The organism is Methanoregula sp. (genome assembly GCF_052325125.1).
Lineage (GTDB): Archaea > Halobacteriota > Methanomicrobia > Methanomicrobiales > Methanospirillaceae > Methanoregula.
The window spans coordinates 1-49,929 of record NZ_JBKQWO010000013.1 but is presented as its reverse complement, the minus strand read 5'-3'; the positions used below and the strand labels follow the sequence as shown (position 1 = coordinate 49,929).

Annotated in this window: 49 protein-coding genes; 29 read left to right on the top strand and 20 right to left on the bottom strand. The window is 55.8% G+C overall.

The window, feature by feature from the left end; genetic code table 11:
* Nucleotides 1–571, bottom strand: a 571-nt coding sequence (locus tag ACLQMU_RS03460) for a winged helix-turn-helix domain-containing protein (RefSeq protein WP_443673544.1), incomplete at its 3' end; no start/stop codon positions are given.
* 135 nt (nt 572–706) lie between these two features.
* Here ACLQMU_RS03460 and ACLQMU_RS03455 point away from each other — a divergent pair.
* The 6 genes from ACLQMU_RS03455 (at nt 707) to ACLQMU_RS03430 (ending at nt 6,107) form a co-directional block, all read left to right on the top strand.
* Nucleotides 707–952 carry an MTH865 family protein gene (locus tag ACLQMU_RS03455; protein WP_424039851.1) on the top strand — a complete coding sequence of 82 codons (246 nt, stop codon included), beginning with the start codon at nt 707–709 and terminating at the stop codon, nt 950–952.
* Between the two features lie 32 nt (nt 953–984).
* Nucleotides 985–1,389 (top strand): pyridoxamine 5'-phosphate oxidase family protein, encoded by a 405-nt coding sequence (locus ACLQMU_RS03450; RefSeq protein ID WP_443673543.1) that lies wholly within the window; start codon nt 985–987, stop codon nt 1,387–1,389.
* A gap of 169 nt (nt 1,390–1,558) precedes the next feature.
* Nucleotides 1,559–1,696: a hypothetical protein gene (locus tag ACLQMU_RS03445; protein ID WP_424039838.1), complete on the top strand. Its 138-nt coding sequence runs from the start codon at nt 1,559–1,561 to the stop codon at nt 1,694–1,696.
* A gap of 355 nt (nt 1,697–2,051) precedes the next feature.
* A complete protein-coding gene (locus ACLQMU_RS03440) occupies nt 2,052–4,151 on the top strand; it encodes a C13 family peptidase (RefSeq protein ID WP_424039840.1) in 2,100 nt (699 codons plus the stop codon).
* A 107-nt stretch (nt 4,152–4,258) separates the two neighbouring features.
* The gene (locus tag ACLQMU_RS03435; protein WP_422150294.1) at nt 4,259–4,843 is read left to right on the top strand and encodes a YIP1 family protein; all 585 of its coding nucleotides are present in this window, start codon (nt 4,259–4,261) and stop codon (nt 4,841–4,843) included.
* Between the two features lie 271 nt (nt 4,844–5,114).
* Nucleotides 5,115–6,107: a hypothetical protein gene (locus ACLQMU_RS03430; RefSeq protein WP_422150293.1), complete on the top strand. Its 993-nt coding sequence runs from the start codon at nt 5,115–5,117 to the stop codon at nt 6,105–6,107.
* Between the two features lie 267 nt (nt 6,108–6,374).
* Here the strand turns inward: ACLQMU_RS03430 and ACLQMU_RS03425 are convergent, their stop codons facing one another.
* Nucleotides 6,375–7,511 carry a CBS domain-containing protein gene (locus ACLQMU_RS03425; RefSeq protein WP_422150292.1) on the bottom strand — a complete coding sequence of 379 codons (1,137 nt, stop codon included), beginning with the start codon at nt 7,509–7,511 and terminating at the stop codon, nt 6,375–6,377.
* Between the two features lie 532 nt (nt 7,512–8,043).
* On the opposite strand from ACLQMU_RS03425, the gene ACLQMU_RS03420 reads away from it, so the two are divergent.
* The 7 genes from ACLQMU_RS03420 (at nt 8,044) to ACLQMU_RS03390 (ending at nt 14,056) form a co-directional block, all read left to right on the top strand.
* Nucleotides 8,044–8,280, top strand: a complete 237-nt coding sequence (locus ACLQMU_RS03420; protein ID WP_422150291.1) for an AbrB/MazE/SpoVT family DNA-binding domain-containing protein — start codon at nt 8,044–8,046, stop codon at nt 8,278–8,280.
* Nucleotides 8,267–8,683 (top strand): type II toxin-antitoxin system VapC family toxin, encoded by a 417-nt coding sequence (locus tag ACLQMU_RS03415; RefSeq protein WP_424039844.1) that lies wholly within the window; start codon nt 8,267–8,269, stop codon nt 8,681–8,683. Before ACLQMU_RS03420 ends, ACLQMU_RS03415 begins: the two co-directional genes overlap by 14 nt.
* Nucleotides 8,684–9,026: 343 nt before the next feature.
* Complete coding sequence (locus tag ACLQMU_RS03410) at nt 9,027–9,266, top strand: hypothetical protein (protein ID WP_422150289.1); 240 nt, start codon at nt 9,027–9,029, stop codon at nt 9,264–9,266.
* A 632-nt stretch (nt 9,267–9,898) separates the two neighbouring features.
* Nucleotides 9,899–10,348 (top strand): hypothetical protein, encoded by a 450-nt coding sequence (locus ACLQMU_RS03405; RefSeq protein WP_424039846.1) that lies wholly within the window; start codon nt 9,899–9,901, stop codon nt 10,346–10,348.
* Nucleotides 10,345–11,436, top strand: a complete 1,092-nt coding sequence (locus tag ACLQMU_RS03400) for a hypothetical protein (RefSeq protein WP_424039848.1) — start codon at nt 10,345–10,347, stop codon at nt 11,434–11,436. The genes ACLQMU_RS03405 and ACLQMU_RS03400 overlap by 4 nt, the downstream gene beginning before the upstream one ends.
* Nucleotides 11,433–12,845, top strand: a complete 1,413-nt coding sequence (locus ACLQMU_RS03395; RefSeq protein WP_443673542.1) for a hypothetical protein — start codon at nt 11,433–11,435, stop codon at nt 12,843–12,845. The genes ACLQMU_RS03400 and ACLQMU_RS03395 overlap by 4 nt, the downstream gene beginning before the upstream one ends.
* A 164-nt stretch (nt 12,846–13,009) precedes the next feature.
* Nucleotides 13,010–14,056 carry a hypothetical protein gene (locus tag ACLQMU_RS03390; protein ID WP_424040142.1) on the top strand — a complete coding sequence of 349 codons (1,047 nt, stop codon included), beginning with the start codon at nt 13,010–13,012 and terminating at the stop codon, nt 14,054–14,056.
* A 701-nt stretch (nt 14,057–14,757) separates the two neighbouring features.
* On the opposite strand, the gene ACLQMU_RS03385 is transcribed toward ACLQMU_RS03390, so the two are convergent.
* Nucleotides 14,758–14,895: a hypothetical protein gene (locus ACLQMU_RS03385; RefSeq protein ID WP_422149848.1), complete on the bottom strand. Its 138-nt coding sequence runs from the start codon at nt 14,893–14,895 to the stop codon at nt 14,758–14,760.
* Nucleotides 14,896–15,248: 353 nt separating this feature from the next.
* Here ACLQMU_RS03385 and ACLQMU_RS03380 point away from each other — a divergent pair, with 353 nt between their 5' ends.
* The 3 genes from ACLQMU_RS03380 (at nt 15,249) to ACLQMU_RS03370 (ending at nt 17,336) form a co-directional block, all read left to right on the top strand.
* Complete coding sequence (locus ACLQMU_RS03380) at nt 15,249–15,401, top strand: hypothetical protein (RefSeq protein ID WP_422149847.1); 153 nt, start codon at nt 15,249–15,251, stop codon at nt 15,399–15,401.
* Nucleotides 15,402–15,729: 328 nt separating this feature from the next.
* Complete coding sequence (locus ACLQMU_RS03375) at nt 15,730–15,921, top strand: hypothetical protein (RefSeq protein WP_424040144.1); 192 nt, start codon at nt 15,730–15,732, stop codon at nt 15,919–15,921.
* Nucleotides 15,918–17,336, top strand: a complete 1,419-nt coding sequence (locus ACLQMU_RS03370) for a beta-propeller fold lactonase family protein (protein ID WP_443673541.1) — start codon at nt 15,918–15,920, stop codon at nt 17,334–17,336. Before ACLQMU_RS03375 ends, ACLQMU_RS03370 begins: the two co-directional genes overlap by 4 nt.
* A 531-nt stretch (nt 17,337–17,867) precedes the next feature.
* Here ACLQMU_RS03370 and ACLQMU_RS03365 read toward each other — a convergent pair.
* Nucleotides 17,868–18,419 carry an NADPH-dependent FMN reductase gene (locus ACLQMU_RS03365; RefSeq protein WP_424039316.1) on the bottom strand — a complete coding sequence of 184 codons (552 nt, stop codon included), beginning with the start codon at nt 18,417–18,419 and terminating at the stop codon, nt 17,868–17,870.
* 206 nt (nt 18,420–18,625) lie between these two features.
* Between ACLQMU_RS03365 and ACLQMU_RS03360 the strand changes: the two genes are divergently transcribed.
* Nucleotides 18,626–19,420, top strand: coding sequence for a hypothetical protein (locus ACLQMU_RS03360; RefSeq protein WP_422148675.1), 795 nt, complete (start codon nt 18,626–18,628; stop codon nt 19,418–19,420).
* Nucleotides 19,421–19,558: 138 nt separating this feature from the next.
* Nucleotides 19,559–19,894: a hypothetical protein gene (locus ACLQMU_RS03355; RefSeq protein WP_422148676.1), complete on the top strand. Its 336-nt coding sequence runs from the start codon at nt 19,559–19,561 to the stop codon at nt 19,892–19,894.
* A 399-nt stretch (nt 19,895–20,293) separates the two neighbouring features.
* Here the strand turns inward: ACLQMU_RS03355 and ACLQMU_RS03350 are convergent, their stop codons facing one another.
* Complete coding sequence (locus ACLQMU_RS03350) at nt 20,294–20,959, bottom strand: 4Fe-4S double cluster binding domain-containing protein (RefSeq protein WP_424039313.1); 666 nt, start codon at nt 20,957–20,959, stop codon at nt 20,294–20,296.
* 352 nt (nt 20,960–21,311) lie between these two features.
* On the opposite strand from ACLQMU_RS03350, the gene ACLQMU_RS03345 reads away from it, so the two are divergent.
* Both ACLQMU_RS03345 and ACLQMU_RS03340 read left to right on the top strand, forming a co-directional pair.
* On the top strand, nt 21,312–23,333 hold the full coding sequence (locus tag ACLQMU_RS03345; RefSeq protein WP_422148678.1) for a serine hydrolase domain-containing protein: 2,022 nt from the start codon (nt 21,312–21,314) through the stop codon (nt 23,331–23,333).
* A 184-nt stretch (nt 23,334–23,517) separates the two neighbouring features.
* Nucleotides 23,518–24,039 carry a RidA family protein gene (locus ACLQMU_RS03340; protein WP_422148679.1) on the top strand — a complete coding sequence of 174 codons (522 nt, stop codon included), beginning with the start codon at nt 23,518–23,520 and terminating at the stop codon, nt 24,037–24,039.
* 422 nt (nt 24,040–24,461) lie between these two features.
* Here the strand turns inward: ACLQMU_RS03340 and ACLQMU_RS03335 are convergent, their stop codons facing one another.
* The 3 genes from ACLQMU_RS03335 to ACLQMU_RS03325 form a co-directional block, all read right to left on the bottom strand.
* Nucleotides 24,462–24,659 carry a hypothetical protein gene (locus ACLQMU_RS03335; protein WP_422150281.1) on the bottom strand — a complete coding sequence of 66 codons (198 nt, stop codon included), beginning with the start codon at nt 24,657–24,659 and terminating at the stop codon, nt 24,462–24,464.
* A gap of 308 nt (nt 24,660–24,967) precedes the next feature.
* Nucleotides 24,968–28,036, bottom strand: a complete 3,069-nt coding sequence (locus tag ACLQMU_RS03330; RefSeq protein WP_422150280.1) for a response regulator — start codon at nt 28,034–28,036, stop codon at nt 24,968–24,970.
* 476 nt (nt 28,037–28,512) lie between these two features.
* Nucleotides 28,513–29,130, bottom strand: a complete 618-nt coding sequence (locus tag ACLQMU_RS03325; protein ID WP_424040602.1) for an isochorismatase family protein — start codon at nt 29,128–29,130, stop codon at nt 28,513–28,515.
* A gap of 192 nt (nt 29,131–29,322) precedes the next feature.
* Between ACLQMU_RS03325 and ACLQMU_RS03320 the strand changes: the two genes are divergently transcribed.
* Nucleotides 29,323–29,670 (top strand): winged helix-turn-helix transcriptional regulator, encoded by a 348-nt coding sequence (locus tag ACLQMU_RS03320; protein ID WP_422150278.1) that lies wholly within the window; start codon nt 29,323–29,325, stop codon nt 29,668–29,670.
* 97 nt (nt 29,671–29,767) lie between these two features.
* Here the strand turns inward: ACLQMU_RS03320 and ACLQMU_RS03315 are convergent, their stop codons facing one another.
* From ACLQMU_RS03315 to ACLQMU_RS03300, 4 genes are all read right to left on the bottom strand, one after another.
* Nucleotides 29,768–30,325, bottom strand: a complete 558-nt coding sequence (locus tag ACLQMU_RS03315) for a ferredoxin domain-containing protein (RefSeq protein ID WP_422150277.1) — start codon at nt 30,323–30,325, stop codon at nt 29,768–29,770.
* A gap of 134 nt (nt 30,326–30,459) precedes the next feature.
* Complete coding sequence (locus tag ACLQMU_RS03310) at nt 30,460–31,161, bottom strand: CDGSH iron-sulfur domain-containing protein (RefSeq protein ID WP_424040603.1); 702 nt, start codon at nt 31,159–31,161, stop codon at nt 30,460–30,462.
* A 130-nt stretch (nt 31,162–31,291) separates the two neighbouring features.
* Nucleotides 31,292–31,729: an ester cyclase gene (locus ACLQMU_RS03305; protein WP_422150275.1), complete on the bottom strand. Its 438-nt coding sequence runs from the start codon at nt 31,727–31,729 to the stop codon at nt 31,292–31,294.
* 231 nt (nt 31,730–31,960) lie between these two features.
* Nucleotides 31,961–32,458, bottom strand: a complete 498-nt coding sequence (locus ACLQMU_RS03300; RefSeq protein ID WP_424040605.1) for a multiprotein bridging factor aMBF1 — start codon at nt 32,456–32,458, stop codon at nt 31,961–31,963.
* Between the two features lie 150 nt (nt 32,459–32,608).
* On the opposite strand from ACLQMU_RS03300, the gene ACLQMU_RS03295 reads away from it, so the two are divergent.
* Nucleotides 32,609–33,838: a proteasome-activating nucleotidase gene (locus tag ACLQMU_RS03295; protein ID WP_422150283.1), complete on the top strand. Its 1,230-nt coding sequence runs from the start codon at nt 32,609–32,611 to the stop codon at nt 33,836–33,838.
* A gap of 256 nt (nt 33,839–34,094) precedes the next feature.
* Nucleotides 34,095–34,799 carry an FKBP-type peptidyl-prolyl cis-trans isomerase gene (locus ACLQMU_RS03290; protein ID WP_422150273.1) on the top strand — a complete coding sequence of 235 codons (705 nt, stop codon included), beginning with the start codon at nt 34,095–34,097 and terminating at the stop codon, nt 34,797–34,799.
* Between the two features lie 617 nt (nt 34,800–35,416).
* On the opposite strand, the gene ACLQMU_RS03285 is transcribed toward ACLQMU_RS03290, so the two are convergent.
* The gene (locus ACLQMU_RS03285; protein ID WP_422150272.1) at nt 35,417–35,593 is read right to left on the bottom strand and encodes a hypothetical protein; all 177 of its coding nucleotides are present in this window, start codon (nt 35,591–35,593) and stop codon (nt 35,417–35,419) included.
* 1 nt (nt 35,594) lies between these two features.
* Between ACLQMU_RS03285 and ACLQMU_RS03280 the strand changes: the two genes are divergently transcribed.
* Nucleotides 35,595–36,323: a DUF2927 domain-containing protein gene (locus tag ACLQMU_RS03280; protein WP_422150271.1), complete on the top strand. Its 729-nt coding sequence runs from the start codon at nt 35,595–35,597 to the stop codon at nt 36,321–36,323.
* 220 nt (nt 36,324–36,543) lie between these two features.
* Here the strand turns inward: ACLQMU_RS03280 and ACLQMU_RS03275 are convergent, their stop codons facing one another.
* Together ACLQMU_RS03275 and ACLQMU_RS03270 are read right to left on the bottom strand one after the other, a co-directional pair.
* Entirely contained in the window at nt 36,544–37,053 is a 510-nt protein-coding gene (locus tag ACLQMU_RS03275; RefSeq protein WP_424040695.1) for a DUF5804 family protein, read from the bottom strand.
* 44 nt (nt 37,054–37,097) lie between these two features.
* On the bottom strand, nt 37,098–38,267 hold the full coding sequence (locus ACLQMU_RS03270) for a proteasome-activating nucleotidase (RefSeq protein WP_422150269.1): 1,170 nt from the start codon (nt 38,265–38,267) through the stop codon (nt 37,098–37,100).
* A 35-nt stretch (nt 38,268–38,302) separates the two neighbouring features.
* Between ACLQMU_RS03270 and ACLQMU_RS03265 the strand changes: the two genes are divergently transcribed.
* Nucleotides 38,303–38,716, top strand: a complete 414-nt coding sequence (locus ACLQMU_RS03265; RefSeq protein WP_422150282.1) for a DUF126 domain-containing protein — start codon at nt 38,303–38,305, stop codon at nt 38,714–38,716.
* A gap of 91 nt (nt 38,717–38,807) precedes the next feature.
* Here ACLQMU_RS03265 and ACLQMU_RS03260 read toward each other — a convergent pair whose 3' ends face one another.
* Genes ACLQMU_RS03260 through ppk1 form a run of 3 tightly spaced genes read right to left on the bottom strand, consistent with a single transcriptional unit; the run spans nt 38,808 to nt 44,093 of the window.
* Complete coding sequence (locus tag ACLQMU_RS03260; protein ID WP_422150268.1) at nt 38,808–40,418, bottom strand: Ppx/GppA phosphatase family protein; 1,611 nt, start codon at nt 40,416–40,418, stop codon at nt 38,808–38,810.
* On the bottom strand, nt 40,415–42,004 hold the full coding sequence (locus tag ACLQMU_RS03255; RefSeq protein ID WP_424040691.1) for a CHAD domain-containing protein: 1,590 nt from the start codon (nt 42,002–42,004) through the stop codon (nt 40,415–40,417). Before ACLQMU_RS03255 ends, ACLQMU_RS03260 begins: the two co-directional genes overlap by 4 nt.
* Nucleotides 41,991–44,093: a polyphosphate kinase 1 gene (gene ppk1 / locus ACLQMU_RS03250; RefSeq protein ID WP_422150266.1), complete on the bottom strand. Its 2,103-nt coding sequence runs from the start codon at nt 44,091–44,093 to the stop codon at nt 41,991–41,993. The genes ACLQMU_RS03255 and ppk1 overlap by 14 nt, the downstream gene beginning before the upstream one ends.
* A 103-nt stretch (nt 44,094–44,196) precedes the next feature.
* On the opposite strand from ppk1, the gene ACLQMU_RS03245 reads away from it, so the two are divergent.
* Together ACLQMU_RS03245 and ACLQMU_RS03240 are read left to right on the top strand one after the other, a co-directional pair.
* Entirely contained in the window at nt 44,197–44,451 is a 255-nt protein-coding gene (locus tag ACLQMU_RS03245; RefSeq protein ID WP_422150265.1) for a hypothetical protein, read from the top strand.
* 627 nt (nt 44,452–45,078) lie between these two features.
* Nucleotides 45,079–45,801: an NAD(P)/FAD-dependent oxidoreductase gene (locus tag ACLQMU_RS03240; protein ID WP_443673540.1), complete on the top strand. Its 723-nt coding sequence runs from the start codon at nt 45,079–45,081 to the stop codon at nt 45,799–45,801.
* Between the two features lie 891 nt (nt 45,802–46,692).
* Here the strand turns inward: ACLQMU_RS03240 and ACLQMU_RS03235 are convergent.
* Together ACLQMU_RS03235 and ACLQMU_RS03230 are read right to left on the bottom strand one after the other, a co-directional pair.
* Complete coding sequence (locus tag ACLQMU_RS03235) at nt 46,693–47,106, bottom strand: DUF5518 domain-containing protein (protein WP_422149025.1); 414 nt, start codon at nt 47,104–47,106, stop codon at nt 46,693–46,695.
* Between the two features lie 310 nt (nt 47,107–47,416).
* A complete protein-coding gene (locus ACLQMU_RS03230) occupies nt 47,417–48,094 on the bottom strand; it encodes a DUF2115 domain-containing protein (RefSeq protein WP_424040686.1) in 678 nt (225 codons plus the stop codon).
* A gap of 140 nt (nt 48,095–48,234) precedes the next feature.
* Between ACLQMU_RS03230 and ACLQMU_RS03225 the strand changes: the two genes are divergently transcribed.
* Entirely contained in the window at nt 48,235–49,725 is a 1,491-nt protein-coding gene (locus ACLQMU_RS03225) for a 2-isopropylmalate synthase (RefSeq protein ID WP_422150056.1), read from the top strand.
* Nucleotides 49,722–49,929: thiamine pyrophosphate-binding protein (locus ACLQMU_RS03220; RefSeq protein ID WP_423988051.1), on the top strand; the 208-nt coding region annotated here is incomplete at its 3' end. The genes ACLQMU_RS03225 and ACLQMU_RS03220, both read left to right, overlap by 4 nt.

The following is a 49,929-nucleotide window of genomic DNA, read 5'->3' as shown; positions in this document are numbered from 1 at the left end:
ACGTCCGCGTCCCGGTGGAAAGTGCCTTAAGGATCTGGAACCGCGGGGGACTTGCCACGGGTTCGAGAAGATCTCTTACCACTGCATCATCGGGCACACCGGAAAAATCGGTATCGGTCTCGTTCTTCTTCCGGTAAATGCCAAGCGTCTGCATCAGCCCGACCTGGTTCTCAAAGAGCCGGCCAAGCTCCGTAAAGCAGGTGGAGCACTCCTCTTTTCTGCCTTTTTTCCTGAGTGCCGCCATTTTCTCGCGGTATGACTGGATCAGCTCTTCGGAGACGGTCCCCTCGGCAATATGCCGGGCGGAGTTTTCGAGAAACTCCGTAAATGCCCCGTAGCAGGTCGTCTTCATGGGACAGTCTTCCACCATCCGAAGAGAGAGATCGGCTTTGGCAGAACCGATCTGCTGGTCCGCAAATGCCCCGGCGTACTCTTTACGGATCCCGCCCAGTACAGCGTCCACGTGCTGCTGGTTTGCCCGTTCAACGAACCGCTGGAGATCCGTCCGGAGCCCGGAGATCTCCGCTTTCAGCTCGCGAATCTCGGTCAGTGTCCCTGCTGGTGTGCCCATGATATTCCCCTCCGTATCGGCCCTGTCGGATAATGACCGTGCGGGTCATTTTTCTGTACCGGGAATTGTTTGTATATTTTTCTGACGCTCATGTATATATCTATAACTTAACAATCGTTAACCGGTGAAAAAGCTATGACCAAATCAGTCAAAGAACAGATTCATGCACAGATCAGCGGGGCACTCAAAGGAGCAAAGTTCCCCATCGCAACGCCAAAAGACCTGATCGCTGCATTCCCGGATGGGGCCAACACCACCTGTCAGGTCGGGGACCTGAAGATGACCGCAGGTGAAGCAGGAAAACTCCTCAAGGCATCGGACTTCCCCTTTAAGAGCGCAAAGGCTGTAGCAGATGTTATTGTCGAGCGGGCTGGACTGTAATATCCACAAAAATCGTGCGGAGTGAATGTAACATGGTGAAACTCACTGCAGAGATGAAGGAATCGTTTGGCAGGATGAAGATCTTCCCGGTCGCGACCGCGTCGAAAGACGGTACCCCAAATGTTGTCCCCATCGGTGTTGTCGAGCTTGTCAGCGATGACACAATCTGGATCACGGACAACTTCATGCACAAGTCGCTTGAAAACCTCACGGCAAACCCGAAGATCGCGCTCTATATCTGGGGCCCGGAGATCAAGGGCTGTTTCCAGATCAAGGGTCATGCATCAGTAAAGACCAGCGGCAAAGATTTCGATGCGATGAAGGCAACGATCAACAAAAAGAATCCGGCCTTGCCTGCACGTTCCCTTATCATCGTGAAGATCACCGAGGTCTTCGAATGCCAGCCGGGCCCGAACGCCGGCAAAAAAATCCTTTAATCTTTTTCACATTCCGTTTGATGAAGGACAGACGGCACTGGATCCCGGTAAGGGTACATTTCTGCCGGGGTCGTATGAAGAATTCCCGGGTATCCTGCGCACAACCTTGCCGGTTTTAACGATGGAGACAGCAAACGTATTTATCCCGATTGCAGAAGAACAAGTACCTATGGAACATAAGCAGCTCATCCAGCTCGGGATTGCCATTGCGATTGGGATTATCATCGGCTTTGTAATCGGCTTTGCACTCTGGCACGGGGGCTCGGGCACCTGCCTTGTACCGCCGGCAAATGCAGCATTCACGTAAAAAAGAACGTCCCTTTTTTGTTCCCGGAACAACCATTTTTGAGGGTATTGGTCACCCCCCATTCGAGGGGAGCCCGGCCGCCGCTGGAGGCGGGATGGCGCAGGCGATACCCCGGTAGTATATGGTACAGGAATTTCCCGTTTTTTCTGTGTACGGGTAATCCAGTGTTATTGCCAATATTGTGTCATCGCCACCGGGGATTGTGAGAGCAGTGGTGGCCGGCCCGGGGTACGGAACCCGATAAATATTCTTATTACGCCGGTTTTCCTATAATTCCTCATAAGAGCCGGCGGGTTTTGGGAAACGGCCTCTCCCCGGAACCTTCCCGCAGGTCCAGCCACAGGTTCCCACCCCGGTGATCCCCATCGCTCCCAGAAAACCCGTCATCGTTGTCATCATCGTCATCCTCCTTGCTTTCGGTGCCTGGGCAGGGTATTCCTGCATCCATGCCCATACCCCGGTCCGGATTGGCGTGCTGCTTCCCATGACCGGCGATGTCGACCTCAAAGACCCGCTTGAATGGGCAAAAGATACCATCAACGAACAGGGAGGGATCGGCGGGAGACCGATTGAACTCGTGTACAAGGATACGGGATCCGGCAACACTACGGAACTCGCGCAGGAGCTGCTCGCCGACGATTCCATAAGGATCGTGATCGGCCCCCCGACCAGTGACGACGTCTACACGCTCGCACCGGCATTTATCCAGAAACAGAAACTCCTCATCAGCCCCCTTGCCACCTCCGGGGACATCATCCGCGCCTTTGGCGGGAAAGGCTATTTCTGGCGGACTGCGCAGGGCGACGTCGCACAGGTAAAGGTCATTGTTTCGCTGCTCCGGGCAAAAGGGGCAAAAAAGGCGGCGCTCCTTGCCGAGAATACCACCTACGGGGACACGGTCTATGACTGGACCGGCTTCTTTGCAACGGAGTCCGGCATCGACCTTTCCTCTGTCCGGCAGTACGACCCCGGTACTCTTGACGCGGATGTGGCAGCCGCGCTCAGCACCGACCCGGACTACATCATCGCTGCCTGTGGCCCGGCCGATGCAGCCACGATCAAAAAAGAGATCGACCGCTCCGGAAAACCGACAAAACTCTTCCTTACCGATGCGGCGGAAACGCCGGCCCTTGTAAGTTCCCTGGGGGCCGAAGCGGACGGGATCGAAGGGACGTCGCCGACCGCAGACCCGTCGAGCGGTTTTACGGCCGCGTACCAGGAAAAATTCGGGGAGGCGCCCACCGATTACGCCGCGCCGACGTACGATGCGCTCCTGCTCGCCGCGTACACCTCGGCCCGGCAGGATGCTGCCCCGTTTGAATCGCTCCCCGGTTCGATCCGGCACGTTGTCGCTGGCAACGGCACCCGCGAGAGCTGGGATGCGCAGGGCTCGCGTGATGCAATTTCTGCTATCATGAAGGGGCAGAGCCCCTATATCACCGGTGCGAGCGGCCCGCTCGATTTCGATCCGGTGTACGGCGTGGACCCGCTCGTCACGTATTATTCCCACTGGACCGTGGAAAACGGGAGCTTTCGGACCGTTGAGGTTTTCAGCTCTGCAAAGGCAGGAACTTCGAAAGTGAGCGGCGAGTCTGCCGACCTCTCCCAGGCATCAGGCAGCCTCATGGAAAACGTATCGCCGGGAGGTGCAACGTACATCCCTCCCATGAACCGGACGGACTTCGAGGCGATCGTTGTCGGGCCGTCGTCGGGCTGGAACAACTACCGGCATGAATCCGATGCCCTTGCCGTGTACACGCTGCTCCGGGAGAACGGCGTTCCCGACGATCACATCATCCTCATGCTCTATGACGACGTTCCTGATTCCCCAGAGAACCCGCTTTACGGCAATGTCCATAATGTGCCCGGGGGAGCGAACCTCCGGGCCAATGCCGAAGTGGATTATTCCGGCCCGAACGTGACCCCGGATACGTTCATGGACGTCCTTACCGGAAACATTACCCCGGAGACCCCGTTTGTCCTTTCGAGCAACGCGAGCACCGACGTGTTCGTGTACATCGCAAGCCATGGCTCCCCGGGAAGCATCGTATTTCCCTACCCGCCGGACCCGGCGTTCACCGCCGGGGAGTTTGCGAACATCACGAACACGATGTACAGGGAAGGAAAATACCGGCAGATGGTCTTTTTCGTCGATACCTGCTTTGGGGAGAGCATCGCGGAGAATGCCACGGCAAAAGGAGTCCTGTACTTTACCGGAGCCGACAGCGAGGAACCGTCCCTCGGGGCAGTGTACGACCCGCAGATCCACCAGTGGCTCTCGGATGAGTTCACCGAAAATGTCCTCGCCGCAATCCGGGCGGACCCGGATATTACGTTCCGTGACCTCTACACGACGACCTATGAGAGAGTGACGGGCTCCCACGTGGAGATGCTCAATGCGCAGAACTTCGGGAACATCAATGTGCCGGTCATGAAGTTTCTTTCCAGCCCGTGAACCGGAAGCATCCGGCTCCCCGTATTTTTTACCGGGATACCCGGTGATTTTTATGACGCATCAAAGCGGCTCAATTTATATCCGATTCAGGAGTATTATGGGATATTATGATTGACACCCTTGTTGCCAAGGTTAAAGGATTTCTCCTGGATCCTGTTGAAACATTCCGCCAGTCTAAAACTGATGCCCCGAAATCCGTATTCACGTTTTTTGGCGTACTGCTCCTGGTAAATGCAATTCTCTCCACAATTATTGTGGCGGCCGGGATCGAAGCCATGAACGTATTCGGTGGAACGACATTCGGGGCAGCACTCCCGGTCGTGGTCTTTTTCATAGTGCTTGTCGGCGGGTTTATCTTTACGCTCATCTTTGCCGCATGGACTCACCTGTGGGTGTACGTTCTCGGCGGGCGTAAGGGGATCATGCAGACCGTAAACGCGATCCTCTACGGGAGCACTCCCCACCTGCTGCTGGGATGGATCCCCTTCATCGGCATTATCTTTACCCTCTGGACACTGGTCCTGAACGTACTCGGTATCCGCGAGCTCCAGGAACTCAGCACAGGTAAAGCGATCCTCGCCGTGGTAATTGCCGTCATCATCCCGCTCGTCATCATCCTTTTGTCTGCGGCCTGGTTCATGACCTCGTATATGTCGATGACAGAAGTTCCGGTCCCGCCGGCCAACTGCTGATGCACTGCCGGCGTCGCCCTCGCGGTTAAGGAAAGAAACTATCGGGCACAGGGTCTGGGGGAGCAGGCTTCCCCCTGTGCCTTGGCGGGGATGGATCGACCCGGGAGCCTCATGCCCGCGCAACCGTGTAAGCGTTCAGCCGGTTGCACGCCATGACGTGCGCCCGAGTCTTTACCGGACCCGGTACTGACCCGGGTCGCTCAAAAATGAAGAAGAACCGGCTTTGAACCAAAACCGGCAACAATTTTATTTTCAGAGGAAAAACCCTACTATGCGCTACAGTCCCCGGAAAACTGCGGTTATTCTCCTGTTCGTGCTCGTGGCCTCGCTCTTGCTGGTATCATCTGTTTGTGCTGCGGAGGCCGCACCCTCACTCCCGCCGGCTGCAAACTCCTCTCCCTCCCGGATGCAGGTCGCGGTCTTTGTCAACTCTATCTATAACCTCGATATGGTCCAGGGAACGTACTCCGTAGATCTTTACCTCACGTTCCGGTGGACGGATCCCGGTATCGAGACCGCCGGCTTCGAGTTCATGAACGGCGAGCCCTCTTCCGGCGCAGATTCGGTGGAGAAAATATACGAGAATAAATCCGGTCCGGTAAAGGAGGAAGATTACCGGGTCAGGGGTGATTTCCGGGTTACCCCCAATAACGTAGATTACCCTTACGAATCCGGGATCCTGCCGATTGAGATCGAAAACACACATTTACAAAGTTCGCAGCTCGTCTTTGTCCCTCTCCCGGACGAAAGCGGGATTGAACCCGGGTTTGTCATCCCCGGCTGGAAGTTCGGTACCCCGGCGTTCTCAGTCACCGATCATTCGTATCCCGGGAACCAGACCTTTTCCCGGCTTTCGTACAATATCCCGATAACCAACGATGCGCTTGCCTCGCTTCTCCAGACCATCGTTCCTCCCCTCATCTTCTGTATCATCGCCGGACTCTCTTTCCTGATCCGGGTCGATCACCCCGAACTGGTCCACCTGCGGTACGTCCTTACCACGAGCATGTTCATCTCCGCGGTGATGTACCACTTCGGCCAGCTTGCCCTGATCCCGGGTCTGGGCGTGCTCAAGCTGTTCGACAAATTCATGATAGCCGTGTACCTGTTCCTTGCCGTAACCGTCACGGTCACCACGTTCTGTTATCTTGCCCAGCAGCAATGGGGGAGACCCGAACTGGTCAGACCCGTCAACCGGTACGGCGTGGTGGTAGCCATCATCCTGCCGCTTGTTGCATTCTGGCTGCTCATGGTCCAGGTCTGACCGTCCCTGCCGATTCTGTCTGAAAAGAAACAAGGACACTACGGCTGGCAAAGAACGACAACAAAGAAAAAGACAGCCTCGCAAAGGACCGTGCAGGAACAGGCAGGAGGTCACGGGACCGGGTAGCGGGGCAGCTGCCGGCGGCATTCACGGATCCTCCCCATCGGGCTGGAAGAATAAAGTGTGTTAAGGGACAATGGACCTGGAGTCAACACAGCACATACAGAAAAATGCGGGCTCGCTTTTTGCGGTTGAAAAAAACGATTATCAGACTTTTTTTATTTCCGCGACTTTCAGGATATCAGATCGGGTTACAATGCCGACGATTCTGCCGCCTTGGACTATCGGGATCCTCCCGATGTTACGGGCTGACATGATCTTCAGGGCGTCCATGACCGGTGCGGACGGCGGGAGGGTGATCGGATTGCGGGTCATGATGTCGCGGACCTGTTTCGCCTCGCGATCGGTTTGCGGGACACGGTTCACATCCACGAGCGTGATCATGCCTACGGTTTTGTCTTCTTCGACGACCGGAAAACCAAGGTGTTTGGTTGCGAGCATCATCTCCATCACCTTTGCAATCGTCATGGCCGGCGTCACGACCGTCACCGGAGAACTCATCGTAGTACCTACAGTAACATCATGCAGCAGGTAGGTGAACTGGTCCATGGTTGCTTCGCCGCTCGCCCCGAGGTAGACAAAAAGGGCGATAAGGATCAGGAACGGGTTGAAAAATAAAATGCCGACAATACCGAAAATAATTGCAAACGCCTTACCAACATCGGCGGCGATCCGGGTCGCCCTGTGGATCGGCATCCGTTTTGCCAGTGCCGCCCGGAGCACCCTGCCGCCGTCCATGGGAAATGCCGGGACCAGGTTGAATGCAAAGAGGATGACGTTCAGCACGGCGAGGTATCCAAAGATAAAAACAAGGACCCCGGCGACCGGGGGATACGGGGTCATATCGGGGACAAGGTAGACGAGACCGGCGCAGGCTATACCGAAGAGAAGGCTTGTGAGCGGCCCGACAAGTGCCATGGGGAGCTCGACTTTCGGATCCGGTACCCCCTCTTCTTCCATCTGGGAGACGCCACCGAATAAGAGAAGGGTGATACTCTGGATCTTCACGCCGTTTTTCCGGGCGACGATGCAATGGGCGATTTCGTGGACGAGGACGCCCAGAAAAAGCCCGAGTGCGACGACGGTGCCAAGGATCCAGGGCATAAAACCCGCTGTGATAAGAGATGGATTTATCGGGACCTGGAAGAGCCCCCTGATAGTATCGGTCGTCAGGGAGATCTGGCTGCCAATGATCCACGCTAAAAGCGGAATCACGATCAGAAATGAGAAATGGATACGTATAGGAATGCCGAATATTCGTCCGATTCGATATGACCCCTGCATAAAGTATGGATATTCTGCTGCGCAGGTATAACTTTTCGGAATTGTACCCCATCCACCACTTATCGTGATTCTTCGAACAGTGCAAGTTATAAAAATGGAGTTGGCCGGCTCCCTCAAAACAAAGAACTGCCTGCCAGTAGCGGTAATTCGACGTGTGGGGGTGTGGAGGCGACAGCCCCCGCTTTTATGATCTATGGGGGGCATCTCCCTCCCATCACGCGACCCCCACCCCCTCCATACTCAGCAAAGGCAAGGGGGTACCCCCTGCTTCCACCAATCAGGGCATCGTTTACTGTGGACTACCGGCGTGAACCCGTGCAAAAGGAAAAACCGGGAAGGGGGGTAGTCCCCCCTCCCGGACCATGAGGCACCCTCCTCCCCCCGGCCCTTCCGGATCTGAGGGAGCCCCTACCCCCTCCGGGCCGCAAAGAGGGGGCCAACATCCCCACATGAACCAGCCCCCGATCCCCCAGTTTCTCCTAAAAATGGGGGAAAACCTATAACATGGGGAAAACTGATATATCTGGTTATTATGTCAAAAATGGAGATCCGGCCGGTCGATGCGCAGGGGCGCATCATCCTGCCCAAAGCCTGGAGAAACCGGCTCAAAACCGGCTCGGTGGTCGTAATCGACGAAGACGACCGGCTGGAGATCCGGCCAGCCGATGCCGATCTCTCGCGGTTCGTGGATTCGGTCGAAGTTGATGCAGAACAGTTCGGCGACTACCATGCGCTCCGCAGGAAACTGAGGAAAGATGCGGTTCATTGACGCAAACGTTTTCATCTATGCGGTCTTAAAACCAAAATCCGCCATTTCCCCGGCGCTCATGGAGGAGAAGGCAGCCGCAAAAGAGATTTTTTTGCGGGTCAATGCCGGGGAACCGGTGGTAACGACCACGGTCCACCTCAGCGAAGTGGCAAACGTTCTCGGGGATGCCGCCGGGCTCCCGTTTGCCACGGACCTGTTATCCGCCATTCTCCTCAAGCCGACCATCACGGCCGAACCGGTGACGTCCGATGATTACCGTGAGAGCATCCGGCGTGCCGGGAATCTCGGTATCAGCATCAACGATGCCCTTGCAGTCATTGTGATGGAACGGCAGGGTATTGAAGAGATCTACACGTTCGACAAGCATCTCCGGCTGGCTCCGGTCAGGATCGTGCAGGAATAGCGGGCCGGCGTAGTATCGTTAAGCGGTTGAACTCTTTTGCACCTTATATTTTGAAGAATATTTTTTTGTCAGGCATCCAGGTACGTGCTTAACGCGAAAACCCGATGAGGTGTTTTCCCGCGTCTGGCATCATCGCTGATTTTTGCCATTTTTTCCGATGCGAGTCCTCCTCGTCGGGGGCGACAGCCCCCATCATCACTCTCTGTACACCAAATGGGAGGGGGTGATCCCCTGGCGCTGTAAAATGACATCGTGTCCTTTTTTGCAATCGAGTTTTTTTGGCAAATTCTATATATCTCGTCTACAATACAATCACTTAAATTTTAAAATAGGAGTGTGCGAGATGACAGACGATGAGTTTGAGGTTAGTTCTGGTGATCAAGCTTCTACGACCAATGTACCGATCCAACCGGCTCCGCAACACCAAGAACCTGAGGTTATAATAACAACACCGCCCGAAGGAAATAGTGGACAAGAAAAACCGGAGGCCCCCGAACCAGATCATGCCCCTGAGAATGCGGGCGCAGCAGACGGATTAGGGAAACCGGAAGAGGAAGAAGTGGAAGAACCCGCAGAGGGATAATTTAGAGGTTATTTTCTTTTTTTAATTTTTCAAAGTTCGAGTGGCGATGGCCCGGATCTTCGGGTTGTGCGAGTCGATGTTTGCCATCGACACGTAACAATTCGATGATTATTCGAAATACATCTCCACGCTCTTTGACCCGGAAGAGAAGAAGAGACACCGGGACGAGCAGTTCCCGAAAGACTGCGAAAAGGCATACGAGCTTGGGGCACGTCTTGTCCGGAAGGGAGCGTGAGCTTTTCCGGCAATAGTGCCGGTGGGGGCTTCCTGCCGGGGCGGCGGCACTCCTCGCTCGTAGGAGCATCAGCCTCCATGATCCAGATCGCACGCCCCCGCTCCCGCAAAAAACGAGAGGGGGTGCCCCATTCCCAACCACCGGATTTTTTTGATCGGGGCCGGCCGCTGGTGAAATTGCCTTAACGGTTCGGCTTAATTCATGAGGGGGGCTCCGATTATTTTCTGGTTTGTCCCGGGGATTCCGGTCCCTGTGCAATATCAGTTGAATAGAGTGGATCCTGACGATGATGATCCGGTCGAATTGTTTGAGCTGAAAGGATGGGAGTACTCTGGCATAATGCATCGGCCGACAAACCCGCATAATTTTTATATTGTAAATGCAAATACGTTTACATATGTTCCTTCCCATGAACGAGAAACAGTTCGGGTTCTGGAAGATGCGGCGCAGAGGGATGTCCAACATCTCCATCGCAAACCTTATCGGGATAACACGGCAGGGTGTCTCACAGGCACTCCGTGCGATTGACGAGAAGATCGAGACCTCGCTGCGGGAGATGGCCAAAGCAAACAGAATCCAGATTGAAAAGATCAATGTGGAGAAAGGTGTCCTGTTCGGGAGGTCCATCCCTTTCCAGGCCAACGCATATATTTTCGTCTCCGAGAAACACGGCATGCAGGTCTGGTACGAGCATGACGGGGATTGCATTTCCTGCGACGAATTCACGAAATGCATCGAGTTCATCTGGGATCTCGCAGCCGAGCTGGGGATAAAACTCGAAAAGACCCAGGACCCGACAAAGATGGCAGAGGAACTGCTTGCCAAGATCCGGGAGGATCAGGTATGACCCGCGTATCTGAAATTACCGAACACTGGTTCGGCCTGTGCCGGAAACCACCGGCAGTACATGCACTGCAGACGGGTATCGGTATCCCGCCGGAATCCGCCCATGAGGGACTCCCGGATGGCGGGGGCGGAGGATCGGGAACGATCCGTCGGGGTATCGGAGCAGCCCTCTCAGGGATGAGGACACTGAACCGGAACCACCAGCTTCTCTGGTTTACGCTCCTTGCCGGGCTTGTGCTGGCGGGAAACACCCTCGGCCAGGCGGCACTCTACGCCATCGACTGGAACTGGACCGCGCAACCTTTCATCGTGTGGCATATCCTGAACTTTTTAATCGAGTTTGCAACACTGTTCTCTCTGGTGTTCCTCCTCGCGGGCCTTGTCATGAGCATCTCGTCAAAAAAAGAAGGGTCTGTCTTGTTTTTCGGGGAGCTTGCAGGGGTAAAAAAATACAAAAAAGCAATCTTCCTGTGGTCTTTTGTTCTGGCACTCGCAGGCATACTGCTCGACATTATTTTCTTTTATTTGCCCGTCTGGTTCCCGCATGAGCTCGGGTCCCTCTACGGCTTCTGGCATTTAGAGCCTTTCCTTACCACCTGGTTCCTCCAGTTCCCCTTCAACCTGACGCTCTATCCGATGAAAACCATCGGCGATCCTGTGGTCGGGCTGGCATGGATATATCCCTATGGGTTCATGCAGGCCCTGATCTTTTTGGCGATCAATCTGCTCCTGTTCATCCTGACACTGTTTGTCGTGCCCTCTATCGTTCTCGAAAAAAAGACCATCAGGGAGGCAGTCGTGGGATCGTTTGCCATGATGAAAAAGACCTGGGCTGAGGCAGCTGCCTGCGCTGTTTTTCTTGGAGTTGTCGCATTCGGTGTGTTCCTTACGTACTATCTCGTCCAGGCAGCACACGGGATAGTCACACCACGCGTGTTTGTCTTCTCGCGTCCCACCTACACGTGGTTTGCTCTTGGCCTCCTCTATGATCTCGCACTGTTTGGCGTTGCTTTTGTAGTGGCAACAGTCGGAGGAATTGCAGCGCTGGATCTCTACAGGAATGCGAAGATCCGGGAGAGTGCGGCATGACTCTCCTCTCAACGGTTTCAGACTATTGGCTCGGCCTGTGCCGGAGACCACCGGCAGTACATGCCCTCCAGACAGGTATTGGTATCCCGCCGGAATCCGCCCATGAGGGCAGCCCGGATGGCGGTGGTGGCGGACCGGGAACGATCCGGCGGGGAACCGGGGCCGCCCTTTCAGGAATGAAAACCCTTATCCATAACCCGCAGCTCCTCTGGTTCTCGCTCCTGGCCGGACTTGTGCTGGCCATAAATTCTATCGCCCAGTGCTGGCTCATCGTATTCCCCTCATCATCAGAGTGGCGGTTTTTCTTTGATCCCGACTCTGTCCGTTTACTCCCATCACTTGCCCTCACCTTTGTGGCCGGGCTCGTGACGATGTTCTGCCTGGGGTTCTTACTGGCGGGCCTTGCCTTAAGCCTCCCATCAAAGAAAGACCGTCCTGTCTCATTCTTCCAGGGACTCAACACGGCAAAAAAATACCTGACACCTCTTACGGGGTGGTCCGTGGTTGTGGCACTCGCAGGGATCCAGCTCTTCGTTCATCCCTTCATCGTCCAGGGGGAGCTCTTCGTTCGCAACCCCCGGTGGCTGCTCTTCATCGATCCCTACTATGCCGGTTTACTCACATCGCTTGTCCTGACATTTGTGATCGAGCTCCTGACGGTGTTCTGCCTGATATTCTTACTGGCGGCCCTTATCCTGAGCATCTCTTCAAAGGAACGCGGCCCGGTCTCAGTCTTCCAAGGGCTTAACAAGGCAAAAAAATATTTGAGGCCTCTTACCGGGTGGTCCGTGGTTGTGGCACTCGCCGGCAGTCTGCTCTTCATCGCTGGCGAATATTCTTATCTGATGAGCTCGGTCATCTGGCAATCCCTGATCAATGTGCTCAACCAGTTCCCCTTCAACTTTATCCTGAACTACCTTCTCCCGCCGGCCCCCTTCATTGCCCTCCTGCCGCCAAACCTGTGGTGGGGATTTAGCAGTGCGCTCGTGGATACCCTGATCCTTTCAGCAATCAACGTACTCCTGTTTGCCTTGACGTTGTTTGTAGTACCCCTGCTCGTGCTTGAGAGGAAGAGCCTGAAGGAGGCGGTTTTGGGATCATTTACCCTGATGAAGAAGATCTGGGGTGAAGTGGCAGCCTGCGTTCTCGGCCTTGGAATAGTAGTATTTGTTGCCTCGCTCATGTTCCTGCTCTTCCAGTTTTCCGGGGTTGATCATATGTGGTGGTATGCCGGCCAAATGTACACTTCGTACACTCCCCCCGGTGTTGAGTGGATCGCTTTCGGTCTCCTGTATGTCCTTGCCCTGTCCGGCCTTGTGCTGGTCGTAGCAACGGTCGGGGGAATTGCAACACTGGACCTCTACACTTCTGCAAAGACGGGGCAGATGTCCGGATCTGCTGAAACGTAAAATCCCCCGCACAACTATTTTTACCCTCCCTGAACGCCGACTCTGCAGATGGGCGATCCAGATAGCAAATATCTGCAAACCATTCAGTTCCGGTGAGTGGGTTACCGGATAAAAAAAATAAATGTGGGATAACTTTTATATTGTAAATATGCATACATTTACATATGTCCATACAAACCAGCCACAACCAGTCCGGGTTCCGTATGTTGATCCTGCTGCTTATCATATCAAGTGCAGCAGCACTGTTGATATCTCCCGTATCAGCAGATCCAACATTTGTAACTATTGTCGCGAGAGGGGGTCAGTCTTTTTATCTGGGGGAAGAAGTAGTTTTTTCCGGTGTGAATAACGACTCAAATTCCACGTACCTCTTTATAACCGGACCCAACCTTCCGGATAGTGGAGGAAAACTAACTTTACCCTCTCAAAAAGCGGTCAGCGGAGATCCCGGGTCATTCACTGTTGTAAAAACAAATCCGGATAAAACGTGGGACTATCCCTGGTACACATCCGGTCTCAGGCTGGATGCCGGAACGTATACCCTTTACGCAGTGAGCGAGCCAAAAACAGAAAATCAGTTGGCAGAGACACCATATGGTACGACCAGCATAATAATCAAAGCACCCTACATAACCGCAAATATCTCTTCTTTGAATGTTGTAAGGGGGCAGCCATTTACGATAACCGGGATTGCGGAAGGGATCCCCCCGGAAGTCCAGATCTGGATATTCGGTAACAACTACGCGTTTAATATCACAACCCCGGTAAATTCCGATGCATCATTTACCTTCAATGGCGATGCAACGATGTCAGGAAAACTCCCGGCAGGGCAGAACTATCTTATCGTACAGCACCCGATGGCAGATAACCAGTTCGACATCGTTGTCAGCGGGGATTATGTCCGCGACCTGAAACTGAACAACGGCACAAACTTCTTCAAGCTCACCGGCCCGGGAAGCCTGCAGGGTAGCGATGCGACAGACGCACTCACCGCCGCGTTTCACGACCGTATGGCCAATGATGATACCTTAACCAATGACACGTATACCCTAATCCCGTTCCAGGTCACTGATGCGGGAAGTTCAACACATCAGGCACAACCAGCTACGACCTCTCCGGTTCAGCGTCAGTCCCAACATGCCCCGCTCCAGTATGCCCCCGTCGGAGCAATTGCACTTATTTTTGGAATTGCAGTGTGGAATCGACGTTAAGGGGTCCCTATTTTTTAGAAATTATCAGGAGGCCCGTATTCCACCATCATCTTTTGTCATGATTGCCGGGGGCAGTCGTCCCGGTTTTCCTCCCTCTGTTCCGCCTCGGGGGCGTCCCCTCGGGGGCGGCAGCACTCCTCGCTCGTAGGAGCATCAGCCTCCATGATCCAGATCGCCCGGCCCGGAAACCCACGATCCATAGTGAGAGGGTACCTCTAATCCGGCCCCAATCTGGCCCCCGATTGGCGTCTGACACCCCAAAAAGAAGCCCGTATCAGGCTCCGTTTAAAAATAACCCCGAAACGGGCGTATTTTGGCAATCGGACAAAATAAAACGTTCTCATAGAAGCGTTTTAAGACCCGTTTTCGACCCGGATGGGTAATTGGCGGGTGATGAAAACAGTGGCCTGTAATGGGCTTCTATATGCCGTTAAAGGGCATTATATGGGGCTTAATTTTGCCGTATTTTGGCAAATGGGCTGAAATACTGGTGCGGATTTTCGGGGGGAACAATCGGACGGTTTTACGGGCATATTTTGGGGGGAAACGCATACGAGATCTCCCCCCATGCCTTGTCGATGAGTCCCCGGTAGAACGGGACATCGAACGATTTCGCACACCACGCTGGTTCCACCCGGTACCGCCGGGCATCGGTCGCACCTTTAAAAGGAAACCAAAAAGAGGTGGAAATCCGGGGAGGCTCACTTGATCTTTTTCTCGAGCTTCTTGAGCTTCTTCCTGGCGTCTTTGCTACCCGCAGCCGCCTGCTTCGAGAGCTCTTCTGCCTTGGCCTTCTTCACCTGGTTCAGCTTCGTCATCTGTTTCTTACTTGTTGGCATACAGTTACCTCGCTTTCGCCTTTGACTGATTCTGGTTAGCTTTTTTCCTTCTTAAAATATCCCTGTATCGTTGTACCAGCCTAAAAAAAACTTCGAATAAACGAAAAGCTGACCTGTGATTGCTTCTTTTGCGAGCTGTACACCAATGGACATACCAATGGACAAAAGATCCCCGGCCCCGCGATTATTGGAGACAAGGGGTACCCCCAAATGAGCCGTGACAGGGGGAGGGGGATGATCCCCCTTTGAAAAAAGAAGGGTGGGGGGTGGCCCCCTTCCGTTTCGTGCATGGCCCCCGCCCGGTACGGCACAAGCCTCTTGAAGAACAACACCGGAAATAACGCAGGAATACCATGCGGTCTGGAGGCGGGACGGTCCATCTCACGGAATCGGCAATCCGGCCTGAATATATCCGGAAAATAAAAAAGATCCAGGCAAGACTGTCGAAGGGCCGGGCAAAGACCTGCGCATCGATGGACGATTTCATCGCGGCCCTCAGGCAATGACGTTCAGTGTTACACCGGGAACCGGATGTCGGAGCCGTGTTTGAGGGAAAAATCCGCGCCCCTCCGGGGCACGGCGGGGCGAGTGCGGTTTTATATTTCCTGATCCGCCGCAGGGGCGCCCCGTCGTGAATTCCTTTCCGGAGATGGCACGCGTAAAAAAAACAATGCCACCGTACCCAAAATTTATCAACCAGCCCCTCCTAAAATACGATGAACACGACTGGAATGCTGTTTTTTTATAAGCACGTTCCCCGCAGGGAAGGGAAAATCCCTGCTCCCCGTGATTGGTTCGCGACAATAAAAACCCGGTAAATGAGAGTAGAGGGAAATGAATAATCTGCGGATAATGTTTGGAGGGATCCTGCTCATCGGCCTGCTCTCCTGCAGCGCGGCGGCGGCACCGTTTGCCTATGTTGCAAACTATGACAGTAATAGTGTCTCGGTGATCGACACGTTATCAAATGCGGTTGTGCAAACCATAAGCAGCGGTATGGCATCCGGCCCCTTGGCGTTGCTGTGAGCCCGGACGGTTCAACGGTCTACGTGGCAGACAGTCCATCTGCGAGTGTCTCGGTGATCAGCACCGCATCAAATCAGGTCGTCGCTACGATTACTGGTGTTTCCAACCCTACGGGCATTGTAGTGAGCCCGGACAATTCAACGGTCTACGTGACGGATCTTGGCACAACCCCTAAAGTCATCACGGTAATCAATACCTCCAAGGATCAGATTGTTAATACGATTACTCTTGCCAGTAGTGCCGGACCTACGGGCATTGCAGTGAGCCCGGACAATTCAACGATCTACGTGGCGGACAATAACAACAACGCAGTCACGATAATCAATACCTCTACGGAGAGTATTACCGGTACGATAAAGGTAGGATCCGGTCCTCAGGGCATTGTAGTGAGCCCGGACGGTTCAACGGTCTATGTGGTAAATGGAGGAAGCAACAACGTCTCGGTGATTAACACTGCCACCAATTCCCTTATCACAAACGTGACGGTGGGAAGTTCCCCCATGGGTGTGGCGGTTACTCCTGACGGTTCAAAGGTATATGTATCGAACAATGGAGGGACTACGGTCACGGTGATTAATACCACCGACAATACGGTTTCTGCAACCGTGACCGTCGGTACCGGGCCGTGGGGCGTTGCCGTGACCCCGGATGGATCAAAAGTATATGTCGCAAACTCGAACAGCAACAGCGTATCAGTGATTACCACCGCAACAAATCTGGTCGCCGCAACGGTGCCTGTCGGGTCCGGACCCGAGTCTTTCGGTCCGTTTATCATGTCATCCGCGACAAGGACTGCGGCACCGGTTATCACCACGCCGGTCTACGCCGGGGCAACGAGTGTGAGCGGCACGGCAGCGGCGGGTGCCAGCGTCGTGCTCACGTACAATGCGGTGCGCCAGGCGGCGGTGACGGCAACGGGAGGGGCCTGGACGGTCCCCGTTCCCGCACTCGCGACCACCGACACCCTCTCGGTGACCGCCTGGCTGAGCCCGGACAGGATGAGTGCACCGGTAACTGCTACGGTCGTACCGGCCCCGACCCCGACCCCGACCCCCACACCCATAGCATCTGGTGGTCACGGTAGCAGGACAACCTATTGGGCCAGCTCCGGTGCAAGCGATCAGGGGTATACCGGCCCCCAGCCGACGCCGCTTGGCTTCAGCCAGACACCGGCCCAGCCGGCCGTTCTTCCTGAAACACCCCGGCAGCAACAGGCGCCGGCGGAGACACCGGCCGCAGCCCAAACCACCTCAGCGCCGGCAGCCGGTTCAGAGCCCGGCACATCGCCCGGGACCCCGGTAATCCCGGTGGTGACAGGGGTTGCCGGGGTCGGGGTTGTTGGCGGAGGCGGGTTCCTGGTCCGGCGCTGGTGGATCCAACGGCAGAACCCGGCGCTGTTCAGGAAATACAATTAACCTTTTTTTAGCGTTTTTCCTGGCCTGGTCCGGGCAGGGATGATGAAAATTCCAAAAAAGCCCGGCTCAGCAGCTGAAGATTTTCAAAAATGATCGGATCGCCAGATGATGATTCCGGAAAAAGAGCGACCCGGTAGCAGAAAATAAAAAAAAAAGATCGGTGATTCCCGACATTCTTCCCTGTTTACATCACGTTATGATCCGTCCCGTTTTGTTTTTTTAAAGACCGGATACTGTATTGGAGCAGGCGCCTCCAGACCGGAACTCTCCTTTCGGCACATGGATCCCGAACCGTGCACCTTTTCAGGGCTCACCGGTCTCCCGTATCGTGATTTCGGCGATTTCAGGGATCTCCGCGGACCAGGGAACAACCCGGGCACCGGTTCCCCGCCCGCAGCCTGGCCCCGCAGACAGCAGTTGATACATCAAGGGCGTAAAAACCACGTGATTCCCGGCTCTCCCGTCATAGCGCCTCTGCAGATGCCGTCATCGCGGCAGGAACCCGGCGAATCATTACTTCTTCCGCGCGTCTCACCCCACGTTCTTTTTTATCCACGCGCAATAGTGGTCCATCCAGTTCTGCAGGTAGGCCCTGCTCCCGGCCCCGATATTTCCTGCGTCGTCAAACATGCCTTCGCGCATCTGGAGGTATGCCTCGGGCTGGCGCATCACCGCAACGTCAAGATACGAGAGGACATTCCGGAGATGCTGCTGGGCCATCGCCGTCCCGACAGCCCCGGTGGAGACGCCGATGATCCCTGCCGGTTTTCCCGCCCACGCACTCTGGCCGGTCGGGCGGGAGCCGCAATCGAGCGCGTTCTTGAGCAGCCCCGGGATCGAACGGTTGTATTCCGGGGAAACGAAGAGGAAACCGTTCGCGGCCCTGATCTCGCTTTTCATCCTTACGACCGCCGGAGCCGGGTGCTCGTCGTCGTCCTGGTTATACAGCGGAAGGTCGCCGATCTGCACCTGGCGGAAGGAAAATTCCGGCGGCGCAAGCTTCACGATGGCATCGGCAAGTTTCCGGTTGAACGAATCCTTCCGGAGACTGCCGATGATAACGGCAATCTGGTACTGGCTCATACTTTTACCTTCGGTGGGGTAAGGTATCTGTATTTCCCTCACCATCTACACGTGCATCCGCATGTCCGGACAAGAGCATCTCCATTCCGGGAGGCAATGCATTTCAAATCGTTGTTTGCCGTGCGGGGGTGTGAAAATGACCGCTTGAAAAAATCACAGAAACCGGAAAGGAAACGGTTATCATTGTAAGAATTTACTGCTAGTTGATGAAGCCCGAATATATTGCATCTCTCATGATCATACTTGTCGGTGCGATTTTTATGGCAGGATGCACAAGTTCAACAACTACCCCGGTGACAGCATCGACATCAGCACCGACACAGATCGCAACTCCGGCGCCAGTTGTTACAACCGCACAACCAACCACCGCAGCCACGACCCCTGCAACTACCAGTGTACCGACAACAATTGCGATCGCTCTAAATGCAACTCCGGCAATAACAATACAACCAACGACAACCATTGACGTTACCAATTATACTTACAATATTACTGACCCCAGAATCCTCAAACTGACTTTCAGCAATTATGAATATACTAACCCGAACGGTCAATTAACACCGTGGACACTTCCAGATTGTAACATGGCGGAAATATTCCCGGATATTGTAAACAATCCCAATTACGGATTTAATGCATCGTTTTCTGATCTCACTGCAATCTCCCCCGAACAATTTAATGCAATTTATCGGGAATATATTGAGGGTGCGAATCAGAATTCACAATCTGTAGGAACAAAACAATGCTATGGTTCAACCGTCTACCATCAATGGACATTCTATGAGATTTCGGCGCTCATCTCCCCCACCAATGTTAATCCGGCGGATTACGAAATAGTAATGGTTCCCCAAGGATATGCTAAGGATTTGGCATACATCAATCTGACCCAGCAATTATCGAGCGCTAACCCCAATGTTGAGTTGGATAGTTACATTCCTGTCAGAGTAGACCAGAGTCAGCACATTGACAATGCTGTATTACGATTTTACAAATTGGATTAACCATCTGGTAACCCCCGTAATTTTTTATCCCGGGATTTCGCATGGACGGTTGATTCATTCTCACGCCATCACGACCGTGTGGAAGCCTTTTGTAGTTTCATGGTATACAAATGATAAATCAGTAGTTTAGTGATCACCATGACCGAAAAGAAAGGGCACTTTGAGAAGGGGCATTGGATAGAAGAACCCGTCGCAGCCCCCGCAAAAGAGGAGAACCAGATTGACATCCGCATTGCCGCCGCCACCAAATCGGTCATCTCTGCGATGAACGACCTCGCAAAGGTCACCCACGATCTCGTGGCAACGGATGAGGGCAAGAAGTATATCGAGAATACCGTGAAAGAGACGACAGGCCAGGTCCAGAAGTCCTTTGACGACATCCTTGCCCGGGCCAAGGCCGAAGTGGACAAGGCGAAGGCCGATGCGGAAAAGGCAAAGGCGGATGCGAATAAACCCCCCGGGCCAAAAAAGTAAGCGATAGCGGGAGATTCCGCAGGGGATCCCAGTCTCTTTTTTTCCTTTTTTGCGATTTTTTTGCTCTGGAGAAATCCTGTTTTGAGAAATATACGCCCCCCCCTTACGCCAGCCCTGCCCCCCGAGGGGGGCAGGGGCGTATGCGATGTCTCCGTATTACCTGTGGCGGGATGCGGATATGAGTACAGGTAAACACTATCACAACCGGGGGATGCCATAGCGGCGGGGGCGAAGGCGTGCCGGAGACCTAAAAGAGCGTTTGTACAATTCTCTTCTGGGATTTCAACAGAGCAAATTTTTTTGCATTCTGCGAGGGAGGCCCGCAGGCGTACACATCCGTCTTCTTTGCCGGTATGCAGTTGAACTGCTGCACCCGTTTTTAGTCGCCCGCCAAACGGTTTACCGGGCTCCCCAGGGTCTCTGGCCAATCGGGCAGACATCGGCACAGATCGTACAGTATCTCAGTTCCTTCTCCGGTCCGGCCGGGATATATTCCCCTTTTTCTGCACGGTAGGCGCCGCAGCGGAGCCCGTCAAATGAATCCTCCCGGATTGCTCCCGCCGGGCACGCCAGAACGCACTCGCCGCACCGGGTGCAGACCGGTGCGTGGCATACCGGACGATACCGGGACGGCGCGTCGGTCGCGAGAACGCTCAGCTGGATCCATGGGCCCCAGAGAGGATGCAACAGGAAGACATTGGTCCCGATCCTGCCCGCTCCTGCGGCCTCGGCAACCGACCGGAACTGCAGGCCACTCTCCCCGGGATACGGAACGATATCTGTCCGGAATCCGCAGGCTCCAAGCGCGTTTGCGATCTCTTCACAGATTTTTTTACTGCGATCATCTGCGTCGCAGTGGTGCAACCCGTCTTCTTTTAAAAACCATCTCCATTCGTCCTTTGTCACAATATGATAGCCAAGTACGATCGCTGTTCCGGATGCCGGGAAGAACCGGGAAAAAAATTCCCTTTCCCGCGTAGCCAGCGATGAAACGGGGATTGCCCAGGCTGCGCAACAGGGATAGTTCCGGATAACCGGGTTGATGATATCTTCGGCAAATATCATGAGGTCAGTGCCAGTTCCGTATTGGAACGTATTTTAACAGGAGTAGAATTCCCTGCCCCATAATCATATCGTGGAAAAACGGGAGGAAATGGGCTTATGACCCTCCCGATTTACCTCCCGCAGGTTTCGCCCCGCCATAAGCATATGGTTCAGTTGGCCATCCTCCTCGCTCGTTTGGGGACAGGGGAGCGTCAGTCCCTGAAATTACGATCGCCCGGCCCTCCCCCGCAGAAACCTTAAGAGGTGCCCCCCCACCCGGGCGAGGGAGCTGATCTCACTTCCTTTTTCAGGACTCCTGTCCGGAGCAAAAAACCGGTGCAGGCTGCCACTGGAGGAAAGGATCAGAATTCCTATGTATCAGGAACGCCAGTTTTCTTCTATGAAGTTTATCGGGTTGCTCGTGTGCCTCTGTTTTCTTGTCCTTGCGGTTTCGGCAGGCCCCCCGCAGGAAGGGACGGGGACGGCCGGAACTATCACTCAGGCCATACCGCTCGCGCAGGTTTCCGGGAACAGCACGCCGCCAAACGGCCCCTCCGATCCGGCCGAGGTCGAGGCGTTCTTCGACCGGGTCATGCCGGCAAACCTTGCCAGGTACAATGTTCCCGGGGCAACGGTTGCCGTCGTGAAGGACGGCAGGGTCGTCTTAATTAAAGGCTACGGCTACAGTGACATCAATAACAAGACGCTCGTCGATGCGAATACGACAACGTTCCGTATCGCGTCGGTCACGAAACTCTTCACCTGGACCGCAGTGATGCAGCTCGAAGAGGCGGGGAAGATCGACCTCAATGCGGATGTCAACACGTACCTGAAGGGCTTTGAGATCCCGGATACCTATCCGGGACATCCGGTAACGATGCGCTCCCTTATGACGCACACCGCGGGGTTCGAGGACGAAAACCGGCACAGCGAGGCCGACAATGCTACTGATATCATTCCCTTGCAGCAATACTGCGCCGACAATATACCTGCCCGCGTATATCCGCCCGGAACAGTCTCTTCGTACTCCAATTACGGTGCAGCACTCGCGGCGGTAGTAGTCGAGGACGTCTCGGGAATGCCGTTTGACCAGTACCTCCAGTCGCATATCTTAACACCCCTTTCGATGAACCAGACCAGCATTCGGGAAGACCTCCCGCCAGACCTTGCTTCCAACCTCTCGGCGGGATACCTGTATGCCAATGGCGTGAATGTCCCCGTCCACGATGCCATCGTAGTTGCGGGCCCTGCAGGGTCGATCAGTTCTACCGCGCCCGACATGGCGAAATTCATGCTTGCCCACCTCGGGAACGGGACGTACGGGAATGCGACGATCCTCTCCGGACAGGCCGCGAGCCTGATGCATGCCCGGGCGTTCGCTAACGACCCCCGTGTTGCCGGGATGTGCCTCGGGTTTTACGAGCAGCAGTACAATGGCGTGCGGACGATCGGACACGGCGGCGATACGGATACGTTCCACTCCCTTCTCATTCTCCTGCCCGATCAGCAGGCCGGGTTCTTTGTCGCGTACAACAGTCCGGGAGGAAGTCCGGCCCGCGACGAACTGTTCACGGAGTTCATGAACCACTATTACCCGGCGGAGCCCCCGGCGGTGCCCGTACCCGGTCCATCGGATGCCTCCCGGTTGCAGCAGTATGCCGGCACCTATGAAAGCAATCGCCATTCCTATACGAAATTCGATAAGTTCGTAACCCCGAACCCGCAGCTGGAGATTTCGGCAACACCGAACGGCACGCTGACGACTTCCACGGGCGGTTCTGCCGAGCTCGTCGAAGTCCGGCCCGGTGTATTCTCCCCGCAAAACGGGATCCTCCCGGCGAGCGGGAACCTCGTGTTCCATGCCGCGGCGGATGGAGCCGTCGACTATTTCTGTCTTGGGAATATGCCGTTTCTGGTCTATGACCGGGTCCCGTGGTATGCGACCGCAGGATTCCTGGACGATCTCATGACCGCAGCCGGCATCCTGCTGGCAACCGTCCTGCTCTGGCCGCTGCTCTTTGTATTCCGCAGGGCTTATGCGATCCCGGAACCGTCGGTACCGATAGAAGCCCGGATCGCACGCTGGATCGCGGGAGCTGCCGCACTTGTCCTCCTCGTGTTTACCGTTGTCCTGCTCCCGGCTGTCACGGCCGACAAAGGCCTGGTGCATGCCTACCTGTTTGACCAGGCGGTACCTGCCCTCCTCACCGCCGTCCTGACCGTCCCGGTCATTGCGGCGGTTCTCACCGGGTTAACCGTCATCTTTACTGTGCTCGCATGGAAGAGCAGGTACTGGACATTCCAGCACCTGCTGCATTATACGATCATCACCATTGCGCTCGTCGCGATGCTCTGGTGGGTGAATTTCTGGAACCTCTGGGTCTTCTGCCTGTAAAGAAACCCGGGGAACCGTCCCCTATTTTTGTATTCCCTGGCCTTGCATTTTTTACGATGGGATGCAAGGCTCATGCAGAACCTGTATTCACATGGATCGCCTTAAGCGATTCTTTTTTGCCTGCAGGGAGAGATCCCGGCTGGTAAAAACGGCGTCCGGGTGAAAATTATTTATGGCACACAACGTGAGTCTTGTATGGCAACCAAAGGAAGCGCCCCCCATGAATGTCGACAAGAATCATGCGATCATCGCGCTGGTGTTTATCTGCGGGATCCTCGCCGGCGGAGTACTTGCCGGAGCTCTCCAGCCCCGGCCGGTACATTCGGCAAAACAGACCGTGCATTCAGAGAACGCACCAGAACCGATAGGGCCGTACAGCCAGGCTGTGCAGTCCGGTAATTTCGTATTCCTGTCCGGGCAGATCGGGATCGACCCGGCAACGGGAAACCTCACCGGCAGCAGCGCCGGAGGGCAGACCGCACAGGCAATGGAGAACCTCCAGGCCGTCCTTAATGCATCAGACCTCAGTCTTGGGGACGTTGTGCAGACGCGGATCTACTTCACCAACATGAGCGACTGGGCAGCGATAAACGGGATCTACGCCTCGTACTTCAACAACACCTACCCGGCCCGGGCCGCCGTACAGGTGGCAGGGCTGCCAAAAGGTGCAAAAGTCGAAATTGAGATGGTGGCAGAGGCACGGTAAGGAAGCGAGTATGCTTATTTTAAGGCGGCCCGGTTGCCCTGTCAGAATTCCATGACGCGGAGCCGGCCATTCCCGGAAACCCGGCAGGGCCCGTGAGGCATCCAAAAAAGGTCAGCTCGAAATCCGGTATTTGGGAAAGAATCCGGCACTGTAGAAAACCTGTTTTAAAAATTATGCGCCCCCCCTTACGCCAGCCCTGCCCCCGATGGGGGTGGGGGCGTATGCGATGCCTCCGTATTACCTGTGTCGGGGTGCAGACACAAGTACAGGTAATACAGCACTATCGCGAAGCGGGGGATGCCTCTAGCGTGCGGGGGCGAAAGGCCAGCCGGAGACCTAAAAGAGCGTCCTTACTAATCCCATTCAGGTTTTCTACAGAGTAAAAATCCTGTTCATTCCCGGGATGTGCGGGCCCGGAATTCTCAGGACAACGGGGGGCATTCCCCGGTTTTTCCCGGGATTTGATCAAAGTGGAGCGATACGAGGATAATGAATACCCCGATCGCGATGATCGCATACCCCTGCGCTTCATCGCCATAGGGGGGGAACACGATTACATAGATCCCGTCAAGAATAACAAAAAGCCCGATGATACACCCTTCAATGCTAAGCGCCTTCATCAACCGCACCCGTCCCGGTTCAGGGTTGGGTGGGATAAGCGGAAATGTCTTTTGCCGGTATCACGGCTCCGGCACCAGCCGGATCACCGCCCGGCTTTTCAGGCCCGGACCGGGGGAGGACAACAGTGCCGTACCGGGGCAGAAAGAAAAAGGAATCTTTTCCCGGCAGTCATGGATTCGCGGGTCATGGCTGCACGACGAAGGGCCACCGGATACCCATACGGGATTTGTGGGGGTAGACCGATGATAGTCAGCAGGGCATTTAATGCGGCAAAACAGAAGGCGGCAATCGCAGGCAGAAGAGGATCTTAATGCACCGGCGAAAGCCGGTATGCTTCACCGGGGATGGTCATCTCGAACCGTGCACCTTTTCCCGCTTCCCCGGTTTCCCGGATGGTGATGCCGGTGATGGACAGGACCTCGCGGGCGAGGAATAGCCCGAAGCCGGTATTTTTCCCGAAACCCTTGGCAAATATCCGGTCCTTGTCGGCATACAGGATGCCCATGCCGTCGTCCTCGCATACGATGATACCTTTGCCGTTTTGCTCTTCCCAGGAGAACCGGATGGTGGTAATCTTCCCGCCGTACCGGACGGCATTATCCATGAGGTTGTAAAAGACCTTGATAATCAGCGGGTCGGCGAATACCTCGGTCCCTCCAGGGATATCGTTTTTTACCGTGATATTCCCGAGCTGGGACTGCTTTGCAGCGGTGTCCACAAGGGTGCGGGTGCCCTGCCATAAGGGTGCGGTGATCCCGATCGCCTCGTATTCTTTGGTGAACCGGATCATCGCGGCAATGCGGTTAACCGCCTGCATGATCCAGGAAAAATAATATTCAAGTGCCGGATCGGGGATCTTTTCGTGAAGCAGCTCGATGAAACCCCCCAGTGCCATGAGCTGGTTGTTGATATCGTGCCTTGTTACACTGTAGAGAAGGTTAAGTTTTTTGTTGGCCTCACGCAACGCTTCTTCTGCCGCCTTGCGTCCGGAGATGTCCTCCATGTGGACCATGACCAGATCCGGGGGGACGAAAGCAGCGATGGAATAGATAGACCTTCCGGGCAGGAAATGCTTTGCTACGATCTCCAGTGAGGTAACGGTCCGGTCCAGGAAACACTGCCTGACCTGGGATACGATTTCCGGCCGGATTTCATATAACTCCGATGCGGTCTTTCCAAGGAACTCATGCAGGAGCCCGCCGGAGAGGGCTTCCGCCGCCTTGTTATACCCGATAAGGACGAAATCGCCGTCCCGGTGCTGCCAGGTGAGGATCGCGAGCGGATTGTTCTGGTACTGCTCGCGGAACCGGATCTCGCTTGCCTGCAAGGCCTCCTCCGCCACTTTGCGATCGGAAATATCGACAATAAAACCCTCGAGTTCCTGCCGTCCGCTGGAAGAGTTGATATAAGAACGGAACGAGAGCAGTCCGTGGAGCGTACTGCTGTCTTTTCGCCGGTAAAGGTTTTCAGTGGCCTGCCACTTTCCCGATTCAGTTGCCTCTTTGACGAGCACCGATCGTTTCTCCGGGGTTACATAGAGCGTCTCTGCAATGCCGCGCCGGTTTACAACATCGATCAGTTCCTCCGGGGAATCATAGCCTAACATGCGGGCAAACGCCGGGTTCACATCAATAAATTTCCCGTCGGGAAGCGAATGGAATATCCCGATCGGGGCATTTTCGAACAGGGTACGGAAATGTTCTTCGCTCGCACGGAGCGCCTTCTCGGCACTCCTGCGTTCCGTGATGTCTGTCCCGATACTGAACAGGCCGTCAAACTGCCCGTTTTCATCAAAGAGGGGTTTGTTCTGCCACCGGATCCAGACCCGCTGCCCGTCCTTCGTGATGTTTTCATTCTCGTTTACGGTATGGTCCCCGGGATGGCGGATGATGTCTTCGATCATGAGGCTGAGATCCCGGTCGGATCCGGTGGCCGGGACAATGGTACCCATCACGGGTTTTCCGATAATTTCATCGCCGGTATAGCCGAAAAACCGCTGCGCATATTCATTGAGGAAGGTCACGTTCCCTGTTTTATCCCATTTCAGGATGATGCTGTTCGCATTTTCGACCAGCTCGCGGTATTTCTCCTCGCTCTCCCGCAGCAGACGGTCGGCCTTCTTGCGGTGCGTGACATCGCGAAGGATGACAAGGCCGGCAGGATTATTGTGGTATTGGAAAGCTGCGACAGCCGATTCAATCTCTATGGGGGTGCCGTCCATTTTCAGGAACACGGTCTCCTTGAGCCCGGCAGGTTTGCGCTCTTCGGTTACCATCCGTGCACGTTCGCGGATCCCCTCGTGGCATGACGGGTGGATCCGGTCATAGAACGACGTCCCGAGCAGCTGGTCGGCAGATTCTGCACCTATCAGCCGGACCATAGCCGGGTTGACATAGACAAACGTCTCCCCGACCCAGATAAAAATGGCATCAGGCGCCGTTTCAACCAGCGAGTGGAAATTCTCCTCGCTCTCCCGGATCAACCGCTCGCTCCGTGCCAGCTCGTTATACTGGCTGCGCAGCTCTTCCTCGGCAGCGGTGATCTGCTCGACTGCCGCCCGGAGTTCTGCCTCTGCCTTGACGCGCTTGGTGATATCCCGGAGGGATTCAATGGCCCCGGTTATCCTGCCCCGGTTATCGAAGAGGGGAGTGGCAATGAGCCGTAACGTGGCCCCCCTGCCGCTGTACAGGAAGGGGCTTATCGCTTCGGCAATCAGGGCTCGCCCGTTCCTTTTCAGGAGCGGATAGTGTGCCTCAACCGCAGGATCCTCATGGAGCACAAGGTCGATGAGAACCGGTCGCCGTTCATGGTAACCGGGGATCGCGTACTCATAGTTGCCTTTTTCAAGGATTTCTGCAGCTTTGACACCGGTCATCTCCTCCATCGCCCGGTTCCATGCAATGACGGTTCCCGCCGTGTCGATGGCAAAGGTGGCGTCAGGCAGGAAGTTGATGATATCCGCTTCACGGCGCTCATGGTCCCGGATGCTCGCTTCGGCCCGTCTCTGCTGGACTGCCTGGCTGACCTGGTGCGCGAGCTCGGTAAACTGCGATACCGGCTCCCCGCCTTTCTGGAGATAGAAATCGGCCCCCGCGTTCAAGGCCTGGATGACAATATCTTCGCGTCCCCTCCCCGTGAAAAGGATGAACGGGATGATATTTCCTGAAGTCCTTACCCTCTTTAAAAATTCGATGCCATCCATCTCCGGCATCTGGTAATCAGCGATGACAGCATCGTACTTCTTTGAATCCAGGAGGGTAAGAGCGGCCGGGGCAGAGGTGATGATATCGACGCTGAACTGCCCGCCCCGCTCAAGGAAGAGTTTGCCGATATCGAGCATGCCGGGCTCATCATCGACATACAAAATGGAGATCATGTATGTTCGAATATTGTAATTTAAATTCTTCTCTCGATTATGAATAACCTTGGTATCTGTCAGTCAGACCGTCTATGAGGAAAAGAGTCCGCCTGGGGTGGTGTTTGTCTCCTCAAAAGAACTCCCTGCAAACGATATCGCGGGAACACCTGACGGTACAGATCCGGCAGATGCAGCAGACCCGGGGCCAGGCAGGTGGAAAAGATCGCCGGATAATTCCTCCGGGTCCGGCAGCAGATTTCAGCGTCTGGGGACGAGGAGTTTTAAAAGACCCGCATAACACACTGTCCCGCAGCGGGAAGATCGGGTTTTGTGAGGCTTGAACTGACGAGAGGAAAAAGACTCAACGGGTAATGCACCCTGCCTCCCTGAAGCAGTCCGCCTCCCCTGCCCCGTTCATCTGCGGCGGGGCAGGAGCGGCTCTCCATTGCCCATTAAAAGTGCGTGCCTGAAGTGCGTGAGTCCGAAGCCCTGCCCTAGGGCATCCCAAGGCCGATCTGGGCGCCGTACTTCGAGTACACTTCCTTTACGAGCTGCATGGATTTCGGGTTGCCCCAGTCATGCATCCACTCCGATACGAGCGATTCGACCGTGATCGGGATCACGCCGGCCTGGATCATCCGCCTGATACCGAACATATGGGCGGCAGGAGTCGAATCCCCGGCCGCGTCCATCAGCCCGTACACCTCGTAGCCGTCCCGGATCGCATGGAGGGCGGTGTAAGTAAAGCACATGCTCGTCCACAGCCCTGATACAACCACTTTTTTCCTGCCGGTCTTTTTGAATGCGGCATACGTTGGCTCGTCTTCAAAGGCGTCGAAGCTCGGGATCGCCCGGGCGAATACTTCCTTACCGGGGAACAGGCTGGTGATATCCGCGATGAACTCCCCGTTCCTCTGCGGGCCGATGGCCGACAGGACCACCGGGACATCGAGGATCCCTGCCGCTTTTGCCGCACAGGTCGCCGCCGTCCGGATGAGCGCCTTGTCTCCCGAGGCGACACCGGCAAACATCGCGGGCTGGTAGTCCACGAGCACGAGTGCGCTGTTCTTGTCGGTGAGCAGTTCCAGTTTACCGTCTTTTACCGCTGGCATTTCGTTACCTCTCCTGTATAATTCAGACTATTCCTTTATCTTCCCTATAACGGTATCGGCAATCAAACCTGCAACCAGCTTGATTGGGAAGGAGATCCTGATATCAGTCCTCATCCGGTATAATCCCGGATTGGTATAATTTCAGTAGCAGGTATATTTTAGTAACCAGTTATCCAATTGTTACCGGATTACATGAACCAAAAGGAAACGTCCCGCACCTACCATTGCGAGATCGAGGCTGCCTTTGCAATCGTGGGTGGGAAATGGAAAGCCCGGATCCTCTGGCACATCGGGAATGAAAGACCCCGGTTCAACCAGCTGCGGGATATCCTTGAAAATGTCAGCCCGCGGATGCTCGCAAAACAGCTGCGGGAGCTGGAACGCGACGGGCTCGTCATCCGCACGCTGCACCCCGAGATCCCCCCGCGGGTGGACTACCAGCTCACAGACGCCGGTAAAGCGTTCATCCCGATTCTTGAGCGCATCAGCACATGGGTCCTGGCATATTGTCCCGAGGCCGCAGAAAAGATCGGAAGATAGGGGCGATCCGGGGCCCCTTGCGGGAAATCCCAGAAAAAAAAGAACCCTCTCCGGATACCCGCGCCGGCCCTTTCAGGGTGTACCTGGTTTACCGGTGTTAATGCTCCACAGGGGCAGCAAAGTAGATGTTTCTCCCGGAGGCTTTCAGGGGAATCCCGTACACGATACTGCAGTCCTTGAACATCCCGAGTTTTTGTGCAGCCACGCCCGCGGAATACATGACACGGTTGTCCACGTTGTGGATGCCCGCGGTCTTTACCGCCGACCCGACGGCAATGCCAAGGTCAGTGACCTTCAGGACGCAGTTGGGGCCTTTGTAATCCGTCTTGTTGGCTTTTGCGGCAGCACAGGCTTTTGTCATGTCGGCACAGCTCGTATGGCCGCAGCCCCCGCAGTTCAGCCCGAGGGCTTTCTGCCCGGTGACGCCGATAAGGATCGTGGCATCGCTCGCCTTGACCTGCTCGCCATTGACCCGGAAAAAGTCCATGCCGGTCCCGGCAGCGATGTGAATCATCTTGTCGCCGATCTTATCCTGTTCTTTGCCCGTGACGATCTCGATCTCGATCGAATCCAGCCCTACGGCTTTCGGTGCGGTCCGTGCAGCGAGCGCCATGAGCCCGGCAACCGTTTTTACTGCTTCTGTTTCTGCAGACATAGCAGGTTGTTGGGCACGTTCAAGTAAAAACCAGGGAGTTACACGGATGTTATCATCTTTCATCTGCAGCCAGTCTGGGTCGCGATCAGATGCCGGTCCCCTGGCCGGCTCTTTTTCTCCCTGTCGGCCTGCACTCACTGCCCGATATGGCTCCCGTCGCAGAACGGCTTGTTCCCCGATTTTCCGCATCGGCAGAGGGTGACCCGGTTCCGGATCTCGTAGGGTGTGCCCTCGGCTGACACTACCGGTATACCGCCCCGGACCCAGAGCGGTCCATGCTCTCCGCGGGGCGGGTACTCGACGACGACAATGGACTTTTCCAGGTCCGGTTCGATGGCCTTCCCGGTTGCATTGTCATACACGGCCAGGCGACCCGACGGGCAGTTGCAGGCTTCCTCGATGGCGGTGTCCCGTGCCTCATCATTACCAGACTGCCTGACAAGATTCCAGATGCCGCCGGCCCGCATGCAGAACCGGGCATGGACGCAGAGATGTTCGTTGTCGGCAAGCGTCAGGGCGGGGCCCCTGATGACCTCTGCACCCTCGATGTACGGCTCCCGGTTGCCCGATTCGGTACCGTCAAAATGGACCTGTGCGTGAGTGCCGTCGCAGAATGGCATATTCTTTGACCGGCCGCACCGGCAGAGAGTATACTGCTGCCGGAGCGGGTAGGACTTTGTCTCTTTCCAGGTCCGGCAGTTGCCCTCGTCATCATTGCAGATCTCCTCTGTCTTGAGGGGGATCCCGCCGGTCACGATATAGGGCCCGTCTTTGCTTACCGCGATCTTCATCTGTTCACTGTGGTGATCGGTGGATTTTTCTGGTGTTGTGGTCATGGATGCATCTGGTTTTTTGTGGTTGTACAGGTCTCTTTTACATAAAAAAAGCGGTAGAGTGGAAACGGGGTTCCGCCCCGGCCCCGGCTTTCCCGCACAAAACATCGCGGTGCTGCACGTTCCGGTGGCCTCACATCAGGCCGATCTGCTGCATCAGGGTGATTTTGTCGTAGAATAGTTTCTCCAAAACGATCTCTCCGTTCTTCCAGTGGGCGACCGTGCAGAATTCAACGTTGAACTTCTTCCCGTTGGGCGGGATTATTTTCCCGTCCGGGGTGGTCATCGGGCCTTTGAAGGTGCCGGTAAACTCGGCGACCGAGCAGGTGTAGTCGCCCTGTCCGAAGAATATCCTGTACGGCCGGTTCCCGACCTTGTTGTCCGGGAATATCTTAAAGAATGCGACAGCCTCTTCCTTGTGGGACGGCCGGCCATGGGTCGGTTCTGCCTGTCCCGGCCAGAATACATCGACCTCTTTTGCGTGGCGTTTCTCAAACGTTGCCCAGTCCTGCGTGTTCCAGGCATCGTCCAGCGTCTGCATCAGACGCATATTTTCCTCAACGGTAGACATTACGGTTTCCCGGGTATGGTATGGATACCCGGATAGGATGTATATGGGTGAGTGTATAAAAGCAATGTTTGAGGTGATGATGCCTTCTGAACAGTATCGCAGGAAACGTGAGGACAGCAGTTCCGGGGAGTGTGCGTCCATCGTTTGGGAAGGGCATATGCAACCCGGAAAATATTCCCATCAGAGCAGTGATCGGAGTTATGTAAAAAGGATGCGGGAACCTGCCGCCCGTTATTTTTTCGCTTTCCGGATGACCGTGAGATCGCCCAGCGTCTGGGTAATCTTTGCCTGCGTTTTTCTCTCCGCGTCGCCGGTCAGGACGTCAACGAGTTTGATGCCGAGCGCTTTTTCGAGTTTTCTCCTGACTTCCTCCTCCGGGATAAGCTCGCTTTTTTCGATCTTTTTGATGAGCAGTTCCCGTACCATCAGCTGCAGGGCGAGGTCTTTCTGGGAGAGACCTTTCTCCATCCGGGCGTTCTTTACCCGTTCGGCATAATCCTCGACGATATCGCCTTCCATGTAATCGAACATGTCCCGTTTCCGCTGTGCCGGAGCCGTCGCCGCCTGGGCCCGGGCCCCCTGTGCGGGCCGGGCAGCCGGGCGCTGCACGTCCGTCCGCCGGGGCTGCTGCACCTCGGTACCGAACTTCCCGCACCGGCTGCAGACCTGAAGCTCCGCGCCCTCCACACGGATCAGCTTCGGGATGCCGCGAATCGTTTCTCCACACATTTCGCACTGCATAATCTCACAAACACTTTATATGGCGATTTCCCTATATACCTATTTGAGGAACGAGACGTGGGCGACATTCTCCGGGATACGGCTGAAGCACAGACCCCTGAGGAACTGTGCAGGCTGTACCGTACGCTCAGCGAACAGCTGCGTGACCAGCTCCAGCAGATCGAGAGCGACAAGCAGGATCTCGAGACCCAGACGCTGGACCGGATCGCAAACCTTGAGTCACGCAACCTCGAGCTCCGCGAGCAGATCCGGCAGGTGGAGGCGGACAAGCGGTATATCGAAACCCAGAAGATCCGGTACGAGCGGGAGGTCAGGAAACTCAAGAGCGAGAGCGAGCAGCTCAGGAGCCCGCCGCTCATCATCGGTACCATCGTGGACGTGGTCGATGCATCCCGGGTCATCGTCAGGAGCAGCGCCGGTCCGAGATTTCTCGTACGGAGCTCCCCGAGCATCAACCCGGATGATTTAAAGGCAGGTGCACGCTGCACGCTCAACCAGCAGTCGCTGGCCATTGTCGAACTGCTTCCTAACTCGTTTGATTCACAGGTCTACGGTATGGAACTCGTGGACTCTCCCCTGGAGTCTTACTCGGACATCGGGGGCTTAAAAGAGCAGATAAACGAGATCCGCGAGGCGGTCGAGCTCCCGCTCAAGCGCCCCGAGCTCTTTACCCGTATCGGGATCGAACCCCCCAAGGGCGTGCTGCTCCACGGGCCGCCGGGGACGGGAAAGACCCTGCTTGCAAAGGCGGTCGCCCACGAGACGAACGCCCACTTCATGCGGGTGGTCGGAAGCGAGCTCGTCCAGAAATATATCGGCGAGGGGGCCCGCCTCGTCCGCGAGCTCTTCGACCTTGCAAAGAAGAAGTCCCCGACCATCATCTTCATCGATGAAATCGATGCGGTGGGCGCATCGCGGACCGAGGCAAACACCTCGGGCGATCGCGAAGTGCAGCGCACCCTCATGCAGCTCCTTGCCGGCATGGATGGTTTTGAGAACCGGGGCGATGTGAAGATCATCGGGGCCACAAACCGGATCGACATCCTCGACAAGGCACTGCTCCGGCCCGGCAGGTTCGACCGGATCATCGAGATCCCGCTGCCGGACGAGGAGGGCAGGTTGTCCATCTTAAAAGTACACACCCGGTCGCTCACGATGGACGACAGGGTCAACCTCCCGGAGATTGCGGGCCTGACCGAGGGAAAGAACGGGGCCGATCTCCGGGCGATCTGCATGGAGGCCGGGATGTTTGCCATTAGAAACGATCGGCCCGCGATCACCCGTGAGGACTTCCTTTCTGCAATCGAGAAAGTCCGCCTCGATTTCAGCCGGACCATTCCCGATGTGGAAGGCAGGATGTTTGCGTAATATCTCACAAAATCCCGAGTACTGTTTACGGGACCCGGGCGCCGGCACCGGAAAAATTGGATTGTCCCCGTTTCCCTATTTTCACGGCCCCTAAAAAAAATGACCTGCAACCGTATTTTTTCTGGGGCTCAAAACCCGGACGATAGTTATGCTGCATGGTCGCCCGGTACGGATTTACGCCCTTTATGACCGCGAACTTTTTCCCGTACCACGCCAACAGGTACCGGAGTTATAGAATGCGTGAAGTGAACCGAGTATGACCGATCCAGAAACTCCCGGGGAAAAAACCCCGGACAAAAAAATTACGGAAGAAAATATTCCGGAAGAAAAAACCGGCTCCGCGGATAAGATCACGGGTTCTCCGGAAAACGCCGCTGATGACAAAGGGGGAAAACCCCGGGAAACGACGGAAAAAATCCCCGATAACAAAGCCGCAGGGAAACAAAAGAACCTCCTGATTGCCGTCGGTGTGGCGATCATCGTCATCATTGCCGCGCTCTGTGCCTTTGTTTACCTCACCACGCCGGTTGCGACACAAGGGGATGTCGTATCCGTGTATTACACCGGGGCCTTCGACAACGGTACCGTGTTTGATTCGAATATGAACAGCACGTCGCCGTTCGTATTCAGGATGGACAATTCGAGTGTCATACCCGGTTTTGAGGAAGCGGTGACCGGGATGTCGGTAAACCAGACAAAGACCGTGACCGTTCCCTATGCCGAGGCATATGGGGCGTACGACCCGACTCTCGTCCAGACCGTCAACCGGACAGGTCCTATTGCAAATACGACCTTTGTTGTCGGGCAGCTGTATAAAATCCACTACAAAACAGCAAACACCTACAGTCTCATAAAAATCCTCAATGTTACGCCTGAAACCGTAACCTGGGATGCCAACAGCCCCCTTGCCGGACAGAACCTCACGTTCACGATAACCGTGGTCGGAATCACGAAGCCGTAAGCGGTCATCCCGGCCATCCTTTTTCTGGCCATGCAGAAATCATCAGAATAGCGATGGATTATATCAAGGACTCGAAAAGAGCCCGGTTATTTTTTTAATTTTTGAGAAAAATTACACTTTGTCGGGTGAACATTTATGAGGGCATGATTTTTTTTATTTTGCAATTTCATATCTGCGGACATTTTTCGAAATCACCCTCGACATTAAAAAAAAATGTTCTGTAGAAAACCTTTTTTTAAGAGATACAGCCTCCCCCTTACGCCGGCCCTGCCCCCAAGGGGGCGGGGGCGAAAGGCCCAAAGAAGCGTACTTACAAATCTCATTTTAGGATTCCTGCAGGGCAAAAAACAGAAACAGGGTTCAATGCTCTCGTCCGGTTGTTTTTTTATTTTTTCAAAAATAGTATACTATTCAATGAAATCGGCATCCCGGCATCGCCCTGACGGTCATGGAGCCATCCATCGCGCATAGATAAAAACAACCGGAAAAGGCAGGGGCAGGCAGGGAGCGCGATCGCAGGGCAGTAATGCCCGGAATATACGATGATGCGGCCGGATTGAGACCGGTGGCAGGTTCATTCTGGTGCCTGCTCCAGGTTTTCGGGCTAAAAAGAAGAATCAAAGAGTAATAATTATCTCTTTAAAAAATTCTATTGGCTTTATGAAAGTTAACTCTATGGTTGTTTTACTGGTTCTGGGTATTGTATTAGTTTGCCTGGCTGGATGCACAAGTTCGACATCCGGGCCAGTCCCGACACCAACAGCGACGCCAACTCCACATGCAGGTAATGCCACGGTGACGGTCACACCGCCCGTGGCAAATTCCACCGTAACGCAGACGCCCCCTGCAGCAAATTCAACGGGACCTGCGCTCTACAACTCGAGTGCAATTGACAGCCATTTCATGGATATTGCATTTAATAACAAATTTGAGACTATTGGAGAGTCGAGCACATCGGGAGATACGATTGCCATCACGGGAGATTACACCGATAATGATGTAAGCACGCTGGGCAACTTCCTGCTGCAGTTCAATAACAATTCTCCGATAAAACAACTGCCTGCTGTACCGGTTCAGGAAAGTAACAGCGGCGACATCCGCTTTAACTATATACCGGAATCATCCCTGGATACGCTTGCACAACAACAGCCGTCATTCGGCCTGATTAACAGGGATAGTTCCGGGAAGATAGGTTCAATTTATAAAACGACTTCAAATACGGTGAGTAATTCAACAAACGCCTACGTCTACAGGACTGGCACGGTCTTTGTTAATAATAATCTGACGGGAGACGAACGGACCCATTATATGATACGCGGACTTCTCTATTATCTTGGATTTGTCGGGCAGACCACGACGTATCCTGATAGTATCTTCTATGCCGGGCCGAACAACACGATTACTCCGAATGGTATTGACTGGCAGGCTATTGACGTCATGTATGGCGGAACGATAACCCCCGGAATGACATACAATGAGGCAACCAACGCGCTCGGGGGTACCCCGGGGAACACAGGCACCTGAAGACAGGCGAGATGAAAACTGTCAGGCAAATGATTCATGCACACGGGATGTAACCCCGGCCGGGATGCACCCGTCATTGCGCCGACCGGGCTGCCGGAACTCACTCACCCTGTGCCCGGTGATCCCTTTTTTTCGTTACCGGAAAGGAGTAATATCCCCCTTGTACCGGTAGTACTCTCCCTTGTGGTGACAGTATACCACCGGGAACGCAGCCGCCGGATCACGGTTCCGGGTTGTCCCCGGCGCCGGGGATCTCCCCTGCGTCTTCGAGCGGGATCGGTTCCCCGATATCCTCCACTTCATCCTCCGTGCACCAGACTTCTATGGTGGTGTCTGTTCCGGCAAGGTCTGCTGCGTAGTCCGGTGCCGTCGAACCCGGCGACATCACGAGCTGGTGCGCCAGTTTCCCGAGGGAGAACCCGTAGATCCGGCGGAACACCCATGGTTTGCCGGGGATAACCGTGCGCTCGTAGTAGATGTCCTGCGCGAGAGCCTGTGTGCAGAAGATCCCTTGTTCAATTTCAAAGAGGGTCTCGCGTACATAGCGCCGGAGGTACCAGCGCATTTCCGATGTGAGGGACAGGGCGCTCCCGAGCGATGCAACAGAGATTTTCACTCCGCAGGGCATCTTTTTCGGGTGGTAAAAACGGAGCGCGAGACGACTGGTCTCTGATGCAAAAAGGGTATGGTGGAGATCGGTGCCTTCCCGCTGGATCAACAGAATATTCATCCGGGCTCTCCGCACACCTGCTGATCGCCCCTCGTATTAGGGGATCAGGTATACATCCGGGTGTCGGTGTTCGTGTCGGTCTTGACTTTCCTGACGGCATCAGCAAAGTCTTTCATCTCTACCGACGGCGCATCGCGGCGCACGGCCATCATTCCTGCCTCGCGGCAGATCGCCTGGAGTTCTGCCCCGGTCGCACCGTCGGCCATGACAGAAATGACCTCGAGACTGATATCGGAGAGGTGCATCTTTTTTGTATGGATCTTCAGGATTTCCAGCCTTGCTGCCTGGTCGGGCAGCGGGATCTTGATCAACCGGTCAAACCGGCCGGGCCGGAGGAGGGCGGGGTCAAGCATATCCACCCGGTTGGTCGCTGCCATGATCCGGATATCCCCCCGGTTGTCAAAACCGTCCATCTCTGCAAGGAGCTGCATGAGCGTCCGCTGCACTTCGGCACTGCCGCTTGTCCCGTCATTGGTCCGCATGCTCCCGACCGCATCGATCTCGTCGATAAAGACAATCGCCGGTGCCCGCTCGCGGGCGAGCGTGAAGAGCTCGCGGACAAGCCCGGCGCCCTCGCCGATAAACTTGTGCACGAGTTCGCTCCCCGACATGCGTATGAAGGTGGCCTTCGCCTCGTGGGCGACCGCCTTTGCGATAAGGGTCTTTCCCGTCCCCGGCGAACCGTAGAGCAGGATCCCCTTGGGGGGTTCCACGCCGATCCGTTTGAAGATCTCGGGTTTTGTGAGGGGGTACTCCACTGCTTCCCGCACCTCCTTGATCTCATCGGACAATCCGCCGATCTGCGCATAGGAGATCTCGGGAGACTCCTCCAGTTCCATCACCCGGACACGCGAATCGTATACATTTCCTATCACCTTGACAATCGAGAGCGAGTTGTTGACCGCCACCTTTGTCCCGGGTTTTAACAACGGCCGGAGTTCATCTGATGCATGCGTCAGGTATTCCTGGTTGTTGCCCTGCTGGCGGAGATAGATCTCGTTGTTCTCCAGAATATCGACGATCACCGCGACAAAGAGTGGCATGCGCTTGAGCTGGTTGTTCTCCCGTTTGAGCTGCGCATTTTCTTTCTGGAGATCTTCGGCCCTTACTTTCTGTTCAAGAAGTGCCGCCTCAAGTTCGTTCAGCTGGATCTGGTATTTGAGCTCGTTTTGAGGGTTCGCATTATCGACCGAGGTCTCTTCCATATTACTCATATATCTGCATCTTCAACCATTTATGTGGTGTGATTTTGCTCATTACCGGCCGCAGCATTTCCGGGGGCAGGGGGGCGGGCAGGCTGCTCGTGAGCCCTGGCCCGATATCGTTCCTGTCCGGGGTCGATCCCGAGACGGGTATCATCGTGGAGAAGGGTCACCCTCTCGAGGGAACGTCCGTTGCCGGGACCGTGCTCGCGTTTCCCTACGGCAAGGGATCGACCGTTGGCTCCTATGTGCTCTATGCCCTCGCCCGGAACGGCCATGCCCCGGCAGCCATCGTAAATACCGAGGCAGAACCCATCATCGCCACCGGGGCGATTATCGGGAACATTCCCATGATCGACCGCCCGGATATCCCGCTCGACCGGCTCAGGACCGGGACGCGGGTGAGTGTTGACGGCGACCGCGGGACGATGGAGTACGAGGGAACCCCGGCTCAGGGCTAGGAACAATCTTTTCCCGGAGCCTGCCGGAACGAACGGGGAAGGAAGCTGGATCTTTTTTATATCTCCTGCACCCGGTGGGTCCGGGTTTTTTTCAGGGTTCCTTCTGACTATTCCCGTCGCCACCGGTCCGGGGCGCGATTACTTCGACTGTGAGACGCTTCGAGAATACCTTTTCAAAGGCCCGCTGCTCGGCCTCAACGCCCCAGATCTCGAGCTGGCAGTCGCTCTGCGCGATGATGTCGAGGACGACCTCGTTCCTGTCTGCCCGGACGAACTTCGCGTGTTCCACGAACCCCGCATGGCTCCGGTCAAGGCTCTCGCCCAGCCGGACAAACGTGGCAAGTACCAGCACCATCCGCTGCTCGTGGTCGGCGAAGTCGGGAATGTCAAGGCGTTTTTTTCTCGGCTTTTTCTTGCGGTGGAACCGGGCGATATTTGCCATGATATCGATCTCTTTCTGGTCGAACCCGAGCAGTTCGGAATTCCTGATGATATAATAGGAGTGTGCATGGTGGTTGGTAAAAGAGATAAACGACCCGATGTCATGCAGGAAGGCAGCATATTCGAGAAGTTCGCGCTCCCAGTCACCATAATCGTGCAGTTTCATCTCTTTTGCCGAATCGAAGATCTCAAGCACCAGCCGGGTCACGGTCCGGGCATGCTCCTCGTTGATCCCGCAGGACCGGCCCAGCTGGAGCACGCTCCTCTCCCGGGGGGAGAGCGTCCCGAACAGGGGAAAATCGTCCATCCGCGAGAGATAATCAACAAGAAGACCATCCTGGAGCCCGCGGGTGGTGGTGGTCACAGACTCCAGGGAAAGTTCCTTCATAAAGGTCTCAAGGATCACGGCCCCTGCAATGATGATGTCGGCCCGTTCCGGATTTATCCCTGGCACCCTGCGGCGCTCTTCGAGCGGGAGCGCACAGACAAGGTCGATCACTTTCCTGAGATCCCGGTAGGTGAGCACGCCGGGGGTGGCGGTGCCTTCTGGGTGAAACGCCCGCTGCGCGATGTCGGCGAGGTTCATGATGCTGCCCGAGCTGCCCACGGCGAGATCGATCTTCTGCCTGCGAAGATTCTGGATCGTGTGGATGATGGCATTTTTCACGTACTGCTGGACGAGTTTGTACTGGTCGGGACGCACAGGTCCTGCCGGGTTTTGGGAAAAGAATAAATTTGTCAGCCGTATCGCACCGAGCCGGAAACTTTCGAGCATCCGGTACTGCTGCTGGCCCCCGACCGAGATCTCGGTACTCCCGCCGCCGATATCGATAAAGAACGCCCGGCGGTCGCCAAGGTGCAGCCCGCTCGAAACCCCGAGGTAGATCAGCCGCGCCTCCTCAAGGCCGGAGATTACCCGGACGTCGAGGAGTGCCTCGCGGCGCAGCCGGGCGAGCAGTTCGTTCTGGTTTGCGGCCTCACGGGCTGCGGAGGTGGCGACCGCGACAAACTCTTCGGTGGAAAATGTTCGGGCGAGATCGACAAATTTCCGGCAGACAAGGCAGGTGCGGTCTATAGCATCAGGCTTTATCTCCTCGTCGTCAAACTCACCTTCCCCGAGGCGCACCTGCTGTTTTTGGCGGGTAAGGATGGAATAGGAGTTGTTGGGATTGAACCGGACGACGAGCATCCGAACGGAGTTCGTGCCGATATCGATAAATGTGACAACGCGCCCGGTCGCTCCTATTTTTTTTGACCTCATGCGATCACCAGCGTTTTTCCAAATACGTCCCTGAACAGGTCACTCTTTTTTAAGGCACGGGCTTTCTCGGTCGCGGTGTCACTGGTACAGGTAAGCGTGCAGTGGACATCCGTCTCCCGGATCGTGCAGTGAATGCCGGTCACGCTTCCTGCGTGGAGATAATCGAGGCCATCGGCAACCCGGAGGAGGGAGGCAAGAATGCGGACGCGTCTCCGGTCGGCTGGCGGGAGGAGGAAAAAGAAACCTCCCGGGGGTGCATTCCCGCCATGGAGCCCGGCAACGAGTGCGATAATGCCCTGCTCGCGGACCGGCACCGGCAGGTCGGCGCAGGAGAAGACCAGTTCAGCGCTTTTTTTCTGGTGCCCGGCCTGACCGAACGTCCATCCGATATCGTGGACGATTGCCGCAAGAGAGAGGAGAGTACGGTCGCGGCGGGAAAGGCCGTGAAGGGGAGCAAGTTCGTCGAAAAGCCGGAGGGCAAGCGCCGCGACGGTGCGGCTGTGGGCTTCGTGATCGGGCGCCGTCGCAGAAAGCCGTACAAATGCCTCGCGCACCCCTTTTGCCGGAAGACGCCCGCGGTGACTGAACGCCGACCGCTGCCCTTCAAGCACCGCCAGACCCAGATCATCCCAGAACCCGGTGCGGACAAGGGCGTCCCAGTACCGGACAAACTGCCGGTACAGCCGGGCCCTGCACCTTTCGCGGTCGGCAAGCAATCGACGGAGCGGGGCCACCGCAGATACAGCGGCACCGGCCGGTGCCCCCAGCGGGTGCCGGCGGGCCCGCTGTTTTATGATTGCGAGCGTCATCTGCTCAATCCATACGTCGCAGTCATGGATGTCGCCGAGAAGATCCTGGAGCCGTTTTATCCGTGCGATCGGTTTTTTGAGCTCGCGCCGGTAGAGCGGCGCATAGGTCTCCAGCGTGTACCGGAGTTTTTTTGCCGCAATCCTCGTGGCATGGTGCTCGAACACGGCATCCGGGTTGTGCACGAAGGGTTCGAACCGGTGCACTCCCCGCAGGCGCCTGCCGATACGGTCGGCGGCAACCGGGAGAATCCCGGTATACCGTTCCCGTCCTCTCCCTTTTACGGCCCCTTCCGGTGCCACACATGCCTCCCGGAGGGAGGAGATCACCTGCGCCTCCTCCAGTTCGTCGAGCACCGAGGTCACCTGCTTCTGGAGGAGCCTGCGCCGTTTCTGGAGCCGCGAAAGAAGTGCTGTAATTGGATCAGCGGCATGGGCCGGCTCAAGGGTCCCCGGTGCCATGGATGCCTGAGCCTTAAGGTATTTTTTCAAAAACGCAATCTGGACGTCGGTATCCCGCGCATCCCCAAGGGCCGCGGTGATCTTTTTTATCACGCGCATCCAGTGACGGAAGTCCTTCTCTGAAAAACAGGAGGAAAAGAGCGGGAGCGCCGCACGGAGCCGACGGGAGGCAACCCGCATGCGGTGGATATGTTCGGGATCGTCTGCGGCCCGTACGCCGTCAATCTCGGCAGAGATCACGTCAAGGTGGGGTATCAGCCGGCCGGCCCCGAACAGGCAGGGGCCGGGCACGGGCGCCTGCGCTTCAGGGTGCGGCATTGTACCAAATCCCCTTGTGTTCGAGGAACCATGACTGGGAATCGACCGGCACCTCGCCAGTGCCGGGATGTTTCCGCACATAGGTCCCGTCACCGGACATCAGCCTCAGCTGCCGGTTGTCCCCGAGCTCGGTCCCAAGGATGACCGAGAGGAGCGCCTTTTTTATCGCGGGATCGGCGACCGGGAAGAGCACCTCCACGCGCCGGTCGAGGTTCCGGGGCATAAGATCGGCACTCCCGAGGAATACCTCGTCTTCACCGTTGTTTTTAAAGTAATAGATCCGTGCATGCTCAAGGAACCTTCCGACAATCGCGCTGACGGTGATATTCTCGCTCATGCCGGGAATGCCCGGCCGCAGGCAGCAGATACCTCGTACCTGGAGATCGACCTTAACCCCGGCCTGCGAAGCGCGGTACAGGGCAATGATGCAGTCGTAGTCGACAAGCGCGTTCATCTTGAAGATGAGATGGCCGCCCCCGTGCTTCCGGTGGCACGCGATCTCACGGTCGATCCGCGAGATGATGGCGTTCCTGAGGGTGACCGGCGCCACGGCAAGCTTCCGGTACTGGTCGAAGCGGGCGTAGCCGGTCAGGAAGTTGAAGAGATTAGCCACATCTTCCCCGATATCCCGGTCACAGGTAAACATCCCGAAATCCGTGTAGACCCGGCTTGTCGTCGCGTTATAGTTGCCGGTACCGAGATGCATGTACCGCCGGATACCCTCCTTCTCCCGCCGGACCACCATGCAGAGCTTCGCGTGCACCTTGAGGCCGACGACGCCGTAGACCACATGGACGCCGGCGCGTTCCAGCGCCCGGGCCCAGCCGATATTGTTCTCCTCGTCGAACCTGGCCTTGAGCTCGATTACGGCCGCCACCGCTTTCCCGTTCTCGCGGGCTTCCATGAGCGCCCGGACGACCGGCGAGTTCGAACCCACCCGGTAGAGGGTAATCTTGATCGCGAGGACGTCCGGGTCATGGGCCGCCTGCCGGATAAAATTGATCACCGGTAAGAAACTGTCGTAGGGATGGAAGAGGAGGATGTCCTTTCTTTTTATGGCAGAAAAGATGTCCTTTTCCTCGGCAAGTTCCGGCGGGATTGCAGGCTGGAAGGGGGTGTCCTTCAGATCGGGACGGTCGACCGAGAGAAGCTCCATGAGGTCGGCCATGCCCACCGGGTGGCCGATCCGGTACAGCATGTGGGAGCTGGTGCCCAATTTGCGCTCGAGCATGTGGCAGGTACTCTCCTGCATCGAACAGTCGACTTCGATCCTGACCGGGGAGCCCTTTGCCCGCTGTTCCATGATCTCCTCGACCGTGGTCATAAGATCGGATGCTTCGTCCACTTCGATGTCGAGGTCAGCATCCCGGGTGATCCGGAAAGGGGATGCCCCCATCACATCGAGGCCCGGGAAGAGCAGGTCGAGGTGCGCCGCAACGAGGTCTTCCAGGTATACGAGGTGCACCTGCTTGTCGTCGCGGTGGCCGGGAGGGTGGGAATCCGGGATACGGATAAGCCGGGGAAAGAGGCCGGTGGGTACCTTGATCCGCGCGAAGAGTTCCTTTTTATCCGGGTCGCGGACGATTATGGCGAGGTTGAGCGAAAGATTGGAAATGAAGGGAAACGGGTGGGCGGAATCGAAACCGAGCGGCGTGAGGACGGGGAAAACCTCTTCGATAAAAAAGGTGTGCAACGCCTTTTTCTGCTCCGCATCCAGCTCGCTGTACTGGTGGATGAAGATGCCTGCGGCAGCAAGCCGGGGTAAAATTTCCTTGTTCCAGCAGTCGTACTGGAGGTCAAGTTCGGGGAGAAGCGCCTTTTCGATCGCAAGGATCTGCTCGGAGGCTGTCATCCCGTCAGGCGGGGCCTTGAGGACTCCCTTCGCAGCCTGCCTCTGGAGACCCGAGACCCGGATCATGAAAAATTCGTCAAGGTTGTTCGCGAAGATCGAAAGGAACTTCACCCGCTCAAGAAGCGGGTGCCGCTTGTCCTGCGCCTCTTCCAGCACATGGTGGTTGAACCGGATCCAGCTCAGTTCGCGGTTGATGTAGAGCGACTGGGAATCGAGCGTTGGTACGTTATCGGTCATAAGATCACCGGCGGGCTGCACAGTGCGTCGTTGAGCATTAAAGTATTGTACTGTGATGGTAGGGAGGCCGGACTTATCAATCCTGCACCCGGCAGGAGATCTATTGTGGCCACAGGAGAGCGCCGTATCGTTCAACAACCTGATCAAGCACTCGTCCCTCTTGCACATGATCACGTTGATCGAGCTCACCGGCGCAGCAAAGATGAATGCAACCAGGTATTTCGCGTACAACGAGACGTTCCACTGCGCCGGCGTCGTCTACCTGGCGCTTGTCACAGTAATGACGAATGCCGTACATTTGATCGGGAAGAAATACGCGATCCCGGCCGGGCAGGCGGCGTGCAGCGCGGTGGCGTGAGGGATGTATCAGAGGAAGTGGGAAGCCGGCACATCGGCCGGACTTTAAAAAAATCTTCATTAACCCTGCCGGGTTTTTTTCCGGAAAGACCGGCACCGGCTCATGGGGCTTCCGCCGGAGAGGGGGCATTTTCCAGTGCATTTTTTACCGGAATTCCCGCAAACCCTGTTGAACATTTTTCAAAATTCTCACCAACGTTACCGGACTTTTTTGGAAATGTTTGATAACCTCATCAAACTTTTTATTAAACGACCGGTAACTCAGCTGAACATTTTTTGAAATCTTCACCAACCCTGCAGGGCTTTTTCAGTAAAAATTGTAGATCCGGATCCCGACACCTCCCGGGGGATACAGGCCGGATTGAATCGCTCTGCATCCGGGCAGGTTATTATAATGACGGGGGCTGATGCCCCTATACCCCCGTTGCGAATGTCCCGCCGCCCCTGAGAGGAAGTCTCAGCGGCGGATCAGGGACAAAAAAATTATGAGAATTATTACAAAAACAGTTCCTGCCCTGCCGTGTCCCGGAGAGGCGCTCGCGGCGGGGAAGCATCGTTCATTTTTTCGGTTTTCACAATTCTTGTGCACAGGTTCGTGCAGGATATGGTCTTTTCAAAAATTATTTTCATGATAATTACCGGCCCTTCGTCCTCATCCCAAGCCTTCATGGTTTACGAACGGCCATCTCTAACCATGACCGATGCCACCTATGGTGCAAAACTCCAGCGTGACGGCAAGACCTATGCGATCCAAACAAGGATCCCGGCCGGTGTCGTCACACCGGAAAATCTCGAAACAATCGCGCGGGTCGCAAGGAAATTCCACATTCCCCTCGTCAAGATTACCTCAGGCCAGCGGTTCCTGCTGGTCGGCGTGCAGGAACAGGATATCGCCGGTGTGCGCCAAGAACTGGGCCCTCTTGGAACTGCCTCCATCACACCCGGCGTACGGTACGTCCAGTCCTGCCCGGGTATCGCGTTCTGCAAGAACGGGACGCAGGATTCGATCGGCCTCGCGAAAGCGATTTCCGATGAGTACGCCGGCCAGGATTTCCCGGGCAAGATCAAGATTGGCGTCTCCGGCTGCCCGCGGTGCTGCGGGGAGAGCCGGGTCCGGGATGTCGGTATCATAGGGACTGCGAAAGGCTGGACCGTGTTCTTTGGCGGGCACAGCGGCTTTAAGTCCCGGCAGGGAGAGCAGGTCGCGACCGGCCTGACCACAGAAAAGGCAATGGAGTGCGTTCGTTCCCTGCTTTCTCATTACAAGGCCCATGCAGAACCAAAGGAGCGGAGCTCCCGGTTCCTTGAACGGGTGGGGACGGAATGGATCGGGGAGCTGAAAGGGCAATAAAGGAAAGATGATCCTGAAGTTGAAGCAGGGGTCTCTGCCATGGATGAGAATAATCCCTCAAAAAAGGGGTGCCCCGCCACCCGGATGCCCCCTATGTCGCCAAGGAATGCTCCGGGTCGAAGATCTCGGTATTTTTCTGGGAAAACAGATCGATTTTTACCCGGCACAGGATCCCCTTTATTTTTTGGCCATAGTCGCGTTTCTGGCCCATCCGGAGGAGCGCATGACCAGTTGTTCATTCCCTTTTTAGCGACCAAAGGAACGCTGCTAAATTGCACGGTTTTTTCCTGCTTAAAACGGCTTATTTCTCAAAATACCTGCGTATAAGGATATTTTTGTAAACCGTTGGCACCATTTCCACTGGAACTTCCTGGGGGATAGATCCGGCCCGGGAACTCTCCGTCGGAGAAGGGATCCGGGTAGACCGCAGGTCCGGCTCCACTCATCCTTTATAAGGAGGATTCTGCCCGGGTCTTGTATCCTGTACAGGGTCTGGATTAGGGATCATGCACGGTCCCACAGGAAGATTGGATTGATGGGGGCTGATGCCCCCATTCCCCCACGTCGCGATGCAAGCCGCCGCCCCCCCGGCTCTCGCAGCGGATCAGGGATTGAAAAAATAATCCTGAAAATTATTACAAAAAAAACATCCTTGCCTTGCCCCGGAGAGGCGCTTGCGGCGGGGAGCCATTGCATATTTTTATGTTTTACTCCGGGCATGAGTGATATTTTTTCATGCAGGTCCCCGACCCGGGAAACATGTCCCTGGTACCTGTGGGCACCCGGTGAACATTCAACGGATTCATAACCGGCGCAGTCAGGAGCGCCGGCAGGATATATTCATGATCCTCCGGAACGCACCCGAAAATTCGTGGTTATAGTATGCGGAATTTATGCCTTCTTTTCCTGGACAGGTAAATTCCCGGCCGGGTGCCGGATCATGACCCCGAGAGCTCCGCCAAGTGCGCCGCCGAGAAATGCGAGGATCGAGAAGTAGAAGAGGGAAATGACGAGGAAAAAGACGCCGAAGATCTGGAAGTACTGGGGGACCGCCATTGTAACGTACGAGGTATTTGCAATAAAGTCAACCGATACCGCGACCGCTCCCAGCAGACCCGCAATGAGTGCTGCCTTGGCACCGTTCAGGAAATTTTTTCCGGCAATTATCCCTGCAACAATGCCGCCAACAAACGGGCCGAATATGGGGATCAGTTGCATGATATTCACGGTTATAATCCCAAAAAGGATCATGACCACAAAGCCGATGATAATTGCGACAGTAAATTGGATCTTTTCCTGCTCCATGACGAGGTATTTGAACAAACGCTGATAAATAGGTTGTCTTCTTCCTGCGCCGGAGGCTGCATGACAAAAATACCGGCGGCGCAAAGTATATCTGGTCCCCTTATCCAATGAAGGGTCCTGGCAGGTTGACAGGACCGTGCCAAACACGGTGAAAAGAACGAGATTGCACGAAAGAGATGTGCTGGAATTATCCTTGCGTCCCGCGAAGGCACCGGCACTTCTCCGGAAATCCGGGTAGTATGGTTCTGCCCAAAGGTGTCCCGAAGGATGACGGCAGCCGTGCCACCCGGTTTCTTTTTGCCAGTATGGTTTACCCGTTGAAATTATGGTACCGGTAGCAGTTATCGATGAACTCCTGTTTCCGGCGCCCGCTCGCGTTCACCGGTGGTTTGAGGTACCCGACCGCCGGCGTCTGCTGTGCCGGGCAGAACGGGCAGAGTGCGGTATCGACATCGCCTGCCTTCTCCCGTACCGGGCAGTAATACACACCATCGATCAGCTCGACCCGGTCCCCGCCGGGAAACCGCATCCCGGCCGGGTGGCCCGGTTCCTGCTGCACGATCATGCAGAACCCCGCGAGCAGGAATTTTAAAAACCGGAGCCGGAGCTCGCCGGTCCCGGGCCGGCACTGTGCGATTACCATGTCCCAGTATGCATGTTCATGTTCTGTCAGCGGCTCCGTTTTTGTCCGGAACGTACCCTGCTGGCCCATGAGCCGGATCATCTGGTATGTCCCGAGCAGGTGGCCGGTGATCGCGTCTTCGAGTTCTTTACGATATTCAGGAGTGAGATCCCGGATCGAATTCCCGAAATTCTGCTCCATCTGCCGGATGTCGCGTGGCGAATACAAAAGCACGACCCGGGCCAGTGCCGCACCGAGTTCGCCCCGGGTCCGCTGCGTCTTAAACCGGGTGCAGTCCCTGGAGACGGAAGCGGCGATTTGTTCCGGTGCACCCTGTTCAGGATTATGCGGCTCATCTGCGTTCATGACCACATTCTCTCAGGTAGTATTTTCCTGTCCGGTAATTTATCAGGCCGGCAGATGTAAGGGTTCCGGTGCGGGTATTCGGGTGCCCGAACGTTTTAATAGTCTGCTTTCCTAGTTCTGTAGCATGGTGTCTGCCATGAGTGAGTGTTTTATTCGCCAGTAAACTGCGCTTTTTTGATACCACGTTACGGGACGGGGAACAGACCCCGGGTGTATCGTTAAACCCGGACCAGAAGCTGGAGATTGCGACCAAACTAGCAGACCTTGGTGTCGATGTCGTCGAAGCCGGTTCTGCTGCGGCATCCGCGGGAGAGCAGGACGCGATCCGTCTCATTTCGGATGCCGGGCTCCCGGTTGAGACCTGCACGTTTGTCCGTGCGGTCACTTCCGACATCGATTATGCCGCGGACAACGGCGCCGATTCCGTCCACCTCGTGATCCCGACAAGCGACCTGCACATCGAAAAAAAGATGCGCAAGACCCGGGAGGAGGTTGCGGAGATGGCATGGGGATCAGTCGAGTACGCGAAGAGCAGGGGGCTCATTGTCGAACTCTCCGGTGAGGACGCGTCGCGGGCTGACCAGCAGTTCCTCCGCAAGGTTTTCTCCGGCGGCATGGAACGCGGGGCCGACCGGCTCTGCTTCTGCGACACGGTGGGTGTGCTCACGCCAGAGAAGTGCGCGGCAATCATCCCGCCGCTTGCCGGGATCGCGCCGCTCTCGATCCACTGCCACGACGACCTCGGGTTTGCGCTTGCAAACACGGTAGCAGCCCTCAAAGCCGGTGCCACCTGCGCCCACGTGACCGTGAACGGCCTTGGCGAGCGGGCGGGCAACACGCCGTTCGAGGAGCTCGTGATGTCGCTTGAGGTTCTCTACGGGTACCCGACCGGCATAAAGAAAGAGGAGATTTACCATCTCTCGACCCTTGTTTCGCGCCTCACGGGTGTCCCGCTGCCGGTCAACAAGGCAATTGTCGGCGAAATGGCGTTTACCCACGAGAGCGGCATCCACGCCCATGGCGTGATCCGCGAACCGGCAACCTACGAGTCCATCCGGCCCGAGCAGATCGGGAGGAACCGCCGGATCGTGCTCGGGAAACATTCCGGCTCCGCATCGGTGGAAGCCGCCCTGCACGAGATGAAGTACGCGCCCAACGTGCAACAGCTCAAGGCCATCGTTGCGCGGATCAAGGAACTCGGCGATTCGGGGAAACGGGTGAGCGATGCGGATCTCATGGCCGTTGCCGACGCGGTGCTCGCGATGGAATGCAAACCCACCATCAAGTTGCGGCAGTTCACCGTGGTCTCGGGGAGCAGCATGATCCCCACCGCATCGGTCACTCTCGAAGTCAAGGGAAAGGAGATGACCGGGGCGGCAACCGGTGACGGACCGGTCGATGCTGCGATGCAGGTGCTCGCAAAATCGGTTGCCGATGTGGCAGACATACGGCTCGAGGATTACCATGTCGACGCGATCAGCGGCGGCACGGATGCGCTCGTCGAAGTAACAGTAAGGTTAAGTAAAGACGGGAAGATAATTACTTCCCGGGGCGCCCGCACGGATATTATCATGGCGAGCGTCGAGGCGATGATCGCCGGAATGAACAGACTACTGGAGGAACGAACATGAAGACCGGGGCAAAACTCCTCATCGAATCACTGCAGCGCGAGGGTACCGACACACTGTTCGGTTACCCTGGCGGCTCGGTGCTGCCGATCTATGATGAACTCTACGATTCACCATTGCGGCACATCCTGGTACGGCACGAACAGGCAGCAGCGCATGCCGCGGACGGCTATGCACGCGCGAGCGGTCGTGTAGGGGTATGCCTTG

What these genes read in the sequence shown, in the direction of transcription:
- ACLQMU_RS03455 (WP_424039851.1), top strand. Translation starts at nt 707, where the DNA reads ATGACCAAATCAGTCAAAGAACAGATTCATGCACAGATCAGCGGGGCA.
- ACLQMU_RS03450 (WP_443673543.1), top strand. Translation starts at nt 985, where the DNA reads ATGGTGAAACTCACTGCAGAGATGAAGGAATCGTTTGGCAGGATGAAG.
- ACLQMU_RS03445 (WP_424039838.1), top strand. Translation starts at nt 1,559, where the DNA reads ATGGAACATAAGCAGCTCATCCAGCTCGGGATTGCCATTGCGATTGGG.
- ACLQMU_RS03435 (WP_422150294.1), top strand. Translation starts at nt 4,259, where the DNA reads ATGATTGACACCCTTGTTGCCAAGGTTAAAGGATTTCTCCTGGATCCT.
- ACLQMU_RS03430 (WP_422150293.1), top strand. Translation starts at nt 5,115, where the DNA reads ATGCGCTACAGTCCCCGGAAAACTGCGGTTATTCTCCTGTTCGTGCTC.
- ACLQMU_RS03425 (WP_422150292.1), bottom strand. Translation starts at nt 7,511, where the DNA reads ATGCAGGGGTCATATCGAATCGGACGAATATTCGGCATTCCTATACGT.
- ACLQMU_RS03420 (WP_422150291.1), top strand. Translation starts at nt 8,044, where the DNA reads ATGTCAAAAATGGAGATCCGGCCGGTCGATGCGCAGGGGCGCATCATC.
- ACLQMU_RS03415 (WP_424039844.1), top strand. Translation starts at nt 8,267, where the DNA reads ATGCGGTTCATTGACGCAAACGTTTTCATCTATGCGGTCTTAAAACCA.
- ACLQMU_RS03410 (WP_422150289.1), top strand. Translation starts at nt 9,027, where the DNA reads ATGACAGACGATGAGTTTGAGGTTAGTTCTGGTGATCAAGCTTCTACG.
- ACLQMU_RS03405 (WP_424039846.1), top strand. Translation starts at nt 9,899, where the DNA reads ATGTTCCTTCCCATGAACGAGAAACAGTTCGGGTTCTGGAAGATGCGG.
- ACLQMU_RS03400 (WP_424039848.1), top strand. Translation starts at nt 10,345, where the DNA reads ATGACCCGCGTATCTGAAATTACCGAACACTGGTTCGGCCTGTGCCGG.
- ACLQMU_RS03395 (WP_443673542.1), top strand. Translation starts at nt 11,433, where the DNA reads ATGACTCTCCTCTCAACGGTTTCAGACTATTGGCTCGGCCTGTGCCGG.
- ACLQMU_RS03390 (WP_424040142.1), top strand. Translation starts at nt 13,010, where the DNA reads ATGTCCATACAAACCAGCCACAACCAGTCCGGGTTCCGTATGTTGATC.
- ACLQMU_RS03385 (WP_422149848.1), bottom strand. Translation starts at nt 14,895, where the DNA reads ATGCCAACAAGTAAGAAACAGATGACGAAGCTGAACCAGGTGAAGAAG.
- ACLQMU_RS03380 (WP_422149847.1), top strand. Translation starts at nt 15,249, where the DNA reads ATGCGGTCTGGAGGCGGGACGGTCCATCTCACGGAATCGGCAATCCGG.
- ACLQMU_RS03375 (WP_424040144.1), top strand. Translation starts at nt 15,730, where the DNA reads ATGAATAATCTGCGGATAATGTTTGGAGGGATCCTGCTCATCGGCCTG.
- ACLQMU_RS03365 (WP_424039316.1), bottom strand. Translation starts at nt 18,419, where the DNA reads ATGAGCCAGTACCAGATTGCCGTTATCATCGGCAGTCTCCGGAAGGAT.
- ACLQMU_RS03360 (WP_422148675.1), top strand. Translation starts at nt 18,626, where the DNA reads ATGAAGCCCGAATATATTGCATCTCTCATGATCATACTTGTCGGTGCG.
- ACLQMU_RS03355 (WP_422148676.1), top strand. Translation starts at nt 19,559, where the DNA reads ATGACCGAAAAGAAAGGGCACTTTGAGAAGGGGCATTGGATAGAAGAA.
- ACLQMU_RS03350 (WP_424039313.1), bottom strand. Translation starts at nt 20,959, where the DNA reads ATGATATTTGCCGAAGATATCATCAACCCGGTTATCCGGAACTATCCC.
- ACLQMU_RS03345 (WP_422148678.1), top strand. Translation starts at nt 21,312, where the DNA reads ATGTATCAGGAACGCCAGTTTTCTTCTATGAAGTTTATCGGGTTGCTC.
- ACLQMU_RS03335 (WP_422150281.1), bottom strand. Translation starts at nt 24,659, where the DNA reads ATGAAGGCGCTTAGCATTGAAGGGTGTATCATCGGGCTTTTTGTTATT.
- ACLQMU_RS03330 (WP_422150280.1), bottom strand. Translation starts at nt 28,036, where the DNA reads ATGATCTCCATTTTGTATGTCGATGATGAGCCCGGCATGCTCGATATC.
- ACLQMU_RS03325 (WP_424040602.1), bottom strand. Translation starts at nt 29,130, where the DNA reads ATGCCAGCGGTAAAAGACGGTAAACTGGAACTGCTCACCGACAAGAAC.
- ACLQMU_RS03320 (WP_422150278.1), top strand. Translation starts at nt 29,323, where the DNA reads ATGAACCAAAAGGAAACGTCCCGCACCTACCATTGCGAGATCGAGGCT.
- ACLQMU_RS03315 (WP_422150277.1), bottom strand. Translation starts at nt 30,325, where the DNA reads ATGTCTGCAGAAACAGAAGCAGTAAAAACGGTTGCCGGGCTCATGGCG.
- ACLQMU_RS03310 (WP_424040603.1), bottom strand. Translation starts at nt 31,161, where the DNA reads ATGACCACAACACCAGAAAAATCCACCGATCACCACAGTGAACAGATG.
- ACLQMU_RS03305 (WP_422150275.1), bottom strand. Translation starts at nt 31,729, where the DNA reads ATGTCTACCGTTGAGGAAAATATGCGTCTGATGCAGACGCTGGACGAT.
- ACLQMU_RS03300 (WP_424040605.1), bottom strand. Translation starts at nt 32,458, where the DNA reads ATGTGTGGAGAAACGATTCGCGGCATCCCGAAGCTGATCCGTGTGGAG.
- ACLQMU_RS03290 (WP_422150273.1), top strand. Translation starts at nt 34,095, where the DNA reads ATGACCGATCCAGAAACTCCCGGGGAAAAAACCCCGGACAAAAAAATT.
- ACLQMU_RS03275 (WP_424040695.1), bottom strand. Translation starts at nt 37,053, where the DNA reads ATGAATATTCTGTTGATCCAGCGGGAAGGCACCGATCTCCACCATACC.
- ACLQMU_RS03270 (WP_422150269.1), bottom strand. Translation starts at nt 38,267, where the DNA reads ATGAGTAATATGGAAGAGACCTCGGTCGATAATGCGAACCCTCAAAAC.
- ACLQMU_RS03260 (WP_422150268.1), bottom strand. Translation starts at nt 40,418, where the DNA reads ATGAGGTCAAAAAAAATAGGAGCGACCGGGCGCGTTGTCACATTTATC.
- ACLQMU_RS03255 (WP_424040691.1), bottom strand. Translation starts at nt 42,004, where the DNA reads ATGCCGCACCCTGAAGCGCAGGCGCCCGTGCCCGGCCCCTGCCTGTTC.
- ppk1 (WP_422150266.1), bottom strand. Translation starts at nt 44,093, where the DNA reads ATGACCGATAACGTACCAACGCTCGATTCCCAGTCGCTCTACATCAAC.
- ACLQMU_RS03240 (WP_443673540.1), top strand. Translation starts at nt 45,079, where the DNA reads ATGATAATTACCGGCCCTTCGTCCTCATCCCAAGCCTTCATGGTTTAC.
- ACLQMU_RS03235 (WP_422149025.1), bottom strand. Translation starts at nt 47,106, where the DNA reads ATGGAGCAGGAAAAGATCCAATTTACTGTCGCAATTATCATCGGCTTT.
- ACLQMU_RS03230 (WP_424040686.1), bottom strand. Translation starts at nt 48,094, where the DNA reads ATGAACGCAGATGAGCCGCATAATCCTGAACAGGGTGCACCGGAACAA.